Annotated in this window: 55 protein-coding genes, 1 tRNA gene and 1 pseudogene (2 of these 57 cut by a window edge); 38 read left to right on the top strand and 19 right to left on the bottom strand. The window is 56.8% G+C overall.

Going from position 1 to position 57,671, the window contains the following annotated elements; translation table 11 throughout:
• On the bottom strand, nt 1-826 hold the 5' portion of the coding sequence (locus tag GOB85_RS00270) for an undecaprenyl-diphosphate phosphatase (RefSeq protein WP_173575621.1). The gene continues 38 nt to the left of window position 1, outside the view; the window shows 826 of its 864 coding nt (coding positions 1-826); the start codon lies at nt 824-826; the stop codon falls past the left edge of the window.
• A 244-nt stretch (nt 827-1,070) separates the two neighbouring features.
• Between GOB85_RS00270 and GOB85_RS00275 the strand changes: the two genes are divergently transcribed.
• A complete protein-coding gene (locus GOB85_RS00275) occupies nt 1,071-1,532 on the top strand; it encodes an MlaD family protein (RefSeq protein WP_173575622.1) in 462 nt (153 codons plus the stop codon).
• A gap of 22 nt (nt 1,533-1,554) precedes the next feature.
• On the opposite strand, the gene GOB85_RS00280 is transcribed toward GOB85_RS00275, so the two are convergent.
• Both GOB85_RS00280 and GOB85_RS00285 read right to left on the bottom strand, forming a co-directional pair.
• The gene (locus GOB85_RS00280; RefSeq protein ID WP_242011212.1) at nt 1,555-2,619 is read right to left on the bottom strand and encodes an ATP-grasp domain-containing protein; all 1,065 of its coding nucleotides are present in this window, start codon (nt 2,617-2,619) and stop codon (nt 1,555-1,557) included.
• A 208-nt stretch (nt 2,620-2,827) separates the two neighbouring features.
• On the bottom strand, nt 2,828-3,433 hold the full coding sequence (locus GOB85_RS00285) for a DedA family protein (RefSeq protein WP_173575624.1): 606 nt from the start codon (nt 3,431-3,433) through the stop codon (nt 2,828-2,830).
• 206 nt (nt 3,434-3,639) lie between these two features.
• Here GOB85_RS00285 and GOB85_RS19120 point away from each other — a divergent pair, with 206 nt between their 5' ends.
• The 13 genes from GOB85_RS19120 (at nt 3,640) to GOB85_RS00350 (ending at nt 19,710) form a co-directional block, all read left to right on the top strand.
• On the top strand, nt 3,640-4,164 hold the full coding sequence (locus GOB85_RS19120; protein ID WP_242011176.1) for a hypothetical protein: 525 nt from the start codon (nt 3,640-3,642) through the stop codon (nt 4,162-4,164).
• A 146-nt stretch (nt 4,165-4,310) separates the two neighbouring features.
• On the top strand, nt 4,311-5,333 hold the full coding sequence (locus GOB85_RS00295; RefSeq protein WP_173575625.1) for a lytic murein transglycosylase: 1,023 nt from the start codon (nt 4,311-4,313) through the stop codon (nt 5,331-5,333).
• A 101-nt stretch (nt 5,334-5,434) separates the two neighbouring features.
• Nucleotides 5,435-6,223, top strand: a complete 789-nt coding sequence (locus GOB85_RS00300) for a septal ring lytic transglycosylase RlpA family protein (protein WP_338422441.1) — start codon at nt 5,435-5,437, stop codon at nt 6,221-6,223.
• Between the two features lie 9 nt (nt 6,224-6,232).
• Nucleotides 6,233-7,591, top strand: coding sequence for a serine hydrolase (locus tag GOB85_RS00305; RefSeq protein ID WP_173575627.1), 1,359 nt, complete (start codon nt 6,233-6,235; stop codon nt 7,589-7,591).
• A 22-nt stretch (nt 7,592-7,613) separates the two neighbouring features.
• On the top strand, nt 7,614-8,294 hold the full coding sequence (tmk, locus tag GOB85_RS00310; RefSeq protein ID WP_173575628.1) for a dTMP kinase: 681 nt from the start codon (nt 7,614-7,616) through the stop codon (nt 8,292-8,294).
• A 72-nt stretch (nt 8,295-8,366) separates the two neighbouring features.
• Nucleotides 8,367-9,323, top strand: coding sequence for a DNA polymerase III subunit delta' (locus tag GOB85_RS00315; RefSeq protein ID WP_173575925.1), 957 nt, complete (start codon nt 8,367-8,369; stop codon nt 9,321-9,323).
• 154 nt (nt 9,324-9,477) lie between these two features.
• On the top strand, nt 9,478-11,061 hold the full coding sequence (metG, locus tag GOB85_RS00320) for a methionine--tRNA ligase (protein ID WP_173575629.1): 1,584 nt from the start codon (nt 9,478-9,480) through the stop codon (nt 11,059-11,061).
• Nucleotides 11,058-11,849 carry a TatD family hydrolase gene (locus GOB85_RS00325; protein ID WP_173575630.1) on the top strand — a complete coding sequence of 264 codons (792 nt, stop codon included), beginning with the start codon at nt 11,058-11,060 and terminating at the stop codon, nt 11,847-11,849. Before metG ends, GOB85_RS00325 begins: the two co-directional genes overlap by 4 nt.
• 39 nt (nt 11,850-11,888) lie before the next feature.
• The gene (locus GOB85_RS00330) at nt 11,889-12,692 is read left to right on the top strand and encodes an MBL fold metallo-hydrolase (RefSeq protein ID WP_173575926.1); all 804 of its coding nucleotides are present in this window, start codon (nt 11,889-11,891) and stop codon (nt 12,690-12,692) included.
• A gap of 515 nt (nt 12,693-13,207) precedes the next feature.
• Complete coding sequence (locus GOB85_RS00335) at nt 13,208-15,154, top strand: PrkA family serine protein kinase (protein ID WP_173575631.1); 1,947 nt, start codon at nt 13,208-13,210, stop codon at nt 15,152-15,154.
• A gap of 30 nt (nt 15,155-15,184) precedes the next feature.
• Nucleotides 15,185-16,498, top strand: coding sequence for a YeaH/YhbH family protein (locus GOB85_RS00340; RefSeq protein ID WP_173575632.1), 1,314 nt, complete (start codon nt 15,185-15,187; stop codon nt 16,496-16,498).
• Complete coding sequence (locus tag GOB85_RS00345) at nt 16,495-18,054, top strand: SpoVR family protein (RefSeq protein WP_173575633.1); 1,560 nt, start codon at nt 16,495-16,497, stop codon at nt 18,052-18,054. Before GOB85_RS00340 ends, GOB85_RS00345 begins: the two co-directional genes overlap by 4 nt.
• A gap of 495 nt (nt 18,055-18,549) precedes the next feature.
• Nucleotides 18,550-19,710, top strand: coding sequence for a glycosyltransferase family 32 protein (locus tag GOB85_RS00350; protein ID WP_173575634.1), 1,161 nt, complete (start codon nt 18,550-18,552; stop codon nt 19,708-19,710).
• A 72-nt stretch (nt 19,711-19,782) separates the two neighbouring features.
• Here GOB85_RS00350 and GOB85_RS00355 read toward each other — a convergent pair whose 3' ends face one another.
• Complete coding sequence (locus GOB85_RS00355; RefSeq protein ID WP_456304238.1) at nt 19,783-20,604, bottom strand: transglutaminase-like domain-containing protein; 822 nt, start codon at nt 20,602-20,604, stop codon at nt 19,783-19,785.
• Between the two features lie 338 nt (nt 20,605-20,942).
• Here GOB85_RS00355 and GOB85_RS00360 point away from each other — a divergent pair, with 338 nt between their 5' ends.
• Genes GOB85_RS00360 through dnaQ form a run of 4 tightly spaced genes read left to right on the top strand, consistent with a single transcriptional unit; the run spans nt 20,943 to nt 24,020 of the window.
• Entirely contained in the window at nt 20,943-21,779 is an 837-nt protein-coding gene (locus GOB85_RS00360) for an N-formylglutamate amidohydrolase (protein WP_173575635.1), read from the top strand.
• On the top strand, nt 21,776-22,675 hold the full coding sequence (locus GOB85_RS00365) for a shikimate dehydrogenase (RefSeq protein WP_173575636.1): 900 nt from the start codon (nt 21,776-21,778) through the stop codon (nt 22,673-22,675). The genes GOB85_RS00360 and GOB85_RS00365 overlap by 4 nt, the downstream gene beginning before the upstream one ends.
• A 14-nt stretch (nt 22,676-22,689) precedes the next feature.
• The gene (gene coaE / locus GOB85_RS00370) at nt 22,690-23,343 is read left to right on the top strand and encodes a dephospho-CoA kinase (RefSeq protein ID WP_173575637.1); all 654 of its coding nucleotides are present in this window, start codon (nt 22,690-22,692) and stop codon (nt 23,341-23,343) included.
• Complete coding sequence (gene dnaQ, locus GOB85_RS00375) at nt 23,340-24,020, top strand: DNA polymerase III subunit epsilon (protein WP_173575638.1); 681 nt, start codon at nt 23,340-23,342, stop codon at nt 24,018-24,020. The genes coaE and dnaQ overlap by 4 nt, the downstream gene beginning before the upstream one ends.
• A gap of 16 nt (nt 24,021-24,036) precedes the next feature.
• On the opposite strand, the gene GOB85_RS00380 is transcribed toward dnaQ, so the two are convergent.
• Both GOB85_RS00380 and GOB85_RS00385 read right to left on the bottom strand, forming a co-directional pair.
• Nucleotides 24,037-25,638 (bottom strand): sensor histidine kinase, encoded by a 1,602-nt coding sequence (locus tag GOB85_RS00380; protein WP_173575639.1) that lies wholly within the window; start codon nt 25,636-25,638, stop codon nt 24,037-24,039.
• A 76-nt stretch (nt 25,639-25,714) separates the two neighbouring features.
• Nucleotides 25,715-26,431, bottom strand: coding sequence for a response regulator (locus GOB85_RS00385; protein ID WP_173575640.1), 717 nt, complete (start codon nt 26,429-26,431; stop codon nt 25,715-25,717).
• Between the two features lie 135 nt (nt 26,432-26,566).
• Between GOB85_RS00385 and GOB85_RS00390 the strand changes: the two genes are divergently transcribed.
• The 3 genes from GOB85_RS00390 (at nt 26,567) to GOB85_RS00400 (ending at nt 29,068) form a co-directional block, all read left to right on the top strand.
• The gene (locus GOB85_RS00390) at nt 26,567-27,385 is read left to right on the top strand and encodes a PRC-barrel domain-containing protein (protein WP_173575641.1); all 819 of its coding nucleotides are present in this window, start codon (nt 26,567-26,569) and stop codon (nt 27,383-27,385) included.
• Nucleotides 27,386-27,490: 105 nt separating this feature from the next.
• Nucleotides 27,491-28,732, top strand: a complete 1,242-nt coding sequence (locus GOB85_RS00395) for an MFS transporter (protein ID WP_173575642.1) — start codon at nt 27,491-27,493, stop codon at nt 28,730-28,732.
• Nucleotides 28,733-28,864: 132 nt separating this feature from the next.
• Entirely contained in the window at nt 28,865-29,068 is a 204-nt protein-coding gene (locus GOB85_RS00400; protein WP_338421595.1) for a DUF3309 domain-containing protein, read from the top strand.
• Between the two features lie 157 nt (nt 29,069-29,225).
• Here GOB85_RS00400 and GOB85_RS00405 read toward each other — a convergent pair whose 3' ends face one another.
• Nucleotides 29,226-30,266, bottom strand: a complete 1,041-nt coding sequence (locus GOB85_RS00405) for a cysteine synthase A (RefSeq protein WP_173575643.1) — start codon at nt 30,264-30,266, stop codon at nt 29,226-29,228.
• A gap of 209 nt (nt 30,267-30,475) precedes the next feature.
• Here GOB85_RS00405 and GOB85_RS00410 point away from each other — a divergent pair, with 209 nt between their 5' ends.
• Nucleotides 30,476-30,883, top strand: coding sequence for a rhodanese-like domain-containing protein (locus GOB85_RS00410; RefSeq protein WP_173575644.1), 408 nt, complete (start codon nt 30,476-30,478; stop codon nt 30,881-30,883).
• Nucleotides 30,884-30,974: 91 nt separating this feature from the next.
• Here the strand turns inward: GOB85_RS00410 and GOB85_RS00415 are convergent, their stop codons facing one another.
• Entirely contained in the window at nt 30,975-31,883 is a 909-nt protein-coding gene (locus GOB85_RS00415; RefSeq protein WP_173575645.1) for a DUF2272 domain-containing protein, read from the bottom strand.
• 184 nt (nt 31,884-32,067) lie between these two features.
• Nucleotides 32,068-33,171, bottom strand: a complete 1,104-nt coding sequence (gene mtnA / locus GOB85_RS00420; RefSeq protein WP_173575646.1) for an S-methyl-5-thioribose-1-phosphate isomerase — start codon at nt 33,169-33,171, stop codon at nt 32,068-32,070.
• A gap of 338 nt (nt 33,172-33,509) precedes the next feature.
• Here mtnA and GOB85_RS00425 point away from each other — a divergent pair, with 338 nt between their 5' ends.
• Complete coding sequence (locus tag GOB85_RS00425; protein ID WP_173575647.1) at nt 33,510-34,259, top strand: hypothetical protein; 750 nt, start codon at nt 33,510-33,512, stop codon at nt 34,257-34,259.
• Nucleotides 34,260-34,364: 105 nt separating this feature from the next.
• Here GOB85_RS00425 and GOB85_RS00430 read toward each other — a convergent pair whose 3' ends face one another.
• Genes GOB85_RS00430 through GOB85_RS00440 form a run of 3 tightly spaced genes read right to left on the bottom strand, consistent with a single transcriptional unit; the run spans nt 34,365 to nt 36,225 of the window.
• Nucleotides 34,365-34,772 carry a hypothetical protein gene (locus GOB85_RS00430; protein WP_173575648.1) on the bottom strand — a complete coding sequence of 136 codons (408 nt, stop codon included), beginning with the start codon at nt 34,770-34,772 and terminating at the stop codon, nt 34,365-34,367.
• Nucleotides 34,769-35,092, bottom strand: a complete 324-nt coding sequence (locus GOB85_RS00435) for a rod-binding protein (protein WP_173575649.1) — start codon at nt 35,090-35,092, stop codon at nt 34,769-34,771. The genes GOB85_RS00430 and GOB85_RS00435 overlap by 4 nt, the downstream gene beginning before the upstream one ends.
• Nucleotides 35,089-36,225 carry a flagellar basal body P-ring protein FlgI gene (locus GOB85_RS00440; protein WP_173575650.1) on the bottom strand — a complete coding sequence of 379 codons (1,137 nt, stop codon included), beginning with the start codon at nt 36,223-36,225 and terminating at the stop codon, nt 35,089-35,091. Before GOB85_RS00440 ends, GOB85_RS00435 begins: the two co-directional genes overlap by 4 nt.
• Nucleotides 36,226-36,400: 175 nt before the next feature.
• Between GOB85_RS00440 and GOB85_RS00445 the strand changes: the two genes are divergently transcribed.
• From GOB85_RS00445 to GOB85_RS00495, 11 genes are all read left to right on the top strand, one after another.
• On the top strand, nt 36,401-36,877 hold the full coding sequence (locus GOB85_RS00445) for a flagellar assembly protein FliX (RefSeq protein WP_173575651.1): 477 nt from the start codon (nt 36,401-36,403) through the stop codon (nt 36,875-36,877).
• A gap of 129 nt (nt 36,878-37,006) precedes the next feature.
• Entirely contained in the window at nt 37,007-37,420 is a 414-nt protein-coding gene (gene dksA / locus GOB85_RS00450) for an RNA polymerase-binding protein DksA (RefSeq protein ID WP_173575652.1), read from the top strand.
• 90 nt (nt 37,421-37,510) lie between these two features.
• A tRNA-Thr gene (locus GOB85_RS00455) sits at nt 37,511-37,585 on the top strand.
• Nucleotides 37,586-37,666: 81 nt separating this feature from the next.
• On the top strand, nt 37,667-38,053 hold the full coding sequence (gene hpxZ, locus GOB85_RS00460; protein ID WP_173575653.1) for an oxalurate catabolism protein HpxZ: 387 nt from the start codon (nt 37,667-37,669) through the stop codon (nt 38,051-38,053).
• A gap of 170 nt (nt 38,054-38,223) precedes the next feature.
• Complete coding sequence (locus tag GOB85_RS00465) at nt 38,224-39,621, top strand: MATE family efflux transporter (RefSeq protein ID WP_173575654.1); 1,398 nt, start codon at nt 38,224-38,226, stop codon at nt 39,619-39,621.
• 174 nt (nt 39,622-39,795) lie between these two features.
• Nucleotides 39,796-42,114: an adenylate/guanylate cyclase domain-containing protein gene (locus GOB85_RS00470; RefSeq protein WP_173575655.1), complete on the top strand. Its 2,319-nt coding sequence runs from the start codon at nt 39,796-39,798 to the stop codon at nt 42,112-42,114.
• Nucleotides 42,111-43,076, top strand: coding sequence for an MlaE family ABC transporter permease (locus GOB85_RS00475; protein ID WP_338421596.1), 966 nt, complete (start codon nt 42,111-42,113; stop codon nt 43,074-43,076). Before GOB85_RS00470 ends, GOB85_RS00475 begins: the two co-directional genes overlap by 4 nt.
• Nucleotides 43,077-43,167: 91 nt before the next feature.
• Nucleotides 43,168-43,845, top strand: coding sequence for an ABC transporter ATP-binding protein (locus GOB85_RS00480; RefSeq protein WP_173575930.1), 678 nt, complete (start codon nt 43,168-43,170; stop codon nt 43,843-43,845).
• Entirely contained in the window at nt 43,845-44,798 is a 954-nt protein-coding gene (locus GOB85_RS00485) for an MlaD family protein (protein ID WP_173575656.1), read from the top strand. The genes GOB85_RS00480 and GOB85_RS00485 overlap by 1 nt, the downstream gene beginning before the upstream one ends.
• A complete protein-coding gene (locus GOB85_RS00490; protein WP_242011178.1) occupies nt 44,795-45,799 on the top strand; it encodes a hypothetical protein in 1,005 nt (334 codons plus the stop codon). The genes GOB85_RS00485 and GOB85_RS00490 overlap by 4 nt, the downstream gene beginning before the upstream one ends.
• A 22-nt stretch (nt 45,800-45,821) precedes the next feature.
• Nucleotides 45,822-45,992 (top strand): hypothetical protein, encoded by a 171-nt coding sequence (locus tag GOB85_RS00495; protein WP_173575657.1) that lies wholly within the window; start codon nt 45,822-45,824, stop codon nt 45,990-45,992.
• 220 nt (nt 45,993-46,212) lie between these two features.
• Here GOB85_RS00495 and GOB85_RS00500 read toward each other — a convergent pair whose 3' ends face one another.
• From GOB85_RS00500 to GOB85_RS00520, 5 genes are all read right to left on the bottom strand, one after another.
• Complete coding sequence (locus GOB85_RS00500) at nt 46,213-47,697, bottom strand: SulP family inorganic anion transporter (RefSeq protein ID WP_173575658.1); 1,485 nt, start codon at nt 47,695-47,697, stop codon at nt 46,213-46,215.
• 51 nt (nt 47,698-47,748) lie between these two features.
• The gene (locus GOB85_RS00505) at nt 47,749-49,380 is read right to left on the bottom strand and encodes a tetratricopeptide repeat protein (protein ID WP_173575659.1); all 1,632 of its coding nucleotides are present in this window, start codon (nt 49,378-49,380) and stop codon (nt 47,749-47,751) included.
• A gap of 17 nt (nt 49,381-49,397) precedes the next feature.
• On the bottom strand, nt 49,398-49,988 hold the full coding sequence (locus GOB85_RS00510) for a CarD family transcriptional regulator (RefSeq protein WP_173575660.1): 591 nt from the start codon (nt 49,986-49,988) through the stop codon (nt 49,398-49,400).
• A 202-nt stretch (nt 49,989-50,190) separates the two neighbouring features.
• The gene (locus GOB85_RS00515; protein ID WP_242011179.1) at nt 50,191-51,780 is read right to left on the bottom strand and encodes a porin family protein; all 1,590 of its coding nucleotides are present in this window, start codon (nt 51,778-51,780) and stop codon (nt 50,191-50,193) included.
• Between the two features lie 332 nt (nt 51,781-52,112).
• A complete protein-coding gene (locus GOB85_RS00520) occupies nt 52,113-52,988 on the bottom strand; it encodes a bestrophin family protein (RefSeq protein ID WP_173575661.1) in 876 nt (291 codons plus the stop codon).
• Nucleotides 52,989-53,297: 309 nt separating this feature from the next.
• Here GOB85_RS00520 and fghA point away from each other — a divergent pair, with 309 nt between their 5' ends.
• On the top strand, nt 53,298-54,146 hold the full coding sequence (gene fghA / locus GOB85_RS00525) for an S-formylglutathione hydrolase (protein ID WP_173575662.1): 849 nt from the start codon (nt 53,298-53,300) through the stop codon (nt 54,144-54,146).
• A 14-nt stretch (nt 54,147-54,160) separates the two neighbouring features.
• On the opposite strand, the gene GOB85_RS00530 is transcribed toward fghA, so the two are convergent.
• Nucleotides 54,161-54,877: an HAD hydrolase-like protein gene (locus tag GOB85_RS00530; protein WP_173575663.1), complete on the bottom strand. Its 717-nt coding sequence runs from the start codon at nt 54,875-54,877 to the stop codon at nt 54,161-54,163.
• A gap of 167 nt (nt 54,878-55,044) precedes the next feature.
• Here GOB85_RS00530 and GOB85_RS00535 point away from each other — a divergent pair, with 167 nt between their 5' ends.
• A complete protein-coding gene (locus GOB85_RS00535; RefSeq protein WP_173575664.1) occupies nt 55,045-55,431 on the top strand; it encodes a VOC family protein in 387 nt (128 codons plus the stop codon).
• Between the two features lie 259 nt (nt 55,432-55,690).
• Here GOB85_RS00535 and GOB85_RS00540 read toward each other — a convergent pair.
• Nucleotides 55,691-56,039, bottom strand: a pseudogene (locus tag GOB85_RS00540) (transposase); the annotation flags it as partial.
• 152 nt (nt 56,040-56,191) lie between these two features.
• Here GOB85_RS00540 and dcm point away from each other — a divergent pair.
• A complete protein-coding gene (gene dcm / locus GOB85_RS00545; RefSeq protein WP_173575665.1) occupies nt 56,192-57,439 on the top strand; it encodes a DNA (cytosine-5-)-methyltransferase in 1,248 nt (415 codons plus the stop codon).
• 5 nt (nt 57,440-57,444) lie between these two features.
• A protein-coding gene (locus tag GOB85_RS00550) for a very short patch repair endonuclease (protein WP_338421613.1) crosses the window boundary here: on the top strand, nt 57,445-57,671 show its 5' portion. Its footprint extends 223 nt past the window's final position; only the first 227 of its 450 coding nucleotides appear in the window; it begins with the start codon at nt 57,445-57,447; its stop codon lies beyond the right edge, outside the window.

Below are 57,671 nucleotides of genomic sequence, written 5' to 3' on the forward strand. Positions count from 1 at the left end.
CGAGTGCGATGCAGTAATAAGCAAACGGAGCCAGTGCCCAGTTATCGTGATTGCGAAAATAACGCATCAGGATCGTAGTGCTGATCAGCGCCGTGATGCCGGACACGACTGCCGCGATGATGCCAATGTGGATCTGTTCGTGCGTGATGGCCATATGACGCATTTTGACAATCTGGTGCGCGGTGGCCGCCAGAATGATCGGTTCAGCCATGAGGAAGGAGAAGCGCGCGGCGACATCGTGATGCAGACCACGGAGAAGGCCGCCGGCAATGGTTGCGCCTGAGCGTGAGAGACCAGGAAAGAGCGCGAGGCACTGGAAGGAGCCTATGAACAGGGCATCTCGCGCGGTGAGGCTTGCGATCGGGCGTGAGGATGCCGTGGCATCCGGCGTGGGGCCAAAGCGGCCGCGCAGTCGCTCTACCGCAAGCAGCAACAGACCGTTCAGGACGAGCAGACCAGCGACGGGCAGCGGAGAGCCGAACAGGTGTCGGAGAATATGCTCCAGAGCGGCGCCGATGATGACAGCGGGAAGCGTGGCGATAGCGAGCAGCCACAGAATTTTGAAGCTTTCGACCCGGTAGCGGCTGCCGTGGAGGCCCAGCGCGCCGCCGATGATAGCGGCCCAGTCACGCCAGAAAAAGACGAACAGAGCCACGGACGTTCCGAGGTGAAGCATGACGAGGAATGGGAGAAAAATTTCGTCGCTCTCGTTGAAGGGCCAGTGAAGCAGGGCTGGCAGGAGAACGGCGTGACCCAGGCTGCTGACGGGAAAAAGCTCTGTCGCTCCCTGCAGGATTGCGATGATAAGAGCTTGCAGCAGTGTCATAAATGACCCTCGTTCTTGTTCTGGACGTTACCTGGCGAGAAAATGACTCGTATCGGATGGCGTCTGACTGAAATTTACCCGAACTTAACGCGGTCCGCTGAACGGCGATACAGTGGTTGTTACGCAATGTTCGCAGGACCCGGGTTATCGGAAGGTGGCAGTGCTTGACGATATACGGATCGCACCCGCTTATTGCCGTCTGGAAGCAGGGGTGGTCCCTGCTGATTGAATTAAGGGGCGCTCAATGGGTCATCGCCGTGAGGCCGGAACGATTGTTTTCAGTTTTGTCGTGCTGGCGGTGACGGCAGGGTTCGCCGTTTATGCTCACAGCACACAGGGCAGTCATGGTGCCGCGCGGTATCCACTCTCCGCGCAGTTCATTTCAGCGAACGGACTGGCAAGAGGGGCGGATGTGGATCTTGGAGGCGTGCCGGTCGGACGTGTATCCGGGATACGTCTGGACCCGGCAAGTGCAATGGCTATTGTCGATTTTGAAGTGAATGACTCGCTGCATTTTCCTGTCGACAGCGTTCTCACTGTGGGAAGCGCGTCGCTCTCCGGGGATTATGCGCTGATGATCGAGCCCGGAAAATCGGCACAACACACCAGACCTGGTGATGTGCTCACAAATACGCGCGAACCTGCGAGTCTGGAACAGCAGGTCAGCAACTATATTTTTGGCAATGGCGGGCTGCCTACGAACTGACCCTGATGCTCCGGTTATATGGTCAATCGTTAAGCGGATAGGATCGCATCAGGCGACGCTGTTCACGCCAGAGACGGATACCACGGAACAGACGCGTGGATTTCCAGCCGCGCTTACGGTTTTCGGCACCAATGCGGAAAGCCTCACCATAATGATGAAACTGTGCGGCATAAGCCTCGCGGAGGGTCGTTCTGGCATCCCATATATGGGTTGCTTCTGAACCGACGCCGTTGATCTCGATAATTTCGAAATCCTTTCCCTGGCGAAGGGCCTCAACGGAACGAAATTTCAGATCAACCCGCCCGAAATGAAATTCGGGAATGTCCTGCATGATGCGGTCAACGGCTGTGACCAGTTCAGGGGTAATATCCGCAGCACCATTGCGGAAGACAGATCCCTTGCAGTGATTACCTGTGAAAACGAGGGGGAGGTGTTCGCCTTCTGGCAGAATGTCATTGAGACGACTGGCCAGACGAGGCCGGTAGATCTGTGGCACGAGACGCGTGCGTGGATCGGCGGCGAGAAGTTCATCAACCGTTGACCTGCCATCGCCGGTAAGGGCGGGGATATCCTTGTAGGTAACCGAGGTGATGCGCCCCTGTCTGTCATTCGCGTGACGGATATAGAACAGGCCGGCTTCATGTTCCCAGGGAATGAGGCGCTGAATAACGAGCCGGACACCACGGGGAAACGCGGCAAGAGCTTCTGCCAGAGCTTCTTTTGTCGCGGTAAGCTTCACGCCGGTGCCATTGCAGCCGATATCGGGCTTCACCACGACAGGCAATGAGATGCCGGCAGCAGCCAGCGCGGATTCGGCGCGGGCGAGATCGTCAGTGTCGGTGTCCAGCACGACATAAGGTGCGATGGCAGTCCGGGCGACATCGCCAGCCATATCGAGGATCGCGCTTTTGCTCTCGCAACAGAGACCACCTGTAGTGATCTTTGGATTGGCGGCTGTCGGCATACCAAAATCGCGATAACGGATACCCAGGGCGATCCACCAGGCGACAATAGGAGTGTAGAACAACCAGCCTGGCCAGAACTCGAAGAAACTGACGGGCTCCTTACTTTCCTTATCGCGCGACAGATTTGTCTGTGTGCGCATCGGATCAGATTTTTTGTCGTGCGATCCGGGCTGACCGTCTGCCGCGTGACCGGTGTTCCCGAGTGAGGGCGGTAAGCCTCGGGCCGGACCGGCATTGCGAGTCGCATTATCCGAAGGTGAGGAAAGGCTGTCACTGGTGGTCATGAGCGACTCTGTGTCCTGCATCTGATCCATTGTCGTCCTGACCTGTTCAGCCGGGGGGGCGCATGCGGGCGACGTGGCGCCCGACGAGAATGATTGACAGGATAAAGCCTGCGATCCCGACCCAGCGCCAGGCCCCCAGACTGTCGAGCAGAACCTGACCGAGACGGAGCGATAGCGCAAACAGCGCCGTTGTCCAGATCAGCGTTGCGACCGCTGTGGCGAAGATGAAAACCCAGAATCCAGCACCAAAAAATCCACTTGCCGTGTAGATGGGTAATCTGGTGCCGGGGATAAAACGGCAGACGAAGACGACGCGGAACAGCGACGCACCGGTCCACCAGCCTCCTGCCGGTGGTGCGGGTGTGCCGTCTCTGCGGGTGCTGGACGGCGCCCAGCGGCGTGCGGCGGGCCAGAATGCCGCGAGTCTTCCCAGACCATAAAGCCCGGCGTCTCCGACAATGATGCCGACATAAAGGGACGGCAGAGCGACCAGAATCGGCACGACACCGCTTCCGACGGCAATAGCGGTCAGGATCGTGGCGCCATCTTCCAGAATGAAGGTGCCGAGCAGAATGGCGATAGCCTGTGCGAGAGGGTCATGAACCGCGGCGGTCAGCCATACAGTCAGCGACCCGGTGGAAGCGAGAGACATGGCGCTGCTCTTCGCACGGTCCGGGCTGATCTCCAATTCCTGCCATGCCGCATGGTTGTGGGTCTGTTGCCGGGATGCATGAATTCGCGCGATAAGTTAACATCCCGGCAAGGTAATCACTCGCGGCGTGTGGAACGACAGGGGGAATGAACGGACGTAAGGCCCCTCAGATTTTGACACGCTTAAATTGAATGGAATTTCCAGCTTTGGCAGCGAAACTGTTTTCGATTGAAGATCTTGCCCGCAGTATCCCCGGCCTGCCTGACAGCGGCCCGGGAAGACTGGCAGCGCTGCGGGCAGCGGCTGGTAACAGACAGGCGCCGGCGGCGCTCGGTGTGCGGCCCCGGCGGTCAGGTCGTGCGTTATCGCCGGAGGTCGTCAGGGTCGCGGAGATCGAAGCTGTAGCCGGCGCGGGCGTTGTGGAAACGCCGGTACAATCGCTGGCTTCTCTCTCAGAGGATGAGGCGCGGGACATTCCCACGGAAGCTCTGTATTTCGACCGCGAATGGTATGTGCGCACTTACCCGGATGTTGCGCAGTCCGGAATGGATCCCGTGCGGCATTTCCGCGAGTGCGGCGACAGGGAAGGGCGCAATCCCAACCCGCATTTTAACGCACGTCTCTATCTGGCCGCCAATCCGGACGCGGCGCATGGGTCGCTCACGCCGTTCGAGCATTTCATTATGTATGGCATCGAAGAGCGCCGCAGGCTTCGTCCTGACATACTCTGACAGCCTTTTCGACGATCCGGGACAAAGTGAGAACCAAAGCGATTGCAGCTCTGGAGCGCAGTTCAGGAACGCCGTAAAGAGACGTCGGCGCGGGTGGACAGATTACCTCTTTCACTGATTCGCAGTTGCTCCGGGAGAGACGCAGAATGGTTCGCTTGATCGGTCGTCGGGCCGCAATTCATGGTCTTGCACTGGCTGGTGTGGGAGCATGCCTGGTTCCGGCGCAGGGGAGAGCACGGCAGTCTGTGTCGACCGGTCCGGCGAGTGCCGGCGGAAGCTACGTGTCATTTCTGGCCGGTGTCCGCAGTCAGGCAGTTGGTATGGGGATCGCGCCTGACATCGCGGCTGAGGCGCTTGCACTGACACGAGAGCCTAACGCAAAGGTTCTGAAGCTGGACCGGCATCAGCCGGAATTCACTCTGACATGGGCACAATATCGCGCGCGCGTAATTTCTCAGGGGAAAATTGACGCGGGACGTGCTGCTCTTGCAGCAAACGGGACGGCGCTTTCAGCAGTCGAATCGCGGGCAGGCGTGGACCGCCAGCCTGTCATGGGAATATGGGGCCTGGAATCCTTTTACGGGCGGCTCACCGGCAGCTTTAATGTGGTCGATGCGCTGGCCACGCTGGCTTATGACGGTCGCCGGTCAGCGTTTTTTCGTGCCGAACTGCTCAAGGCGCTGAAAATTCTCAATGAACGGAGAATTATACCGGCCGGGATGACGGGCAGTTATGCCGGTGCGATGGGGCAGCCTCAGTTCATGCCGAGCGCCTATCTTCAGTATGCGAAGGCGTTTGATGGTTCGGCACGGGCTGACATCTGGAAGACGGTTCCCGACGTGATGATGTCGATTGCGAATTATCTGGCGCGTTGCGGCTGGCGGTCCGGTGAACCATGGGGACAGGAGATTCAGGTTCCGGACTCACTGGCGCAGGGTGATCTTGGCCGGGAGCATACGCGTACTCTTGCGGCATGGATGCAGGCCGGCGTTAAGCGGCTGGATGGCACCCCTTTCACGCGGGCCGACATTGAGGGCGCGGTGCTGCGTCCTGACGGACCGGGCGGACAGGCCTTTATGGTCTATCATAATTTTGGTGTCATCCGCCGCTATAACCCCTCTGATTATTACGCTCTTGGCGTTGGTCTGATGGGTAATCTCACAATATGAACTGCGGCGCACTGAGGTGGACGGCTCTCGCTCCTCTCGCGATTCTGACTGGCTGTCATCCTCCTGCCCCCGCTGCCCCGCCACCGTCTCATGTGCATTACGTGGTTGGAGCGCCATGGGTCGCAAACGGGGTGTGGCATTATCCGCGTCAGGATTTCGCGTTTCGGGAAACAGGGCTGGCTGTCATTGACGCTCCCCCCCGGGGACAGCGTCTGACAGCGGATGGGGAAGTCTATGATGCGATGGCCATGGCTGGCGCACATCCGACGCTTCAGCTTCCGGTCATGGTATCTGTGCGCAACATGGAAAACGGACGGACGATCGAAATCCGCCTGAATGATCGCGGTCCTGCCAATCGGGGCCGGCTGATATCGCTGACACCGGAGGCGGCACGGGCACTGGCGATCGTTCAGGAACCGGCACGAGTTGAAGTGACGGAACTCGAACTGCCGAGCCGGGGGTATGCCGAGACGCTGCCTGGCGGTCCTCTGCTGGATATGCAGGCGGCACCGGTTGGCTTTGTTCAGAAAGAGGCGCTCGACTCGTCGGGACGTCGCGCGGGCATTGCAGGGGCGGGGACAGGTGCGACCGGACCTGGACGGGAGACAGTCGCGTCCGGCACGGCGATTTTGCCGGCGTTACCTGTGACCGTGACGCAGGGCTGGGCGACACCGGGCGCGCTGTGGGTTGAAGCAGGACGGTTTACTGAGCGACGTTATGCCGCACTGGCCGCGGAACGGGCTGGCGGAACGGTGTGGCGCCCCTCAGAAGGCAACGGCCCGGCCTGGGCGGTTCGTGTCGGGCCGTTCGTTCGTGTGGAAGATGCAGACGCAGCACTGGACCGCGCCCTGACGGACGGGTTAACGGGTGCTCACATCATCGTCGAATAGGGATTCAACGTGCAGACCCGACGGATTCTTCTTGTCAGCGGCACAGCCGCTTTTGCCGGTGGTGCTGGTGTTCTCAGCGGGGCTGCCCTGCCGGAAACGGCGCTCGCACGGCCGCGTCATCATGCGCACAAGGCGCCTGCCGAAAATCCGGATGAGACGACCGGCACCGATGTTCCGGGTGCTTCGGCGCCGGCCATGACACCGATCGGGCCAGTTGATACCGTTGCCCGCTGGGCCTGTATCATGGATTTCTCCAGTGGCATGGTGCTGCTTGAAAAGGCGGCTGATGAGCGGATGCCGCCCTCGTCACTGACCAAGATGATGACAGCCTATGTCGTGTTTGCCATGTTGCAGGCAGGACGCCTGAAGCTCGACCAGATGCTGCCGGTCAGCGAGCGTGCCTGGCGGATGCAGGGCTCGAAGATGTTTGTGCCGCTGGGTGAAAGCATTGCGGTCCAGGAACTGATCCAGGGCATGCTGATCCAGTCCGGGAATGATGCGTGCATCGTGCTGGCGGAGGGGATTGCCGGTTCGGAAGAGCAGTTTGTCGCGCTGATGAACGACACGGCGACGAAACTCGGGATGACGAATTCGCATTTCATGAATGCGACAGGGTGGCCTGCCGAAGGACATTACATGTCGGCGCGTGATGTCTGCACAATCGCGATGCATCTGATTCGCGACTATCCGCAGTATTATCATTTTTTCTCTGAGACCGAGTTCAAATTTAACAAGATCAGTCAGGGCAACCGCAATGTGCTCGTGGACAAGGGGCTCGCGGACGGTCTGAAAACCGGTCACACCGATGCGGGTGGCTTTGGTCTCTGCGCGTCTTCCCAGCGTGAGGGCCGGCGGGTGGTGATGGCTCTGAATGGCATGGCGTCTTCGAATGTCCGCGCGCATGAAGGTGAGCGACTTCTGGCATGGTCATTCGCTAATTTTGAACTCGCAACAATCGTGAAAAAGGGGCAGGTGCTGGAGCAGGCACCCGTCTGGATGGGGGAGGCGGCGACGGTGCCGGTTGTCGTGGCACAGGATGTCTCGCTGGTGCTGCCGCATGGCTGGCAGTCGAAAGTGCGTGTCTCGCTTGATTATGCCTCGCCGGTTCTGGCGCCGGTGGCGGCGGGACAGGCGCTTGGGCATCTGACCATCACACTTCCCGGCACACCCGGTGCGGCTGTGCCCACGCCACCGGTTGCCCCCCCGACACCCGAGGCAGGAGTGCCGCCAGTCGTTCCGGCGCCCCCAGCCCCTCCTGCGACATCGGCTGACCGTGTCATAATGGTATCTGTTCAGGCAGGTGCGGCAGTGACAAAGCTGGGTTTTGGCGGCCGGATCGCGTCGCGGCTTGGAATGAGGCATCACTGACGCTGTGGCAGGACTGGCCTGAATGACGCATCCTGTTCCGAATGGCGCCTTCATCACTTTTGAAGGTGGTGAGGGGGCTGGCAAATCCACTCAGTTGCGGGCTGTGGCGCCGCGTCTCGTCGCTCTGGGTTATGATGTCATTGCCACGCGCGAACCGGGCGGTTCGCCCGGGGCAGAGGCGCTGCGGGATCTGCTGCTGTTTGGTGAGCACGATCTTTCGGCGCGGGCGGAGATCATGGCGCATTTCGCGGCCAGGTGTGATCATGTTGACCGGGTTATCCGTCCGGCAATGGGAGAGGGGAAAATCGTTCTGTGCGATCGGTTTTTTGATTCGACCATGGCTTATCAGGGCTATGGCCGGGGTAACGGCGACCCGGCATTGCTGGCTCTGATCCGTTCGTTGCGGGATCTGGTCGGGCTCACGCCGGATCTGACCATTCTGTTTGAAGTCGGGCTGGAAACGGGGCGAAAAAGAATTGCCGCGCGGGCCGCGGTGAGTGACGCCGCGCTTCCTGTGGCCGGGACTGTGGATCGCTACGAGAGCGCCGATATGGCATTCCATACCCGTGTGGCTCACGGGTTTGATGAGATTGCACGCGAAGAGTCGGACCGGTTCGCGCGCATCTCGTCAGAGGCAGCGGACATTGCCGCAGTGACAGATCAGGTGGTGTCGCGGATCGAGACCTTCCTGAAGGGGCGTTAAAAAGTGGCGCCGCGCAAAGGAGGAGGATCACGCTCGGCTGTGGCTGAAGCCGATAGCGCGGCATTGACGCCGATGGATGCGGCACGGCAGGCTTCTTTGCACGTTGCTGGTCACGATACCGAATTTGCCGAATTTCGGCGTGCGGCGGCATCTGGCAGACTGCACCACGCCTGGCTGCTGACCGGACCGGAAGGAATCGGCAAGGCTCCGCTGGCGTTTCGTATGGCCCGGTTCCTGCTCAATGCGGAAGACGCCACATCACCGGTGGCGCGACAGGTCACAGTCGGATCACATCCTGATCTGCTGGCGATCGGACGTAGTTTCGACGAGAAGCGTCAGAAATTCCGTAATGAAATCGTGGCGGATGAAATCCGTCCGATCAACGCATTCATGCATCGGACAGCCGCTGAAGGTGGCTGGCGTGTGGTGATCATTGATACGGCTGAATCGATGAACCGGAACGCGGCGAATGCTTTGCTGAAAGTTCTTGAGGAGCCACCGTCGCGGGCGATTCTTATTCTGACCTGTGCGACGCCCGGAATGTTGCTGCCGACGATCCGCAGCCGGGTGCGGAGTCTGCCCGTGGGACCGCTGAGCGAAGCGGATGTCCGGGCCGTTCTGTCTCGCGTGGCGTCCGAAACATCACCGGATGAGCTGACCCGTGTTGTGCCTCTCTCGCAGGGATCACCGGGTCGGGCGATGGCGTTGCTGGCGGATACGGGCGGCGTGATCGATGCGGTGGCCCATGAGGCCGTTCAGGGCATGACAATGGCCCGCATGCTCGACGTTGCCGATGCCATCGGACGCAGCGAAACCGGGTTCGGGCTGTTTTTCACGCTGCTTGGCAGTGCGCTGGTTCAGGCATCGCGGAATGCGGTGGCACCGGGGCTGAAGCGGAGCGTCAGGATGGCGGAGGCCTGGGATCAGGTTGCAACAATTCGCCGGCAGACGGAGCACTTCAATCTTGATAAGCAGGAAGCGATCATTGAGGCGCTGTCTGTTGCGGGGGATGCCGGGGTCGGGCCGTGACGGTTTGCTCTGCGCGGGTCTGACAGGCAATGTCAGGGGCGGGTTTATTCCTGCCGGGGTCTCGCGGCATCCGGCCCGTTCCGATATGGGTGCGGGATAAAGAATACAGCGCCCGGACGCATGGTCTCCACCGGACCAGAGCGGGCGTGCTACCATGTTCGACCCATCTGTCAGGGATACCAGACGAGATATGACCGGCCGTTTCTATGTCACGACTCCGATCTACTATGTGAATGGCGCGCCCCATATCGGCCACGCCTACACGTCGATCGCTGCCGATATCGTCGCGCGGTTTAACCGGCTTGCCGGAAAGGACGTATTTTTTCTGACGGGAACGGATGAACACGGCCAGAAAGTCGAGCAGGCGGCGCAGGCGGCCGGTGAGGAGCCTCAGGCATTCACGGACCGGATTTCCGCTGATTTCCGGGCCGTCGCGGATGCGATGGATATTTCCTACGACGACTTCATCCGCACGACTGATCCGCGCCATAAGGCAGGGGCTCAGGCATTGTGGGAAAAAGTCGCTGCGAACGGTGATATTTATCTCGGTGCGTATGAGGGCTGGTATGCCCTGCGGGACGAAGCGTTTTATGGTGAGGATGAGATCACCACGCGGGCCGACGGCACAAAGGTTGCTCCCTCCGGCGCTCCGGTTGAGTGGATGCGGGAGCCTTCCTATTTCTTCAGGCTCTCTGCCTATCAGGACCGCCTGCTTGAACTGTACGAAACCCATCCGGAATTCATCGGACCTGCCGGGCGACGGAATGAGATCGTCAGCTTCGTGAAACAGGGATTGCGGGATCTGTCGGTCAGTCGCACCAGCTTTCGCTGGGGCGTGCCGGTTCCGGGCGATGCAGACCATGTGATGTATGTCTGGTTTGATGCGCTGGCGAACTATCTGACGGCTCTGGGTTATCCGGATGCAAACGCACCGCGCATGGCGTTCTGGCCGGCCAGTCTGCACATGGTCGGCAAGGATATTGCCAGGTTCCACACCGTGTACTGGCCGGCTTTTCTGATGGCTGCCGGCATTGATCTGCCACACATGGTTTTCTCGAATGGCTGGTGGACAGTCGAAGGCGAGAAGATGAGCAAGTCGCTCGGCAATGTAATTGATCCGCGTGATCTGGTCGCTGAGTTCGGTCTTGATCCGGTGCGTTTTTTTCTGATGCGGGAGGTGCCTTTTGGCGGCGATTCCGATGTATCGCGGCGGTCGCTGATCAATCGGATGAATGTCGAACTGGCGAACGATCTTGGTAATCTCGGGCAGAGAACGTTGTCGCTGATCGCCCGCAATTGTGGCGGTGCATTGCCCGCTCAGGCGGCGCGAACGGAAGCGGATAACCATCTGCTCGGGCAGGCTGCGATCCTGCCGGATGTGATGACGCAGCAGATCGGACGTGTGGCGCTGACAGATGCGCTGGAAGAAGTCTGGAAGCTGATCCGCGCCTGCAACGCCTATATCGATCATCAGGCGCCCTGGGCGCTGAAAAAGACTGATCCGGAGCGGATGGCGGCTGTCCTGCGGGTGCTGGCCGATGCATTGCGGGTTATTGCAACAGTTCTTCAGCCCTATATGCCCGGCAGCATGGACAGGATGCTGACACAGCTTGGTGCTGAAGCCGGCGAGCGGAGCTTTGCCGCGCTGGAAACACCGCTTCCGGCAGGCCGGATTCTGCCAAAGCCGGAAGGGATTTTCCCTCGTTTCGTCGAACCGGAAATTGGGGATGCGAAATGACGGGTCTGATCGATACACACTGCCATCTCGATCATTTCTCTGACGAGGAAATGCCGGATGTTCTGAACCGGGCCCGTGAATTCGGCCTGGACGGCATGGTCACGATCGGCACGCGACTCTCGAAGCAGGCTGAACAGAAGGCGCTGACGAAATATTCCCGGCCTGACCTGACAATCTGGTGCGCGATCGGGACACATCCGGATCATGTCGACGAGGAGGGCGTGCCCGAAGCAGAGACAATCGTGGCTCTGACGGAAGAGCCGGAAGTGATTGCGATCGGTGAGTCCGGGCTGGATTACTTTCATGGCGGTGAGGACATTCGTCCGACTCAGCAGGCGAGTTTCCGGGCTCATATTCATGCCGCGCGGCTGACAGGACTGCCGCTGGCGATTCATGCGCGTCAGGCAGATGACGATATTGCTGTGATTCTGAGGGAAGAGACGGAAGAACGAGGTGCTTTTCCATTCCTGCTGCATTGCTTCGCGTCTGGCCCAGCACTGGCGAAAGCAGCACTGGATCTCGGTGGTTATCTGAGCTTTTCAGGGATTGTGACGTTCCCGAGGTCCACTGAACTACGTGAAATCGCAGCGCAGGTTCCGATGGAGCGTGTGCTTGTAGAGACGGATTCGCCTTTTCTGGCGCCTGTGCCCCGCCGGGGAAAACGGAACGAGCCTGGTTATACGGCCTATACCGCTGGCGTGGTTGCTGAATTGCACGGGCTGGAACTGCCTGCGCTGGCTGAGGCTACGACAGCGAATTTTCATCGGCTGTTCACAAAGGCCGGGTGAGCGGACGAAATGGTGGCCGGAAGCGGGACGAGCAGGATGCTGGAGATCACCGTGCTCGGATGTGGCGGCTCATCGGGTGTGCCGCAGATCGGTGGTCCGGACGGGCGTGGTGAATGGGGAGCGTGCGATCCGAAAGAACCCCGCAACCGGCGGACACGAGCCTCCATTGTTATCCGGGCACCGGATGGCCGCCGGCTACTCGTTGATACGGGAGCCGATTTACGCGAGCAGCTTCTGGCGAATGGGATCTCTTATGCCGATGCGATTTTTTACACGCATGAACATGCCGATCATATTGCCGGGCTGGATGATGTGCGGCCCTTCAACTGGGCGCTGAAACGGCCAATCGAGGCTTTCGGGACGGCACGAACACTCGCTGAAGTCGAAAAGCGCTTCGACTATGCTTTTCGGCCATGGTCGGACAGAGATTTTTTCCGTCCGGGGGTTGAGGCGAAAATTATCTCTCCAGGTGAGCGTCTGGACGTTATCGGCCTCACGCTGGACGTTTTCGAGCAGGAGCATGGCCGGGTGACATCGCTTGGCTTTCGATGTGGAGGCTTCGCTTACTGCACTGACGTGGTTCATCTGACTGACGAAACTCTGACCCTGCTGAAGGGCGTGGATGTCTGGATGGTGGATTGTCTTCAGATAAAACCACATTCGGCCCATGCCTGGCTGGAACGGGTAGAGGACTGGGTGGCACGGATTGCACCTGGACGAACAATTCTCACCCATCTCGGGCCGGCGATGGACTGGGCAACGATGATGAACGACCTGCCTGCAGGACTCGAGCTGGCCTGGGATGGCATGATGTTTACGGCACCGGGAGCGTTTGCCATCTGACCCTTCCCTGCGGGGGCGAATCGCAGATCAGGAGCGTTAGTGCAAATTTACCGGCAGAACGTCAAAAAATCCTGATCTCTCTGTTCCCGCAGAAAGTGCCAATGCAGGAACTGCAACCATACTATGGTTCAGGACGGTGACTGTGGCTGGTTGATGCTAACACACTGATTTTTCATGATGAAAAAGATAGTACCGTTGTAGCCTGCATGAGGCCACACAATGTCTCTTTGCGATTTCTCTTGAAAAGCGCTGCCGGTATTCGATAACGTCTGATTTAAGGATGGCGCGCTGGAACCGCGCTATTTGCCCGCTTTTTTCCAGAAAGGCAAGCCTTAATCTGCTGGCAGATCTCGCCGGTCCGGGTGGAAATCGTTCGTTACAAAATGACGGCGAGACACAGCCGAAAGACAGGCACGCTACCGGTGCTGCGCGCTCCGTGAGCGTTCCAGGTCGCAGGTTACGGAGAGGTAGGATTTAGCGACTGCACGACTGATCTTTTTCGGAGAATCGTATTGATGGCTTCTGTCTCTGACGTCTTTTCCCTGGCAACCGCAATGCGTGACCGGCATCGCGAGACTGAAATGAGCCTGTCGCAGTATCTTGAGACCTGCCGGGACGACCCGTCCTGCTACGCCAGCGCGGCCGAGCGGATGCTGAAGGCGATTGGTGAACCTGTTCTCATCGACACGTCCCGTGACCCGCGTCAGTCACGGATTTTCATGAACCGCACGATGCGGATTTATCCTGCGTTCGAAGATTTTTACGGGATGGAAGAGACGATCGAGCAGATCGTCGGGTTCTTTCGTCACGCCGCGCAGGGTCTGGAGGAACGCAAGCAGATCATCTATCTGCTCGGGCCGGTCGGTGGCGGTAAGTCCTCACTGGGTGAACGCCTGAAGACGCTCATGGAATATGAGCCGATTTATGTTCTGAAAGCCGGACGGCATATGAGCCCGGTATTCGAAAGCCCGCTCGGATTGTTCGATCCGTCCACCATGAGTGACGCTCTCGAACGGGATTATGGGATTCCCCGGCGTGTTCTGACCGGAATTGCGAGTCCCTGGGCTCTGAAGCGGCTTGAAGAGTTCGACGGTGATATTTCACGGTTTTCAGTCGTGAAGCTGAACCCGTCGAAACTGAGGCAGATCGCGATCGCCAAGACTGAACCCGGCGACGACAACAACCAGGACGTATCGGCGCTGGTCGGTAAGGTTGATATCCGTCAGCTTGAGCATTTCAGCCAGAGTGATCCGGACGCTTATAGTTTTTCGGGCGGTCTTAACCGGGCCAATCAGGGTATTCTTGAATTTGTCGAGATGTTCAAAGCGCCGATCAAGATGCTGCATCCACTTTTGACGGCGACCCAGGAAGGAAATTACGTCGGGACGGAGAATATCGGTTCCATTCCGTTTACCGGGGTCATTCTGGCGCATTCGAATGAGGCCGAGTGGCAGAGCTTTCGCAACAACCGCACCAATGAAGCGTTTCTTGACCGTGTCTGCGTCATCAAGGTGCCTTACTGCCTGCGTGTGACCGAGGAGGCGAAAATTTATGAAAAGCTGATCTCAGGTTCGGCTCTGAAAGAAGCTGCGCTTGCTCCGAATACGCTGGATATGCTGGCGCGGTTTGCCGTGCTGTCGCGGCTGAAAAATCATCCGAATTCAACGCAATATGCAAAATTGCGCATTTATGACGGAGAAAATATCCGCGAGACGGACCCGAAAGCCCGCACCATGCAGGAATATCGCGATGCGGCCGGAGTGGACGAGGGCATGGACGGGATTTCCACGCGCTTTGCCTATAAAATTCTGTCGGCGACGTTCAATCACGATTCAACTGAGGTTTCGGCTGATCCGGTGCATCTGATGTATGTTCTGGAGCAGGCAGTGCGGCGTGAACAGTTTCCGCCGGAGGTGGAGGCGAACTATCTCGCGGTGCTCAAGACTGAGCTGGCCAGCCGTTATGCTGAATTTCTTGGACATGAGATTCAGAAAGCCTATCTTGAAAGCTACAACGATTACGGACAGAATCTGTTTGACCGGTATCTCGATTATGCGGATGCATGGATTGAGGATCAGGACTTTAAGGATCCTGATACCGGGCAGATGATGAATCGTGATCTGCTGAACGCGGAACTGACGAAGATCGAGAAACCGGCGGGCATTGCAAACCCGAAGGATTTTCGCAACGAGGTGGTGAAATTCTCACTTCGTGCACGGGCAAATAACGGAGGTCAGAATCCGTCCTGGACTGCCTATGAGAAGATCCGTGAGGTGATTGAAAAACGGATGTTCAGTCAGGTGGAAGATCTCCTTCCTGTCATCAGTTTCGGATCGAAAAAAGATGGCGAAACCGAGCGTAAGCACGACGAGTTTGTCGAGCGCATGATGGAACGGGGCTATACGGAACGTCAGGTCCGCAGACTCGTTGAATGGTATATGCGCGTGAAGCAGTCCGCATAAACGAACGCCGAAAGCCTGAGGTGTCGCGCTTTGGACATTATTGACAGACGCTCTAATCCGCATGGCAAAAATCTCGAAAACCGCAGGCGTGCTCTGGGGAGGGCACGTGATGCGGTTCAGAAGGCCGTGCGCGAAGCCGTAGCCAGCGGAAAGCTCCGTGAAGCGGGACAGGGAAACGCTGTTTCCATCCCGGCGGACGCACTGCATGAGCCTGGATTTCATCGTGTTTTCAGTACGGGCGAACGCCATATCGTGCTCTCCGGCAACCATCAGTTTTCACGGGGAGATCGCCTGCGGCGACCGCCTTCCGGCGGCGGCAGTGGTGGCGGAGGAAGCGGTCAGGCAAGCGATGAGGGAGGTGGCGAGGATTCCTATCGCTTCCTTCTCTCTCGTGATGAATTTCTTGATCTTTTCTTCGGTGATCTTGAGCTTCCGGATCTGGTAAAGCGGGAGATCGCGGCAACGGAAACCACGGCACCGAGCCGTGCCGGACTGAGCAACGACGGGTCTCCGTCGCAGCTCGATATGGGCCGGACGATGCGCTACTCGATGGCACGTCGCATTGGTCTGGGGCGACCGAAACCTGCTGAACTGGAGGAGATTGAGGCGCGGATCGCTGAGCTCGAAGAGACCAGACCTTTGTCTGATGGGGATGCGGAAGAGCTGGAAACTCTCCGCGCGCGGCGCGGAGCGATCCGGCAGCGAATGAACCGTATTCCCTGGGTCGATCCGGTCGATCTGCGTTACCGGCGATTTGCCCCCACTCCGAAGCCTTCGACCCGTGCCGTGATGTTTTGCATCATGGACGTATCGGGGTCGATGACAGAGCGAATGAAGGATCTTGCGAAGCAGTTCTTTCTGTTGCTGCACGTATTTCTGGAAAAGCGTTACAAAACACTGGACGTTGTGTTTATCCGCCATGCTGAAACGGCTGAGGAGGTGGATGAGGAGACATTTTTCACCGATCCGCGCACCGGAGGCACAGTTGTTTCCACCGCGCTGGCTGAGATGCTGAAAGTACAGCGGGCACGTTATCCTGTGCAGCAATGGAATATCTATGTTGCTCAGGCATCTGACGGCGACAACTCACCTTCTGACACGCCGCGGACTGCTGAACTTCTGGAAAGCGAAGTCCTGCCTCTGGTGCAGTATTATGCTTATATTGAGGTGATGGGATCTGGTGCCGTTATTCGTGGAGATACTGATCTGTGGCGTGTTTATCGTGAGATTTCGGAGCGGCAGACGCATCTGGCTATCCGTCAGGTGAGTGACCGGAAAGAAATTTTCCCGGTCTTTCGGGAGCTTTTCGCACGCAGGACAACAGAACAGGCGGGCAGAGCATGACGGCATCTCTGACGACAGGAGCCTCACCTCAGGCGGGAAAAGGACTTCTTTATCAGGGCGCGGACTGGAATTTTCATATCATCCGCGACTGTTACGCGGCGATTGAGGAAATCGCGGAAAAAGAACTGGGGCTCGACGTTTTCCCCAACCGGATTGAGGTGATCACGTCTGAGCAGATGCTGGACGTTTATACCACCAACGGAATGCCACTCAGTTACAATCACTGGTCTTACGGCAAGCGCTTTGCCGGGCATGAGAATGCCTATCGTCGCGGGCTGATGGGACTGGCTTACGAGGTGGTGATCAACTCCAACCCCTGCATCAGCTATCTGATGGAGGAGAACAGCGCGACGATGCAGGCACTGGTGATTGCCCACGCGGCGTTTGGGCATAATCACTTTTTCAAGAATAACCGGCTTTTCCAGGAATGGACCGATCCGTCACAAATTCTGAACTATCTTGAGTTTGCAAGGGGTTATATCTCGCGTTGCGAGGAGACATACGGTCAGGAAGCTGTTGAGCGTGTGCTGGACGCAGCCCATGCACTGCAGGGTCAGGGAGTAAACCGCCACAGCGGCTCCCGGCGGATTGATCTGCGGGGTGAACAGGACCGGGCACGGGAGAGGCGCGCGTATGAAGATCAGTCATTCAATGATTTATGGAGGACTCTGCCGCCCGTCGATGAACCGGAGACGGTGGCGAATGGCGAAAAAAGCGCATTAAGGCGTCAGTTTGGCCTGCCTGAAGAAAACATTCTTTATTTTCTGGAGAAACACGCGCCCCGCCTGGCAGCGTGGGAACGCGAGGTCATTCGGATCGTGCGTCTGATTGCGCAGTATTTTTATCCTCAGCCGCAGCTAAAACTGATGAATGAGGGCTGCGCAACCTGGGTGCATGACCGGATCATGACGCGCCTGCATGAACTGGGACGGATCGATGATGCGGCATATCTGGAAACCATTCACTCGACGACGAACGTGATCACGCAGTTTGGCTATGATCAGGGTTCGACGAGCTTTAATCCGTATGCGCTCGGATTTGCGATGATGAAGGATATTGCCCGAATCTGCACAGACCCGACGGAGGAGGACCGCTCCTGGAGTCCGGGCATTGCCGGAAATGGTGACCCGCTTGGAACGCTTCGTCATGCCTGGGCGGAATATCGGGATGAGAGTTTTGTCCTTCAGTTCCTTTCCCCCCAGGTCATGCGGGACTTCAGAATGTTCCGGCTGCTTGATGACACGCGTGACCCGTATCTTCTCGTGGACGCCATCCATGATGAGGCGGGTTATCGTGATATCAGGCGTACCGTAGCGGCATCTTACGATCCTTCGGCGTGGTATGCTGAGATTGAGGTGGTCGAGGTCGATTTCTATGGCGATCGCACGCTGCGTCTGGAACATCGGACGCGGCAGGGACAGCTTCTGGCGGAGAACGACATGAAGCTGACGCTGAAAGGGCTTGCCGATCTCTGGGGCTATCGTGTCGTATTACAGGAGATCGACAGTCCAACCGGACGGGTGCTGGCGACGCATGAATCTGTCAGTCGGGTATGACAGCTGCGAGGCCGCGTAAAGACCGGTATGGCGAGTGTGGAGTGTGACAGGTCCGGACATGCGGGTGGGGTCACTCAACCGCTCGTTCTGCTGTATCGTTTCCAGGGCTCTTCATGTGGCCAGCTAACTCTGGCTGGCATGTTCCGTTCTGATGAGTATGTATTTTAATATAAAAATTGAAGAACTTCCGAATACCAGAGAGATATTCTTACAAATATTTCAGAGTTAACGTGGTGATCCATTGCGAGATGGAAGCACTGACACCGACGTATTTAATCAGAATATTTATGTATTAATTAATGAATACTCCTGTTCAATACTTTGAAACAAACACCACTATAAGGTTAATAAATATCTAAAATTATCCTGAGCTATGCGATACAGCACAACAAATTGTTCATTATGCATATCTAAAAATAGATATTTAAACTAAAAATAAATTTCACCGCGAGAACTATAGGGGAGACAAGTGATAAAATAAGCAGGGGAATCTCTATGGTTGCCGTCTTGACTACTGAAGAACCTGATATCGAAACAGGTCCGAAAATCATCACTGATTATGACATCAGTCATATCGAGGTCGACCAGCAGGCTCTGGATTATTACAGACGAAACGGAGCCGGCACACTCCATGATGCGTTCTCTATTGCGAATATTTTGCATACGAACAGGTGCGTAAAAGAGGCAGCCTCTGTTTACGGACTGGCGTTTCGTCTTCACTCGGAAAGTGCTGAAGTCTATCCGTTACCACATTCACTGCTGCAGGCACGCCTGCTTTGCTTACTGAAAAGCGGCGCTTCCCCTTCAGAACGCGAGATCAATCTTCTTCGCTCCCTGAATATCCCGGTCGCGCATTATATCGAAGGTGTCGAACAGGCCTGGCTTGCTCATGACTATAACAGTGCTGTCGCGACGATCGGCAATGCCTACGAAGAGTTTCATACAGGCGAGGAAATTGACAGTATTTTCCTTGAGATCGCCATGAACTCTTCCCTTGATCTGTTCTCTGCGAAGCCAGGAGCCGTGAGTGGTCGCATTCCCCGCCTTCTCTTTATGTACTGGGACCAGAATCCACCTCCGGAAATCAGCGATAATTTTGCATATCATCAAAACATCGATGGTTTTGAATGCAGAATTTTCGATAAGCATGAAGCGGCAGAATGGCTTTACGACAATTACGGCATCGAAGCGCGGACGCTGTTCCTTGGCGCGCGCCATCCGGCGGAAGCCGCCGATTTTCTGCGCGTGCATGTCACGCAGTTTTATGGCGGCTGGTGGCTTGATGCTGATATCCGCATTCGCAATAAAGACGCTGCGGATTTCATGGCCTCACGGACTGATCAGAATGTGGTGGTCCTGACGCATAACTACGTTGTTCATAATGATTTTTACGGCACGATTCCGAACAGTTCCATGGGAGCGGACTGTCTGCTCTCACTCTACAGAAACTGCTATCAGCACGGCGGTCTGTTTATTGCTTATAAGACCGGTCCGGGTATCTTCAATCGTGCGCTCAGCCGTCGGATCCATCGCGCCTGTGAGGGCGTTACGTTCCCCGATTCCATCGGAATTTATAAGAATGACATGTTCGATAGGCTGATTTACCAGTTTGATACACCCTACAAATCCATTCTTCCATCGTGGCATTCAGTCTGACAGACACGATATTTCGCGGCCCGTGGTCACATCGTTCCGGTGATAGTGTGACCATGGCTGCTGCGAAATTTTTCAGACGATTTCGTAAGTCGTCACATTGAACGATGTCAGCAAGTGGGGACCGAAGGACGTCGAGATGGCCACATCTGCGGCATCGCGACCGCGAGCGATAACGATGCGACCAATGCGTGGCACATTGTGACGGGCATCAAACGTGTACCAGACTCCGTCAAGCCAGACTTCAAACCATGCCGAGAAATCCATCGGATCGGGTACGACTGGCACACCGATATCGCCGAGATAACCAGTGCAATACCGTGCAGGAATATTCATGCACCGGCAAAGTGTAACGGCAAGATGGGCAAAGTCCCGACAGACGCCGATCCGCTCGTTCCAGCCTTCCCATGCGGTTCGGGTGTTTCGGGCATTGGCGTAGCTGAATGTAATATGGCTATGGACGTAATCGACGATCGCCTGCACCCGTGACCAGCCCTGAGGTGAGTTACCGAACATTGACCAGGCGAAGTCCGACAGAAGATCTGTCTCGCAGTAACGGCTGCCAAGCAGAAAAACGAGCACGTCCGATGGCAGGTCCTGCACAGGGGTCTGTTTTGCGTCATAGACGTGCTGTTCATGCCTGCCGCTGTCGTAGACAGTGAATTCCGCCCAGGTACGGAAAATACCGGCGGGGGCAAGAAGACGGGTGCAGCGGCTACCGAAGCCGTCAATGTAGCGTTGTACGGGCACCCATGGTTCGAAGGCCGGTTGCTGCGGAGTGATAAGGTCTGGTTCGCGTTCCGGACGGATGTCAAGCATCAGGATCAGCGGTGTCGGTGCCTGAAACTCGATTGAAATATCGTAACCGGCGCGGATTTCCATAAGTCGTGTCTCCATGCGTCCCAAAAATCTGTCTGCCTGATGAGTCCGTCCGGGACTTCAGTTCGACAGGCTTCAGGCGTCTTTTCGATGGCGGATCGGACAACGGTACACCCGGTCCGCGGGACATGCTGTCAACGGGTGACGATGAAGGGTGGTTCCCGTCGATCGTTACGACAGTGATATTGTTTACGGAAAATGAGCGGATAAGCAACAGCGACGCGGCCATGCGTCTGGATATCAGGTCAAATTCCGGAGGTCGGTCTTGATGCCGCTGGCTGAGTGTGTGACTTCGGGGGAACATGCCGGAGGACAACGAGGCCTCTGGCCGGGAGCAAATAATGGAGACGGATGGGATGACGTCGACCGGGAGCGATGGCAGCGACGCGGCAAATACGCTGCTTGGCACAAATGATCCGGCACCCGTCCATGTGTGCGGAGGAGCAGATCCCCGTTCGCCTTTTCTTCTGGTCAGCGATCACGCGGGGCGGGCTATTCCTGCGGCACTGAATGATCTGGGTGTATCGGCCATGGACCGGATGCGCCATATCGGATGGGATATCGGTATTGACGGTGTCGGTCGGATTCTGGCCGGGCGGCTCGGATCTCTGCTGATCGAGCAGGTCTATTCGAGGCTGGTGGTCGACTGCAACCGGGCACCTGGCCACCCGACGGCGATTGTCACGGTCAGTGACGGCACCAGCGTTCCGGCCAATGCCGGTCTTTCGGCGGAGGACGTGACCGCCCGCAGGATGGAGATTTTCGACCCGTATCATACGCGGATTGGCGAAGAACTGGACCGGCGCGAGGACGCAGGCCTGGAGACGTTTCTGGTGGCGCTGCATAGCTTCACACCGGAGATGGGTGGAGTGAAACGTCCATGGCAGGCCGGGGTGCTGCATAATCATGACCCGCGATTCGGTCGTCTGCTCATTGAAACGTTGCGGGACGAGGGCCTGGTCGCAGGTGATAATGAGCCCTACGAACTGACGGACACCAGCGATTATACCGTACCGGTTCACGGCGAGCGGAGGCAGCTTCCGCATGTGGAACTGGAAATCCGGCAGGATCTGATTGAGAGCGAAGCCGGCCAGACTGAATGGGCTGACAGGCTGGCAAAGGCCCTGCCTGAGGCGCGAACAAGATATCACACTCTGTATGGCAGACATCCGATGCAGGAGGGCGGCGCGTGAGCACTCCACGGATCACTGGCAAAGCGAGGCTCGCGGGAGTTCTTGGCCACCCGGTTGCTCATTCGCTGTCACCAGTCCTGCACAATTACTGGCTTGAGCGCCTTGGCGTGGACGGGGCCTATGTTCCGTTGCCGGTTGCGCCGGACCAGTTTGTAACGGCGGTGCGCGGACTCCAGGCGGCCGGGTTTCGGGGAGCGAATGTGACTATTCCGCATAAGGAAGCCGCCTTCGCGATTGCAGATGAAGTCGCTCCGATGGCGCGTGTGGCGGGTTCGGTGAATACGCTCGTGTTTGGTGAGGATGGACGCATCCGGGGCTCATCCACTGACGGTTTTGGATTTCTCGCGAGTCTTGAAGCCGAAGGGATCGACATTGGGGCCGTCAGGGATCGTGGCGCGGCGCTTCTGCTTGGCGCCGGCGGCGCGGCACGGTCCATTGCGGCGGCGTTAATGGAGCGGGGGTTCTCTGTCATTGTCACGAACCGCACAGCAACGCGGGCTCGGGAACTGGTGGAGACCCTGTCTCAGGCATGGCGCGATCACGCCGCAGGAGCCATGCCGGCCCTGTCGACATTACCCTGGGATCATCCGGCAGGTGTGCCTGCTGATGTTTCGCTGCTGGTTAACACGACGTCACTGGGCATGGCGGGCGGACCCGATGCCAGTTGGGCACCGGACCTGACGGGGGCAGCCGATCACCTGATTGTCGCCGACATTGTTTATGTGCCTTGTGAAACCCCCTTGCTGGAAGCAGCAGCGACGCGTGGACTGACGGCAATTGGCGGCCTCGGCATGTTGCTGCACCAGGCCCGGCCGGGTTTTCGTGCCTGGTTCGGGGCGGAGGCCGAGGTTGACGCTGCGACAGTCGCTTATGTTTCGGCGGTGCTGAAACGCTGAACGGACGTAGCGGCATGAAGATTCTCGGACTGACGGGCGGCATCGGAATGGGCAAAACGACCGTTGCCCGGATGCTGCGGCAGGGAGGCTTCCCTGTGTTTGACTCTGATGCCGAGGTGCATCGGCTTCAGGGGCCGGGGGGTGCTGCCGTTGAGGCCATTGGCCGCCTGGTGCCGGCCGCACTGGTTGCCGGGCAGGGCACGAATGCGCGCGGGCGTCTGGCTGGAGCTTCGCTGGATCGGGCGATACTCCGACAGGCTGTGATGGCGGATCGGAAACTGATCCGTTTGCTCGAACATATCCTGCACCCGCTGGTATTCGCGGCCCGGGCCCGGTTTTTGCGATGTTGTCGGCACAGAGGGGTTCGCTGGGCGGTTCTGGACGTGCCGCTGCTCTTTGAAACAGGAGGAGACCGACGCTGCGATCTCGTTGTCGTCGTGTCAGCGCCAAGGCAGACCCAGATCAGGCGAATTGCGCGCAGACGTGGAATGAGCATGAGTGAAGCGGCCCGGATGATTGCGCTTCAGATGCCGGACTGCGAGAAGCGGCGACGGGCCGATGTGGTGATCCGCACGGGGCTGTCGCTGGCCGACACGCGAGCGCAGGTGAGGGCTCTGATCAGGACATTGCGGTCTGATCGCAGCATGGGAAAGGAAATGCGGACATGAAGCGATCGGTACTGTTTGACACGGAGACGACGGGGCTTGAGGCAACAGGCGGTGATCGCGTCATCGAGATCGCCGCTCTGGAACTGATGGGGGATCTGCCGACCGGGCGCACATTCCATGTCATGATTGATCCGGAGAGGGATGTCCCGCCCGAAGCATCCCGCGTGCACGGTTTCACGCGGGCGGATCTTGAAGGAAAACCGAAATTTGCAGAAGTCGCTGATGATTTTCTGGCTTTCATCGGTGATGATGAGCTGATTGCTCATAATGCGACGTTCGATTTCGGGTTTATCAATGCTGAACTGGGCCGGGTCGGGAAGGTTCCGCTCGACGACGCACGAAAAGTCGACACGTTGCTGCTTGCCCGTGAGCGTTTCCCGGGGATGCCGAACAGTCTCGATGCATTATGCCGACGGTATGGTATCGATCTTTCCGAACGCACGACACATAACGCGCTGCTCGACTGCAAACTTCTGGCGGATGTTTATGTCGAACTGATGGGCGGTCGTCAGCATGGGCTGGGGCTCGGCGGGCTTGACGGAGAAGACACGTTGCAGGCTGTGCGCTACACGGGGACGATGACACGCAGGCCGATCTTCATTGTTCCCGATGAAAAGACACTGGCGGCGCACGACGCTTTTGTGGATGCGATGCCGGAGCCTGTCTGGAAGCAGTGAGGACGGAGAGACGCTCTTACGCCACAAGAGTCACTCTGACCGCCAGCCCCTGAGGCTTGCGATTATAGAGCATTACATCGCCGCCCTGGCCCCGGATGATGGTTCGGGTAATAGACAATCCGAGACCGGTGCCTCCGGTTTCACGATTGCGGCTTTCTTCGGCCCGCACAAAAGGCTCGAACATGCGTTCGAGATCAGCTGGCGGCAGGCCCGGGCCTTCATCCTCGATAAGGACGGTGACGTATCCGTCTTCCGGTTTTGAAAGGGTGACGGTGGCGCTGCCGCCATAGATGATGGCGTTGTTGACCAGATTCATGAATGCACGCTTCAGAGCCAGTGGGCGTCCGCGGATGATGACGGGCGGCGGATCGCCGGCCAGAATGATCCGGTCCGCGTCGTCGGGACGACTTTCACCGACATCGTCTACAACTGTCGCAAGCAGCGCCGTGAGATCGAGCGGCGTTACGGCTTCGCGGGCGGAACTGTCACGACCGAACGCAAGTGTCGATTCGACCATGGCGGACAGTTCATTAAGATCCTTGAGAAATTTCTCTCTCATTTCATCGTCTTCGATGAATTCGGCCCTCAGTTTCAGCCGGGTGATCGGCGTGCGCAGATCATGGCCGATTGCCGTCAGAAGATGTGTTCTCTCCAAAATATAGCGTCGGATACGGACTGCCATGGCGTTGAAGGCGGCGGCGGCCCGGGCAATCTCGGTTGGCCCGTTTTGCGGAAGTTGCGGGCTGCTCGCGTCCGGTGCGAAAGCTTCGGCGGCAGCGGCGAGTGTTCCGACAGGCGCAATCATCCGCCTCATGCCCCAGATGATGAGGATGCAGCCACCGGCGGTCATAAGGCCAAATGCGATCGGAAAAGCCGGAGAACTGAACGGGGTGGGAACAGGCAGGCGGTAGCGTATGACAAGCCAGCGCGTGTCTCCGGGCAACAGAAGCGCCATGCCTCGTCTGCGGGTGTGTCTGTCCGGCAGCGTTACCACGCGTTGAGGATGCCAGCGAGACAGGAGAAAAGGGGGGTGATGTCCATCCATTCGGGGATCACACTGTGGACCACGAATGGGAAAACGGGGTGTATTCAGGCCGGGAGCACCACCTTTACCATCCGGCATATCGGCTGACGGAAAATCCATCGACGGACCACCGCCGCCCATAGGGCCGCCGGGACCTCTGAATGCATCGTCCGGCCGGTGCGGGCCGCCGGGTCCGGACTGAAATCCTGCAGGCCCACCGGGTGGTCCGTCAGGAAAACCTCCCGGAATGAAAAGCAGACGGCGGAAATCCGGCGCTGATACTTCAAAAGTCATATCAGCATCAGGCCGGTCAGCCAGTCTTACTCTGAAACCGGTGGGCAACTGGAGATCTCTTACTTCGTCGGCTCTGTCTTCCGGGCTTGCTTCTGCGACGGTGCGGTACGCCATAATGGCATGGGTCACAGCCTGATGGGATGCGAGGCGATCGTCAAAGGCGAGCCGATCAAGCGTCTCAATTGTGAGACCGACGATTTCCAGCACGGCGAAACCGACAATCAGCAGCAGACTGGTGCGGGCCGCCAGTGATGCGGGCAACAGCGGGTGGCGGGAGAGCCAGTCGGAAATTACCTTCATTGCCGGACCAGCGCCTCAGGCCATAACTGTTCTTTTGTCACGTGACATTCCGCTCGTAATGCCGGAAGAGGGAGGCTCAGCGGCGTTCGACATCGGCGGCGAGAACGTATCCTCCTCCGCGAACAGTCTTAATCAGCTGAGCGTTTCGGCCGTCATCTTCCAGCTTACGGCGCAGGCGGCTGACGGCGACGTCAATTGCGCGATCAAACGGACCGGCCTGCCGACCACGCAGAAGATCGAGCAGCATATCCCGGGTCAGCACGCGGTTTGCACGCTCCAGCAGGGCAAGCAGCAGATCATATTCGCCGCCGGTCAGCGGCACTTCGACCCCAGCCGGATTGAGGAGACGGCGGCGGGCGATTTCAAGCGTCCAGCCGGCAAAGACGATTTCACGGGTTTCACCGTTACCCTGTTCCTGCGTTTCGGTAGCGCGGCGCAGTACTGCCCGGATACGGGCGAGAAGCTCCCGCGGGTTGAAAGGTTTGGCGACGTAATCATCGGCGCCCAGTTCGAGACCGATGATCCGGTCTGTGTCATCGCCCATGGCTGTGAGCATGATGATCGGGATGTTGGTCTGGGAGCGGAGCCACCTCGCAACATCAAGGCCCGATTCGCCAGGCAGCATGAGATCGAGCACGACGAGGTGATAATGTCCCTGACTCCACACGCGCCGGGCTTCCCGCCCATCCCGTGCGCTGGTCACACGCATCTGATTGCGTTCGAGAAATTTCGACAGAAGATCGCGAATCTCACGATCGTCGTCGATGACCAGTATATGAGGTGTTTGCTCCATGCTGCATTTATAAAACAGGAATCGATCCCTGTGCAGATCGTGTTTCATTCCGTTTCACTTCGGGATAAGCCGAAGAGATAACGGTCTTAACCATGGGTTTTCAGCCGGATTTCAGGGGCATTGGAGATATGATGCATGAGTGCTTCTGATTCCACTCCGACGACGCTGCGGATCGGAATGTTCTGCGCGGCTCTGCTTCTGACAGCCGGCTCATCCGGCAAGGCGCATGGGCGCGATGCCGGCTCCACAGGTGAATCAGGCCCCACGAGCGTTATTCGACCACAGGCGGAGGGCGAGCCTGAGGGAAATGCTTCGCCGGAAGCATCCGCTTCGGCCCGATCATCTGCGAATTCGACCCGCGATATGTCGACCGGCGATAGCCCTGAGCAGCCAATTCCGGTCGTGCCATTGCAGAGACAGACCGTGCCGGACGCTGAAAGACGCAATATCTCTCCCGCGGGTGAAATCGTTGCACTGCCTCTTGGTGGTTTGCTGGACCGGCAGGTGCGGGCCGTTGATCATGGCCCGCTTGGACGCATTGTCGACGTACTTGCCGGAGTCGACGGCCAGGTCAGGGCCGTCGTTGTCGATATTGGCGGCTTTCTGGGGGTCGGAAATCGGCGTGTTGCGATTGCCTGGTCGCTCCTTGCTCCTGATCATTCAGATCCCAGACGCCCGATCACGATTCTTGCCCCGTCCGTCGTCATTCGGGGCGCTCCGGAGTACAATCCTGCCTCGTCCATGACACAAATCCTTAACGGTCCGCATGTGGCGCTGCCACCCGCTGATGAGGGCAACGGGAAAAGACCCGATTCATCCGATAATCCGATGGATGAAACACCTGCCATCCAGGTGAAACCACTCCAAAAGGAAGGGGAACAGACGGAAAAAGAAGCAGCCCCTTCGGAACCACCGGCGCAGACGCAGGTACCTGCGTCCATACACAATCGATAATCGGGTGATAAAGCGAGCCTTTGTCCAGGTCGCCTGTGGCTCCGCTCACAGGAGGGATGTGTCGTCTTTTGCGCTGTTCACGACAGCCGCACCGGATAGCGCATCATGTTAAAGAAAATCCCGGTTAACAGTGCTTACGGCCTGGATGGCGTCAGTTTCTTTGTCGCCAATCTGCAGGCTGCGTTTGGGCCGTTTGTCGCGGTCTATCTGACTGGCGAGCACTGGACCCAGGGAGAAATCGGCGTTGCGCTGAGCATCGGTTCCATCACCGCGATGGTGAGTCAGGTGCCTGCCGGCGCTCTGGTGGATGCATTACGCAATAAGCGGCTGGTGGCGGAATTTTCAGTTATTGCGATCATTCTGTCCTGTCTGGTTATGGCCCTTATGCCGCAACGCCTGCCGGTGGCGATCGCAGAAGTGCTGCACGGGCTGGCCAGTTGCACGCTTAATCCGGCGATCAGCGCGCTAACGCTTGCGGTGGTCGCGACCTGGATTGCCCGCAATCCGGATCGGGCGACCGGGGCGCTCGGGGTCCGGTTTGGTCGTAACGCCAGTTTTGCCGCGATCGGCAATGCTGTTTCCGCTGGCCTCATGGGGGCGGTGGGTTACTGGTCTTCAGCCCGGGCGACGTTTTTTCTCGGTGCGGTGATGGCGGCACCCGGACTCTTCGCCCTGCGCATGATCGAACCGTCAGAGCCTCCCGTGGATGAAAGTGCGTCCGCGCTGGCCGAAGGAGAAACGCCTCAACAGGCCAGAGGGGTCTCGCTTCTGAAGTTGTTGCGTGAGCCTGGTTTGTTTGCGTTCGCGCTTTGCGTGATTTTTTTTCATCTCTCGAATGCTGCGATGCTGCCTCTCGCAGCGGGGCAGATCACTAAGGATGCCGGCCGATCCGCCGAGCTTGTGATTGCGGCCTGTATTCTCGGACCGCAATTGCTTGGAGCTCTGGTATCTCCGTGGATTGGCCGCTGGGCGGAAACGATCGGACGACGACCGGTGATGCTGGTGACCTTTGCGGCGCTTCCTGTGCGGGGAGTTCTGCTTAGCCTGACGTCCGACCCCTGGCTGGTCATGCCGATCCAGATGCTGGACGGGTTAAGTTCCGCTTCATTTGGAGTCATGTTTCCACTGGTGACGGCTGATCTCACACGCCGCAGCGGTCATTTCAATCTGTGTATGGGGGTGCTCGGGCTGGCTATGGGCCTGGGCGCCAGTTTCAGCACAACGCTTGCCGGTCTGGTCGCCGACAGTTCTTTACGTGATGCATTTCTGCTGCTGGCGGCTGCCGGCGGGATCTGTGTTCTGCTGGTAGCGTTGCTTATGGGTGAGACAAGCAGAACGAGCGCCTGAGTTCCTCTCTGACATCATAGCATCGGTCAGGTTATGCGCAGTTGATATGCTTTCGGAGATTTCCGGCAGCAATCACTCATTGAGTGAAAACCCGGTCGATGGCGCGCCGTTATAACAACAAGGCGTATCACCTTGCGACATGATGCGCGGTCCGATGAAACGGCTTCCGGAGAAACAGTCATGCTCGGCACAATCCTTATTATTATTCTGATTCTGATGCTTCTTGGTGCGTTGCCCAGCTGGCCATACAGTATGGGATGGGGATACTATCCGTCGAGCACATTGGGGATGATCCTGGTTATTGTGATCATTCTCGTACTGCTTGGACGCTTGTGACACAGAAAAAATATAGAAATCAGATAATTATCATTAGAATCTGATTTCACCTCTGAAGTTCTGAAACGACATCCGGGTAACGCCCCGTACGCTGGTGACGTTACCCGGATTTATTCTGATATCTTTTAAAATCAGTCGATTACGAAAATTTCCTTGTTCACTCATCAAGCCAGAATGGAACAGGAAGATTTTTGGCGCGCAGAAATTCCGGGTTGAAGAGTTTGGACTGATAACGAGTTCCCCCGTCACAGAGGATCGTTGCAATCCGATGACCCGGGCCCAGTGTGCGGGCAAGACGGATTGCAGCAGCAACATTGATCCCGGACGAGCCGCCGACTGACAGACCTTCGTGAATGAGAAGGCTGTAAATCTGTTCGAGTGCTTCCGGGTCGCCGATCCGCTCTGCATCATCAATGATCGCCCCCTCAAGATTGGCTGTGACCCGGGACTGGCCGATCCCTTCGGTCACTGACGATCCGCTGATGGACAGATCGTTCGACTTTACCCAGCCATAGAGACCCGACCCTTCAGGATCAGCCAGAACGATCTTCGGGCGGGTCACCCCGGCTGCTTTCGCTGCGTCGGCGAGACCGAACCCTGTTCCGGCCAGCGTTCCGCCCGTTCCGCAAGCGCAGGTAAACGCATCGATCCGTCCCTCCATCTGCTGCCAGATTTCCGGAGCTGTTGTCAGGCGATGGCCCTCACGGTTGGCGATGTTGTCGAACTGATTGGCCCAGAGCCAGCCATTCTCCTCAGAGAGACGACGCGACACATGCACGTAGTTTCCCTGGTCACGATATGGCTTTGCCGGGACGAGACGAAGATCAGCACCGATCATACGCAGGAAGTCGATCTTTTCCTGACTCTGTGTCTCAGGCATGACGATAACGCTTTTGTAGCCACGGGCATTGGCAACGAGAGTGATGCCAATGCCCGTATTGCCGGCTGTACCCTCAACAATCGTGCCGCCAGACTCAAGTTCACCGCGCGTCTCAGCATCCGCGATGATGGCAAGAGCAGCACGGTCCTTCACAGAGCCGCCGGGGTTCATGAATTCGGCCTTACCGAAGATGTCACAGCCAGTGGCATCCGATGCCCTGCTGAGGCGGATCAGAGGTGTTCCGCCAACAGCGGAGGCCATGTCCGCAGACGGGGTTTTCCAGCCGTGACGAGTGAGAGAGTCAGGTTCCGGAGTCATCGTATCTGCCTTTCATCCTGGTGCGACCGGGCTAGCGCGAGTTGGCACGGTGTGCAATTGGCCACGGATGTATTGCGTCTGATGTTTTATGCTGGCCGGATCGCCAGGCTTTGCCGGTGCCATGTTTTTCGGGAGGCCGATTTCATGCCAGACGGAGGCAGATGGGGTCTGGTCAGGGTTTTCAGGCTGGTTAATAAGGAATGCTGACTATGATTGATGATGTGTCACCGCAGGCTACATGGCAGGCTCTGGAAGAAAATTCTGCGGCTCAGCTCATTGACGTGCGCACGCCGGCTGAATGGCTTTTCGTTGGAATGCCTGATGTTTCTCAGATCGGGCGCGCAGTTCACCCGGTGAGCTGGCAACTGCCGGGCGGACTGGTGAACAGTCAGTTCCTGGAAGAATTGTCGGCTACCGGTGCGACAGAAGGACAGCCGCTCTATTTCATCTGCCGTTCGGGCTCACGTAGCCGCGCAGCAGCCAAGGCCGCAAAACAGGCAGGTTTCGGTCCGGTTTTCAATGTAGCTGACGGCTTTGAGGGACCACTGGATGCCCATTCGCATCGCGGGGGATCTGCGGGATGGAAAGCGGCGGGTTTGCCCTGGCAGCAGCACTAAATCAGATTGCCATTCAGGATTTGCAGATGGTGTGGCGTCTGCAAATCTCATGTCTGACGTGGTTTTACGTGATGAGAACCCGGCCGGGCAGTTACTGACCTGCGTCGGGTTCCACGTCAGAATCGTAGATCACTTCAAGCACTGCGCACCAGGGATAACGCGAGTCATAGCTCTTGCCATCGGGCGAGGCGACGGCGCCATTCGCATCCGTCGGAACATGCGTCAGAGTGACCGCGTCGTCGATATTGCCGCCGATGATGCTGAGCTGCCGACCGAATGGCTGGCCATTTTGTCCGGTTGCGACGACAATTCCACAATGAGCGGGAAAGCCGTACCGTGTGGGAAGTTTCGAGAATTGCACCGATTTACTGCCTCCGCGACCGGTGCAGATGAGGTCCCCGAGCTTAGGGACGTAAGCGCCAGGATCATGCGCGCGAAGTCCTGTGGCCTGCCCGGAGGCTGCTGCGTTAATATAGGTTGAATGGTTGGGCGAGTAGGGGAAGCGGTCATTGGCACCGGCAACCCGCATCACGTACGATATAAAAGCCGCCGACCAGGCGTAATGCCCGTCGTGGATCAGATTGAACAGACTTCCATTCGCGTCATATTTCCCACTCCAGGCAACCTCGGTTTCCTGCGGATCCTGTCCGATCCACCAATATTCGCCGACACGCTGCCACAGACCAGGCGCTCTTTCAGGCTTCACGCTGCCAATTGTCGGCTCTGGACGCAGTTCCGGATCATCATCATTCACTGGCATGCCGAAAAGCCGCCATTCGCGCATTGCGATTGCAACGACATCCTGACGGTTAAAGGGGACAAAATTACGGGTCGCAAAATCCGGAACATGCGGATCCCAGGCGACCGGTCCGGAACTATTTCTATATTGCGCGGTTGGAGTCTGTGCCGGCGTCTGACTGACCTGAGAACGGGGGGCACAGGCAGCGACACTGAGAGCAAGGAAAAGGGCGGCAGGCTTACGAAACACCAGATTGTCCATCCACAGGCCGGCGCATCGTTCCGGCTTAATAACGTAAGAAGACGACACGCGGCCACGTGAAACGAGAATCGTGTCTTTAACGATGTCTTTACAGCGTTGATATGGGGACCGAAAGAGCTGCTGCAGCCAATCTCCGGGCGAAATGCGCAACAGCAGCTATCAGCGACCAGCTTCGGCTGCGAAATTACTGGCTTTGTCTTTCCGGAAACAGCGAATGCAGTCCTGCTGCGCTTGCTGCGCAACGCCCTCGTTCAGTAATGAGACCAGTAACAAGACGCGCCGGCGTCACATCAAATGCCGGATTAGCGGCGGCGCTGTCATGCGGCGTGATCCTCACCGTTTCGATACGTCCGTCCTTCGTCTGACCGGTTACACCCGTAACCTCTGATGCAGCACGCTCCTCAATCGGAATTTCCCGAATGCCGTCCATGACAGTCCAGTCGATTGTCGTGGACGGGAGCGCAACCCAGAACGGCACCTTATTATCCTGTGCTGCCAGAGCTTTGAGGTAAGTGCCGATCTTGTTGGCGACATCGCCCTGTGCTGCCACCCGATCCGTGCCAACAATGACCAGGTCAACCATGCCATGTTGCATAAGATGTCCGCCTGCATTGTCTGTGATGACGGTGTGCGGGACGCCGTGACTCCCGAGTTCCCAGGCGGTCAGTGCGGCGCCCTGGTTACGGGGACGGGTTTCATCGACCCAGACATGTACATCGTAGCCGGCATCATGCGCCATATAGATCGGCGCAAGTGCCGTGCCCCAGTCAACAGTCGCGATCCAGCCGGCATTGCAATGTGTCAGAATGTTAATTCTTCTGTTTTTGTCGTTTGTTTTTGCAATATCCCTGATCAGGGAAAATCCATGGCGTCCGATTGCTTCGTTTTGAGCGACGTCCTCGTCGCAAATCAGAGCGGCTTCAGCATAGGCCGCTGCGACACGATCTTCCGGTTTAAGAGGACGCAGTTTCGCAAGCATGCGATCGATGGCCCAGCGAAGATTGATGGCAGTCGGTCTTGTTGCCGCAAGCGTGGCGGCATCTCTCTCCATGGCGTCGTCTCCGGCATCGACCCGCAAAGCAAGTGCGAGTCCATAAGCAGCGACAGCACCGATCAGAGGAGCACCCCGAACCTGCATTGAGGTAATAGCGTGTGCGACCTGAACGCATCCGGTAAGACGCAGCACGTTAAGGGAAAAAGGCAGACGGGTCTGGTCAAAAATCAGAATAGTCCAGTTATCATCAGGATCGACCTGGACGCTACGGTATTGCACTCCATTTATTTTCATAGCGAAAACATCCTGCTTCATAGTGTGGATTTTTAAGAGTGTTAGCCTGACGGGATGATTATCGCCAGCATGATGATCAGGGCACCGCCACTTCCAGGTCCCGATAAAAATATTTAGTTACAATATAAGCAAGTGTGCGCCACACGCATGGCGCATAATGATGTAACGCAACCTGACCCGAACAAAACGCGTTTCCGCAATCGCGACAAGAAAACGATATTTGAATATTTTATTTCATATACTTGTTTTTTCTAAACAACACCGGAAAAATATCAGGCAACTGTTCATGTGTCTTCATATATCGTGACGTCAGTCATCTGTATAAAGAATGTTCGATATTGATATTGCAAACAGGAGCGACCGTATATATTGGTATGATCAATCTAGGCAAAGATGTGTTCAGTGCAGTTTTTTCACCACCATCAGATCCCGTTCCATTCCGGACGACAGTGGCTGAATTTCAGATTCTGCTTTTGAAACACATCGAACGTAGCGCGAAGATTTCGATAATATTTGTCCGATGCGTGTTGACAGAAAGAGAGTGGGTTATGGCTAAAAGACCAGATAAAGTTACGGCAGCAGCACCGGTGGCTCCGAAAAAAACAACGGCGCCGAAAAAGGCTCCGTCCAGAAAAGCTCCTCCGGTTGCGATTAAGGCATCTGCTAAAGTGGTCGCTCCGAAAAGCCGGGCCGTTGCGCCGAAAACCAGGGCTGCAGTTAAACCTGCTGTGAAAACTCCTGCAAAAACGACGCGCACAGCGCGCGTTGTGGAGGCAACGCCAAAAGCAACCACAAAGCGCAAGTCTGTTGCTCCGGTTGTAAAGGCCGTGACAAAAAAAGTGGCAGCACCGAAAGTAACACGAACAAAGGTTGCTGCTGCTCCAAAAGCAGTTACCCGGATGTCGGCTCGCAAAGAGACACCTGTAGCCAAACTGTCTGCTGTCGAGCGGCTTAAGATTACCCAGGAAACGCGCAAGCAAAAGCGTCTGACACGTCTTGCTGCGGAAAGAGCAGCAAGTGAGCAGGCCGAGGCTCCGAAACGTTCGACACGAGCAAAAGTGCCTCGTGGCAAGGCATCCCGCGCCTGAGTGTTTGTGACATCTCCGGTGATATATCTGAGTGCTATGAAAACGCCCCTGGACTCATATTGAGTCCAGGGGCGTTTTCATTTTTGGATACCGATTTGCAGCCTGTCAGGCGTTATTCCGAAAGGCCCGCCCCGGTTGCTCACGTTTAGCAACATAACCACCCGAGTTGCTGTATTGTGTTTTAGCGCCAGCATCGGGCAGGGCACTCGTCAGGAGCCGGACAATAAGACTCTGGGCCGTCATCGCCTGCCTGAGAAGCGTTCTGTTTTCCTGAAGAGCGTCATCAAGTCGTCTGGCTGTTTCCGGTAATTTTACGGAACAACATTCTATCGATGCGCCTGCATCAGAATCGCGCTTGCATACGATATCGAGCCTGTCCAGGTCTGCGAGTGCGGCTTCTTTTCTGGCCAGGAGTGAAACAGCAGCGGTAATATCACCGGCTTTCAGCTGGACGTTTTCCTGTTCGATGACGTCCAGGACGGTTTCAAGCGTTTTTAACGCGTCGGGGGTCATCCTGCTTTCTCCTGAATTTCGAGCATCTGGTGATAAATGGATTTCGCCAGACCGAGACCGCCGTTGCCTTCTATCTGTTTTGCCATTTCATCGACCATCATCGGTTTGAAGGTCGACTCACCGACGCCGCCGCCAAAAGGTCCCTTTGAGAGATCGACAGTATCGAACATTGGCTGCAGAAGCTGTCCAATGGCCATTGATTCAAAGTCCGAGGCTGTCTTCCAGATTTTTGGATCAACGGACGTGTCCGTCGATGTGTCGCTGCTCGTCACAGCAGGCTGGGGAAGGGTTTGTGTTGCGCTTTTAATGCTGCTGGTCATCTTACTTCCAGATCTGCCTGCAGGGCGCCATCGGCTTTGATGGCCTGAAGGATGGATATCATGTCACGAGGTCCGACACCCAGGGCATTGAGGCCGGACACCAGGTCACTGAGAGCCGGGCCATTATGAAGTATGCCGAGCTTAGCGCTGTTACCGTTATTGACATTGATGTTCGTCCGGGGGGCAATTGTTGTGGTGCCGCTGGACATGGGACCCGGCTGGGAGACCTGCGGGGTTTCGGTAACCTGAATGGTCAGATTGCCCTGAGCGATAGCGACAGTGCTGATGCGAACATCGTTTCCAATCACGATTGTGCCGCTGGCGTCATCGACAACAACCTTTGCGAGAGTATCCGGCTCAACGAGCAGATCTCCGATCCGGTAAAGCGCTTCCATCCGGTCAATGTTGCTGAGATCAAGGGCTACGGTGCGCGGGTCCTCGACATGAGCAATATTGCGGCCAAGGCTTGAATTGATCGCCTGAGCAACCCGTGTTGCCGTTGTGAAATCAGGATTGCGCAGCGACAGATGTTGCAGTTTCCGGTCCACCAGATCGAGTGGGACTTCGCGCTCGACCACTGCGCCGTTGGCGATATGTCCGTTAGTGGGGATATTGTGCACGATCGATGCGGCCGCGCCACGGGCGCTGAATGCGTTGGTCGCGAGTGATCCCTGCGCGACGGCGTAGACTTCGCCGTCCGCGGCCATAAGGGGAGTCACGAGAAGTGTGCCCCCGGTCAGATCGGTCGCATCGCCGGTAGCGGAAACCGTGACGTCGATGCGACCGCCGCCATGAGCGAAGGCCGGGAGATCAGCGGTTACCATTACAGCAGCAACATCGTGAGTCTGGAGCTGGATCTCACGGTCACGGATATTGACGCCAAGGCGATTCAGCATGCTGATCAGCGTTTCACGGGTGAAAAGCACGTTGGTCAGCTTGTCGCCGGTCCCATGCAGTCCGACTACCAGCCCGTAGCCGATCAGCTGATTTGTTCGAACGCCCTCAAAGTCGGCAATATCCTTGATCCGGACTCTGGAGGCATATGCGGGGCTGATTGTGGATGCCATGCTGATTGTTATGAGAAGGGACGCAAGGAGCGCGGAAACAAGTCGGCGAAACGCCGCTGTCTGCATGCGCTTTCTTCTGCGGTGAGAGGGATTCATTCCGATGTTTGCCGCTCGTCAATGTTTTGCCGACAGACTATCGGTCCTAAGAGCAAACAATTCCTCAACGGACATTACGGGACGAAGCTCTTCCCGGTCCGGAAACGGATGAAGGCTCTGTTCCTGCTCACGGTGTGGAGACAGTATGAGCGTCATCAGCACGATAAATTATGTTTCCCGCGTGGTCACATCACGTAAAACACGACAGCGAACGACGCCGACACCTTTTTCGGTGGGACAGGCCGGCGAATCAGGACGATCTTCCGCCGCCGGTGCAGTGTCAGGCACATCGCTTCTCGGGCTTCAGGAAGAAGACGGGGACGATCCGCAGGGGAACGACAGAACTGCTTTCAACTGGGGTGATGATACTCTGAAAACCCTCAGGAGCGTGCAGGTTGCGCTGCTTGAAGGGGATTCTGTGACTGAAGCACTCGCGACACTCGAAGGGCTTTGCGAATCGGCGCCTCTTGCCGCGAGTCCGGGGCTTATATCTGCCATCCGGTCAATTCGGGTGCGGGCCGCCATTGAAGTGGCAAAGGCACGCAGATCGGAAGGTCGCTCTATGCAGCCTGAATCTGACAGGAACGAAGACGGTCAGTTTCCGAACTCAAAGGGAAGGTAGCAGGGTGAGCTTGTAACATCATGCAATAAGACACAAAATTGCGATTCGCGCTTGGCTCTGCCCTGACCCGTCGCTATAAGCCGCCCATTCTTTGGCGGGCACTTGCCCCCGGGAGCGGAGACGCCACTCATGATCACACTTCCTCCGGATTACAGACCGTCCGACGACGAAGAATTCATGAATCCCATGCAGGTCGAATATTTCCGCGAGAAATTGCTGAAATGGCGCACTGATCTGCTGAAAGAAGCCGGGGGAACCCTGGCAAGCCTTTCTGAAGGCGGGATCCATGAAGCGGACGTAACTGACCGGGCCAGCGTTGAGACCGACAGGGCTCTTGAGCTGCGGACCCGGGACCGTGCGCGCAAGCTGATTGGCAAGATCAATCAGGCCTTGCAACGCGTTGATAACGGTACTTATGGCTATTGCGAGGAGACCGGTGAGCCGATCGGGCTCAAGCGGCTCGAAGCACGGCCCATTGCAACTCTTTCGATTGAAGCGCAGGAGCGTCACGAGCGGATGGAGAAAATCCATCGCGATGACTGATATGGTCGGGGATCAATAAAAACCGGCCTGACGGCGATTCAGGGGCTTGCCGACATCTCGCTGAAAATGTAGGTAGCCCCTCGCCTTAGTGCTGCTGTAGCTCAGTGGTAGAGCACTCCCTTGGTAAGGGAGAGGTCGTGAGTTCAATCCTCACCAGCAGCACCATCTTTCTCCTGAAGCGTGACAGCCTGACTGAAACGTGACAGTTCGGCGCGATGCAACCGATCGCGCACAGGGAAAGTCATTATGCTGAAAATTGATGATCCGGATATTGTTCGTGAAGTGACAGAAGCCTCGGACTGCTATGAGGTCGCCCTGATGGCGAACGATCTGACGCAGCTGGATGCGTTGTTTCGCGATGCTCCGGAAACAATCCGGTATGGTGTCGGCGAAAATCTTTACGGATTTGAAGAAATCGCAGAATTCAGAAAAACACGGACAGGGGGATCACCCCGGAGGAAAGTCCTGCGGCGCGTTGTGACGACCTATGGTCATGGTATGGCGACCGTCAATCTGGAGTTTCGGCGAGAAGGCAGTACGCGCACCGGACGCCAAAGCCAGACCTGGCTTCGGACAGATGAGGGATGGCGCATTGCAACGGCGCATGTTTCGCTGATGGAGTCCTTTTCCTGAAGATGCCTGACTGTTTCGTTGCCCGTTTTTGTCAGGTCAGTGACATCGGGACGATATCCCGGTGACAGGTTCAGGGGCATGACCGGCAGACGCTGTCAGACAAAGTGTCCGGCTTTCCGGGAATTATCCCGGGTCGCCAGAGCGAAACCATATGAACCGGTGCTATCCGGATGAACACTGATGGGCGTGCCGGACTATCCGACGGCGCGACGGGTTACTCCCGGGAAGCAAATGCGGAACCGCTGCGTTCACTGACCGTTCGTTTCTTAGTTTTCATGATGCCGGTTCTTCTGGACTGTGTCCTTCAGTCGGTTTCGGGGACGATTGGCAACATCTGCGCAGGGCGGCTTCTTGGCCCGGATGATCTTGCCGCCGCGAGTACTTTTTTTCCGATTATGCTGATGCTGGTTTCCTGCGGGGTTGGACTTGGAACCGGAGCGAGCACCCTCGTGGGACAATACTGGGGTGCTGATCAGACGGAACGGGCGAGGGTGGTTGCTTCCGCGGCTCTCGGCGTTGGGCTCGCAGTAGGGCTGGTTATCAGCGCAATGTCGCAGATCGCGATTCGCCCGACGCTGATTCTGTTTGGCACACCGGCGAACATACTGGATCACGCGGCCCGTTACGCCGGCTGGCTGCTGTTCGGAACACCGGTTCTGGCTCTCGTGATCGTCTCGTCGATTGTATTGCGTGGTGCCAGTGACAACGTGCGGCCTCTGGTTTCAATCATTATTCAGATTGCTTCCACGCTGCTTCTGGCTCCTCTCGCAATCGCTGCCGGGTCTGGTCTGGATGGCGTTGCGTTCGCGATGCTGGCAGGCTGGGTCATCGCATTGCTTTATATGGCACTGTCACTTCGGCGCGCACGACATCCTCTCGCCCCCGACACCTCTATGATACGGGAACTGCTTCCGAAGTGGACTGTTCTTCTGCCGGTATTGCGGTTGGGGTTACCTGCCATGGTCGAAATCATGAGCATGGGACTCGCAGAGACTGCGCTTGTCGGAAGAATCAATGCTTTCGGTTCGGACATGACGGCATCTTACGGTCTTTTTATGCAGACCCTGACCTATATCGAATATCCTGGAATGGCGATCGGGATCACCGTTTCTGTGATGTGCGCCCATGCGATCGGTGCCGGGAACGAGCGCGAAGCCCGCGCCGTGCTTCGTGCAGGTTTCTGTGTCGGACTCATTATGACGGGATGTCTGGCTCTGTCTGTTACGCTGGCGCCCGGTGCGGTAGCCGGCCTGTTTACGACGGACCGGAACGTGATGGCTCTTGCTGAACACGCATTCCGAACCGTCATGTGGAGCGCTGTGCCGCTTGCGCTGGGCGGCGTGATTGCCTCAGCCTTGCGTGCCAGCGGTGACGTGATCGCTCCGATGGCGATTCAGCTTGGATGCATCGTACTGGTTGAACTGCCAGTCGGTTATTTTGCTGCACATCATTACGGGGCCTGGGGTGTGTGGTTTGGTTATCCGGCCAGCTTCAGCGCAGCCTTTGTTATGACGGTCGTTTACTGGGCGCTGCGCTGGCGACGGCGTAATCTTGTTCCGGTTATCTGACCACTGACACCACTGGCGACGGCCTGAAATCCCGACGACAAACCAGCTATTTGCATCAGGCAAGTCTGTAAACGTGACTAAATGCCCGTTTAGTAATAACTTAATCACATTGTCCGGCTCGCGTGTCGCAGAATAATGTAAGTGGCATGCCTGATTGATGGGGAAGGCGAAATCTTGACCTCTGACGAGATTATCGACCCGACCTCGCATAGCGATGTCTCTTTACGCAGGAAATTCATTCAGGTCGGTGTTCCGGTTCTGGGTGTGTTGCTTATTCTGGCGACGATTGGCGGTATCGGGTGGCACACTTACCAGACGACCCGTGAAGGCGTACTGCAACTGACGAGACAGTTACTGACGTCTGTTCAGCGCTATGTTGTTCAGGATGTATCGGATTATCTCGCGGCCGCGACTCTTGGCGGATCATTTGCAAAGGATTTCGTAAGTCACGCTCCGCCTGCTGTCACACGCAATGCGTTTTATGCTTACGGCGCATCGATGCTCAGGCTCGTGCCACAGATCCAGTCTTATTATCTCGCCGACCAGAACGGTGGGTTTATTCTCGTTGAACGTGATCCCAACGGAAAAGGCCTTGAATACACGGAACTACGTTCGACAGCGTCAGGCGGTATTTTTCATCATGAATTCCGTGACGAAAAAGGCAAGGTTATCCGAACAGAGGAAAACCCGGCTGATAATTATGATCCCCGTGTACGGGCCTGGTATGCCAACGCCATCAATCAGGACACTGTCGCCTGGTCAGCACCAACGATTTATCTCACAACACGACAACTGGTGATCACGGCCTCAACGTCCCTGACCGGTAACGATGGTCTGCGGCGCGTTTTTGCTATCAATGTTTCGCTTAATCTTCTGAGTCAGTTCCTTGATGGTCTGAAGATCAGTCAGAACGGTAACGCCATTATCCTTGACGGTAGCGGACATATTATAGCGGGCCATGATTTTTCAAAGATCGTCGCGAGAGCCGGAAACGATCCGTCAAAGATGGTTCTTGATCCGAACACACAGGGGGCATTCCAGCGGGTTTACGACCGGTACCGCGTTCGTGGCGTGGGTTCTCATCCATTCACTTATGACGATAAAAACTATATCGGAATGGCTCAGACACTGCCGTCAACGAACGGCTGGGTTGTTCTCATTGTCGCGCCCGAGAACGATTTTGCGAGCTTTGCCCGACAGAGCGGTCGGGAAAGCCTTCAGTTTTCTATTATCATTGTTGTGCTTGCCGTCGTTCTGGCAGGTCTTCTTGCCCGGCAGAGTCGCCGGACCGAACATGTGAATCAGGCATTTGTTCGTCAGAAGGCGCAGACGGACATGGAAGCGGCAGCACTTCAGCAGGTGGCGATTTCACCTGGCCTTCTGGACGTATCGGAAGAGGCGCTTGTCCTGACCGAAGAACTGACGCGCGTGACCGGAGCCCGGCGGGCGTCTCTGTGGCGCATGCTGCACGACGGAACGGCGCTGATCTGCGAAGACAATTTTGATGCCCGTGTTGAGGGACACTCCGGCGGATTCGAATTATCCCGCAAGGATATGGAGGATTTCTTCAAACTTCTGGACGCCGGCGCGATTGTCTCGGTGACATCAGCAGGTTCTGATCCGCGCACAGCATCATTTGAGCGATCTGTGATGCGGGATGCCGGCACGCGGTCACTTATGGTTTGTCCGATTCGGGGCACGAACAACGGACGAACTGAAATTGTGGGTGTGCTGACCCTGGAGGATGCCCGTTCTGCTCCTTATCTTGTTTATTTCCTGGAAATCATCTCCGCGATTACCGCTATACGGTTCAGCGGAACCGCTGAAGTCGTTGACAGCGAAAAAGAAGCTGCCCCGGATGCGAGCGCCGCAGCGGCACTTCCTGCACCTCGCTTCGACGAAACGCTGATGCAGGCCCCGACGGCGGGGGATGAAATCGGACAGGGTCTTTATCCGAGCGTTGCCGTCATGGTGATTACATTCTCAGATCCTGTCATGGAGAGCGACGACAACGTTGCGACGCTGCTGCCACTGATCGACCGTATCGCGTCAGAGGTGCAGGATATTGCTCGTCGTTACAATCTGTTCTCCGTAAAAGTCGCCGGGCATCGCCTGATCTGCATGGCGGGTTGCACCAGAGAATCCGATCCTACAGCGGTCTGGCGTCTGGCGGAGGCTGCCCTTGCTCTGCGTGAAACCTGCATGATGCTGCTGTCTTCAGCCAATATTGAACCGATATTCAGCATTGGCATGGATTTCGGCCCGGCGATGGGTGGAGAACTTGGCAGCGATCCGAAAATATTCAATCTCTGGGGGGAGACGGTGACACTGGCTGAGCTCATGGCTCAGGGGGCTCCGGATGTCGGCACGATCGAGGTGACAGAGCGGGTCTATCAGGCGCTGCGGAACCGCTATCTGTTCCGTAGTCGTGGGTCTTTCTATGCGCCACGTTCAGGCACGGGACGGGTCTATGTGCTCGCGTCACGCCGGTGACAGAGGAGCGGACATCAGGATCAGGCGGCGACCAGGAGCAGGACGGACGGCCCGAAGAGCATCCGGCGAACCAGCAGGGACATGCGGCAGCAGGGCAGGGGCAATCTCCGGAGCAGCCTGCCGGGGTCTTTCATCCCGATGAGGATCAGCTCCCGTCGAATCCTACGGTCGGGCAGTATATCCTGCGCTTTCTGGGCTCGACGGGTGCTCTCGTCCGGCGTCAGGTCTGGTTCCTGCTTATTATGCTGGGCACAATCTGGGGTGTCGTAAATGAGAGTATGCGCCCTGGCAACTGGCGCCGCACGGTACGCTATGAGTTTCAGATGACGCTGTCATCGGTGACCGTCGGCGGCCTTCTCAGTACGCTGGTCACGGGCACTCTCACGGGTGTTGCTGTCGTTTCTCAGGCGATTTACTGGCTCGGTTTTGCCGGAATGGCAAAGATGACAGGCTCTATCCTTGTCTCCGTTATCGTCCGCGAAATTGCCCCGATCCTGGTCGGTGTGCTGATGCTGGGACGGAGCGGGATGCTGTCACTTGCTGAAATCGGCAGTCTCACGATCGGGGGCCAGATTCGTTCCCTTCAGGCTGAAGGGCTTGACCCGTTTCTGCTGCTTGTTCTGCCACGGACCATGGCGTTCATGGTGTCAGGATTTACGCTGGGCATCCTGTTTTCTGTCGCGTCACTGACGACGGGGTATATCATCAGCCGCGCTTCCGGCGCTCTGTCGAACTCGCTTCTGTCATTTTTCTACGATGTGGCCACTGCGATGACGCCGGCCGACTACATCGTGATCCCGCTGAAATTTACCATCGTAGGATTTCTCGTCGGACTTGGATGCTGTGTCAGCGGTCTCACCGCTTCCAGCGAGGATACTCTCGCGACAATGCTTCCCCGTGGTTTTTCACGTGGCATGCTCATCGTCATGGCGGTGAGCGTGCTGTTCAGCCTGAAACTGTGAGGGAAGCCGGAATGTCTTTCCCGCGACCACGCCTGCGTCCGCCACATCCTGCCGGAAAGGAACTGCGCCTGTGAGCCGCCGGTCTGGTCCGATGCTGGAACTTATGAATGCGACACCTTTTTTTGAAGATAGTGGTCTGCCGCCGGTCGCTCTGAATCTGCGCCTGATGCCCGGAGAGTGCATGGTCGTCGAGACGCGGGATATGCCGCGGGCGACAATGTTTGCTGATCTGTGTTCGGGTCTGATTCCGTTGAATAACGGGACAGTAAAGGTCATGGGGCTGGACTGGACATCTCTCGATGTCAAACGCGGCAACGCGCTGCGAGGCCGGATCGGGCGGATCACCCGTCGGGCGAGCTGGACCAATCTGTTTGGCGCGCATGTGGAACTGATGCTGAGGGAACTGCATCATACCACACGATCAATCGACGACATCACAGGTGAGACGCTTCGGATGTGTGAAAGATTCGGGCTACCGGGAGTTCCTGTGGATACGCCGGAACGCCTCTCTTACACCGATCTGGCACGGGCGAACTGTGTCCGGGCATTTATGGGGAAGCCGGACCTTCTTTTGCTTGAAGACCCTCTGGAATATGGAACGGCCGATCTTTCCCTTCCGTTCCTGGAGTGTCTGACCGAAGCGCGTGACCGCGGGGCTGCGGCTCTCTGGTTCGTGCGGGATGCCTCTGTGTGGCAAGCCTACCGGGAGGCGGTTAACGCCCACTGGAGACTTGCGGATGATGGACTCATAACGGTACGGATGCACTGATGTTTCAGATCAGATTACGGCAGAAAGGCGGCCGCCCACTCATCCATCTCCGATATGCCGATGAGTGGGTCGGGCTGCTTGTGCTGATCAGCCTCATGCTGTTTGTCGCAGCCGTCATTGAAGCGGGCGTACTCAGTGACTGGCTCAGTCCACCTGCGCGCCTGCGGGTTATTTTGCCGGAATCAGGTGTCGGTGGTCTGACCGTTGGCGGCGATGTGCAGATTCTCGGTGCCCATGCCGGCACGATCAGGGGTATCAAACTCAATCCGACCGGGAAGATGTATGCGCAGGTCGATCTTGATCCCCAGGTCGAACCATTCCTTCGGCGGGATAGCAAGGCCGTTATTCGCAAGCAGTTTGTCGTTGCCGGTGCCAGCTATCTGGACCTGACACGCGGTTCAGGCGAACCCATGAACTGGGATTACGCAGTAATCGACGCCGTGACTGAGCCGAGCCCGACCGACATGATCACACAGACTCTGAAAGACATTCAGGCACAGGTGATGCCGGCGATCGCGAGCGCGCGGCACATGATGGCGCAGCTCGACGAGACGATTACCGACATGCATGAGGGCAAGGGCAGCGTCGGACAGCTTATGACGAACGACAAGCTCATCAAACAGGCTGAGGCAACGATTGTCTCGCTGAACGACGTGATCGACCGTCTGAAACCGCAGGAAGATCAGTTGCGTGCGATTCTGACGAAGACTGATGCGACGATGGCAAACGTGAAGTCTGCAAGTGGAGACCTGAAGAAGGCGACGCCGCGTCTTCCTTCCATCACGCGGAGTACCGACGAGGCGCTCGCTGATGCCCCGGCCCTGCTGACTCAGGCCCAGACGACACTTTATACCTTGCAGAAACTGACCGATCAGTTGCGCGGATTGTGGTTGCTTGGGGGACACAAGACTTCCGAGGCGCACCGTCTGCCAGCACATCGGGTGACACCATGATGCGTGGAAACCCGCTCTTCCGGCTTTCGGTCATGCTGTTGCCACTCTGGGCCGGTCTTTCAGGCTGTAGCGGCGCGGCAAAGGATGACACCGTGCAGGAACAGGACACGGCTTATACCCAGGCGATGGATGGGGGCAGGCAGGCTCTGGCCATTGAGCGTTATTCCGTCGCGGAACGGGAATATCGGGAAGCGGTGCGTCTGGCTCTCCGCCGTGATGATCCGTCGGCAATAGGTGATGCCGCCTATGATCTTGCTGTTACGCAACTGGCGGCAGGGGACGCCGCCCAGGCGCTGGTAACGGTTCAGCAGGCCCGTGATACGCTGCGGATGCGCGTCGGGCAGACTGCCATTGTTCCGGGAGGACTTCCTGGCTCTTCTGCATCGGTTACGGCGGGAAAGACATCGACATCAGGGAAGACGGTCAATCCTGATTCCGGCGCGCTCGATCTTGTCAGTGCGGCGGCGCTTTATCGGCTTGGACGGCTTGATGAGGCAGCCGGCCCTGCCAGACAGGCTTCTTTGTCAGACCAGACTGATATCGCGCTGCGCGGTTCGTTCATCGCCGGACTTGTCGCCGCAGGACGAAATGACAGCGCCACTCTCAACGCAGGTATTCATGCGCTGGCAGCCGTTAAGCCGCCGCAATCCGCCGTTTTACGTGGAGATCTTGCTGAATTGCAGGCGCTTGCAATACTGAACACTAATCCTGCAAGTGCGATGGATTTCGCCGCCAGTTCTGTGGATCTTCGTCGTGAAACGGGAGACTATCGGGCTATGGCACGGGCTCTGTCGGTCGAGGCGCGTGCCGCTCAGGCGGCAGGGCAGGGAGCCAGGGCATCGGCATTACTGGCCCAGGCAGCTCAAAGCCTGGGAGCACGCGGTGGTGGAGATGGAACTCCTGACCCACTGGCAACCCGATACATGCGGGACGCACAACTCTCCGTGCCTCTTCAGCCGTTTGACATCAGGGAAGTGTCTCATGATTCAACCTCACCCTGAACAACCAATATCGGATCAGATAATGAAAACCGGAAAAACAGCCGGAAGACTGGGCCGCTGCATCGTCATTCTGACTGTGCTGACTGGCCTTGCGGCATGCGCGGATGACCCGGCGCAGGATCACCAGCTTCATCCGAAGCACCATCATGGTCAGAAAGCACCGAAATGGTATAAGCCGCCCCCGGTCAAATAATGGTTCTGCGGGTAGCTTTTTGCTGTGGCCGATAAGAAGCCGGGCTCGTCAGTTATGAGGCAGAATTCGGCATGTTTATGCCACTGACAGACGTGTCCGCTTTAATCGCTGGTTTTGAGTAAGTCCTGCCGGAAGAAAGCAACTTGCCGGGGCTATGTTGCTTCGGGTTAAGCTGCTGCTTCGTTGTTGCTATGTAATGGCTTCAAAACTGTGTTTGCGGTCAGGTCATGGCGGGGCTGATAGCAGAGTGCCGAGAGAGCAATGCCGCGCTCGCCTCGTTCAATCCCACCACCTGCACTTCATGTCCCCGTTTCTGCAACTTTCTGACAATCGTCTCGATCGCGCCTACAGACGTAATATCCCAGAGATGCGCATCATGAAGATCAAGGATAATGTTCCTAGGACCGGCGAATTCACCGTCTGGCAGGGACGCCGGATCATCGTAGTCAATTGCGTCTTCAAGCAGTTCGGATGACGCAAAGAAGATCTCACCCTGCACAGTGTACCGGCGTGTTCCTGTCACAGAATCAGAGGAACTCGTCACGCGAAGCATGGAAGAGACACTGGAGGCGAAGAACACGCCGCTGAGCAGGACGCCGGCGGCCACGCCTGCGGCAAGATCATGCGTCACCACCACGACAGCCACCGTGACCAGCATAACCGTGCTGGCAAGTCGCGGATGACTCGCAAGGTCACGCAATGACGACCATGAAAACGTGCTGATCGAGACCATAATCATGATCGCTACCAATGCGGCCACTGGCACCCGGGCAACCATGGGTCGAAGAGCCACCATCAGCACCAGCAGAAATACGCCGGCCATAAGAGTGGAAAGTCTGCCCCGGCCGCCATAACGCACATTGCCGACCGTCTGGCCGATCATCCCGCAGCCGCCAATACCGCCAAACAGACCAGCCGCGATGTTTGCTAAGCCGAGCCCGATGGACTCCCGACGTTTGTCAGAAGGCGTGCCTGTCAGGTCGTCCACCACACGTGCGGTCATGAGACTTTCGAGAACGCCGACCATAGCCATTGCCAGGGCGTAAGGAAAAATAATTTCCAGTGTTTCCAGCGAAGCAGGCAGATATGGAAACACGAAAGTGGGAAGACCATCCGGCAGATGTCCCAGATCAGCAACGGTTGCTACCGGCATCGGGTAAACGGCGACTATCGTGGTGAGGACTGCGATACAGATGAGTGGGGATGGAATGGCCGAAAACACGCGTGGGACGAGATAAATGATTGCAAGACCGAGCGCGATCAGGACGTAAGTATGCCACGTTACATGCAACATATGCGGCACCTGCGCCGAAAAAATCAGGATTGCCAGGGCATTGACGAATCCTGTCCGGACGGGACGGGAGACAAACCGCATCAGTTCCTGAAAGTTCAGCAGCCCGAATATGATCTGAATCGCCCCGCATAGCAGCGTGGCTGCAAGGAGATATTGCACGCCATGCGCATGAACCAGCCCGGCGACAACGAGGGCGACTGAACCCGCCGCAGCCGAAATCATCGCAGGCCTTCCACCGGCAAACGCGATGACAACACTGATAACAAAGGACGCATAAAGTCCGACGGAAGGATCGACACCGGCGGCGAAAGCAAAGGCAATAACTTCCGGAATGAGCGCAAATGTTGCAACCAGCCCGGCGAGACATTCACGAACAGGATCAGCTTTCCAGCCGTCGGCGAAAAAAGTCATAAGTATTGGGTCCGGATTATTCGAAAGGGCTGAAAATACAGCCGGTCAGCTTCATGCGCCGTGTTTCTTTTGCGCAACCATCGCACGAAGACGCGTTCCGACACGATCGACCACAGACACCCAGTCGCGGGGGCGCTCCTGACGAATGATCGTGAGGTCAGGATACCAGATGGAATCCTCACGTCCCGTCAGCCATCGCCAGCAATTGTCAAAGCGATCCATCAGCAGCACGGGCAGTCCCAGCGCGCCGGCAAGATGAACGACTGATGTATCCACGGAGACCAGCACGTCCAGCCCCATCATCAGTGCCGCCGTATCATCCATGGAATGAAGCTGATCTGTCGGGTCATACAGACGCATTCCTTCCGGCGGATTCAGTATTTGTCCTGCGTAGGGGCCTTTTTGCAGACTGATCAGGTTCAGGCCCGGAATTCGACCCAGAGGCGCCATTGCCGCAAGTGACGCCGACCTTCGCCGGTCAACCATATGGGCGGGAGTCTGTGTCGGACGAGGCGAACCACCCCAGACAAGACCGACATTCAGCTTGCCATTTTTCGGCAGAAAACGGCCTGCTGTTTTTATCTTTTGTGGGTCTGCGTGGAGATATGGCACCGGATCGCCAATGGCGTCCGGCGTACCAACAAAGACGCGAGGCAGGCTGATGAACGGACAGTGCCAGTCGAAAGCCGGTGTCTGACCACCCACCTGAACGACGGAGACGTAATCGAGCCGGCGGCAAAGATCGCCAAGTTCTTCCGGCACCCAGAGATGAAGGAGCGCTCCGCGCCGGGCAAGAGGCGCGAGATAACGGAGATACATGAGTGTGTCTCCCAGCCCCTCTTCCTGCGTGATCAGAATACGCTTGCCGCTTATATCCAGTCCTTCGGTAAGGGAGGGCATGAGAGTCGCGCGCGGGAGTTCACTATGCCCCGGCAACTTTAGCCGCCATTCATGCTCCGGCCATCCCTGGGCGAAACGTCCGGCCTTCAGAAGAGCAACCGAATAATTCAGTCGGATCTGCGCATCATCAGGTCGTTCCTGAATAGCGGTTCGATAAAGATCGATGGCTTCATCCGACTGGCTCTGAGCGGAATAAATACATGCCAGATTGGATATCGCACTCGGATTACCTGGCGTCAGTGTCAGCACTTTATTGAAGATTTCAATCGCCGCTTCGATGTCGCCCCGTTCAACGAGTGCGATGGCCATAAGATTCATTGCGTAAGGCGCAACCGGCCTGATCTGCAGGCTTTTTTCCAGAACACCGATGGCCTTATCGAACTGCCCCATCTGTGACAGAACATCGCCCAGTGCATCGTAAATTCTGGTATCATGAGGCGATATGCGGATCATGATGCGAAGAGCGCGTTCCGCATCTGCACGCCGGTCGAACCGCGCGAACATGTCAGCGAGATCCTGCCCGGGATGCTTATTGCCTGGATTAGCGATACCCGAAGCAACAAGCAGTTCAGCGGCTTTCTCAAACCGTCCCGTGCCGGCGCAGGCGAAACCATACAGAAGATCTGCCCGGCTATCGCCCAGACCTGAAAAGGACTCCAGCGCCTGGCAAGGCGCGTCAAACCGGCCTTCGTGAATTTCCACGTAGGCACGTCGCAGAAGATTATCATCGGCTCTGACAACCTGCCCCGTCTTTACCTGAGACAGAGCAGGAGACGTGTTCATTTCCGGAAATCCTGTAATCAGGCTGCTTTCATCACAGCAGTCAGCGACTGCAGCACATCGGAAGGCTCTTTCTTTTCGAGAACAGCGACTTCCGCCACAAAGCGTTCCTGAGCAGCTTCGAACAGCTTACGCTCAGAGAAGCTGCCATCCAGGCTGTCAACATTACGACGCAGATCACGCAGAACCTCGGCGATCTGCACCAGATCTCCCGAATTGATTTTTTCCTGATACGCGACGGCGCGACGGGCCCACATACCTTTACTGACGTGCGGCTTGCCTTTGATGATGGCCATTGCCTTGTCAACAATTTCTCGGGACACGATCTTGCGAAGCCCTGCTTTGCGGGCTTTCGCGAGCGGGATACGAAGCGTCATCTGATTTCCGGGGAAGGAAATCTGGATGACTTCCAGCTTCGTGCCCGCGATTTCATCAATGCCGATACGGTCAACGCGACCGACGCCATGAGCGGCATAAACGATAGAATCACCTTCCTGGAAGGGATCCTCATCTTTGACTTTAGTCTTCGCCTGTGCGGCCGTCGTTGCGGCTGCTGTGCGTGCCATGGCGTCTGTGACGCCGCCCTTCGGTGGAGATCTGAATGTGCTCATAGCGCCTGTCTTTAACACAAAAACACGCTCATGTCTCGGGGGCCATGTCAAACACCATGAAGGGCGGATGACCTGTAACCGCTGATGGCATCCGGATATACCAGAACGGAAAGGCATAATGGCATCGGATTACCCCATGAACATTACGCCAACGTTCAGAATTACGAAACGTTCCCGAAATTTTTACTTTCAGGTGCCTCTGTCAGAAGAAAAGTACCGCACCGCCGGATGCTGAATTGTCTTTAGCCTTGTTGCCATTATGCGCTGATGATTCCGTGTGCGCATATTCGCCGACAAGCTGGAGCCAGTCTGTAATTTTGTAAAATAACGCGCCAACTTCAGACTCATTGCGCTTCACGAGATCAGGATCGAGTTCCATCGGTCCCTGGTAGAGGTTACTGACACCGTAGCTGCCCACCAGCCTGAGTCTCTTCGTGACTGAATAAGCGCCCTGAACGTAGAATCCTTCTGAGTCACGTTTCCGACCATCCGCGGCAATGCCGTCAAAAAACAGTCCTGTCGTACCCAGACCGCTGCCGCGATAGTAGTACGCTACGCCCTCAAAACCTTTATACGACAGCTTCGTGCCTATTTCGCCGGCTTCAACCGTTGCTCCTCGGCCGGTGGACTGTGCCAGGATACTGGACGTCAGACGCTGCTGATGTTGCGCGAGGAATCCGGCCCAGATCCGTCCCTTGAGATCACCGGCGGTGAAGTCATACGAGAACTTGCCCTGAACCATGGGCGAACTGTGATACGTGGATGTGGCGGACGAGCCGTCACCTGCAAAATTGAATTCATCCAGCGGCTGAAAAATACCGACTGAACCCTGCAGGCCATGCCAGACAGGGGAAGCGTAAGAGATTTGCGGTATCCAGTCCGCATACACATAACCGACACCGATGCGGCCGAGCGATGTATTGCCAGGTGCCGCATTGCTGCCTGTGGAACCAACGCTGAGCAGCGTGGCGTCGAACAGGATCGCATCCGATCCGAACAGGGCGATGTCGCGTCCGACCTTGAACGTGCCCCATTTTTTGTTGCCGGCCGTGATGTAAATCTGACGAAAATCGAGGCCGGCTGTTCCGAGACCAACCGGACTGCCGCCCGTATTGGCGTTGAATGCACCGTTTGTGGCGTTATCGATACCCGGATACATGCCGAACACAGCCGCCAGATCAATCCCCTCCTGCGTGGTCGTGATCTTGGTGATCAGACCGGCGGGGAGAAGGCCGTTACGGACAGCGGAGGCATCGAATTTGTTGCCGCCCGCGCCTGTCGAGACGCCACCGGCGACCGTCTGCCCGGTTGAAGGGCTGTTATAGGTATAAAATCCGTTCACGAAGCCGGAGAGGTTGATGGCGATCTCTCCCGCCTGAAAGGTCAGACCTTTGCCTGGAACGTATTTCGCAACATGAACAAGACCAGGATCATGTACAGCCTGCTGCGCCGCGAGCATCGAATCGTGCGCCGACCGGGCACTGGCAGCGGCATTGTTCGCTGCATCCCGCGCATCAACAAAAACCGGGGTAACGTCCGGGGACGCATCATGTGTCCTGGCATGACGCATATCGGCAGCATAACGGGTGCCTGTACCGCTTTCGCTGGTTCCGCGCGCGCCTCTGGCTGATCGGGCCGGCCCGTCATCATCACGGTCCAGAGACGGATGCGAATGATGCAGATGTTTCGTGAGAAGGGTGCCGTATTCCCCTTTGGTCAGACTTCCCTTGGCGCGAAGAATATCAAGCAGATCGGTGTAATCATCGGCTCTGGCGGCCTGCGAACATGTCATAGCGGAGAGACCGGCCAGAACCGTTGCTGTCAGCAGTGCACCTCCGAAACAGCTCCTGCCATTCCGGAGCAAAAAGACGGATTTCCCACGCCGTGATCGATTCTGTTTGTGCGTTCCGGAAGACGGCGCTGCCTCAATCACGATAACCTGGTCCTTCAGCTACAGCGTCCTGTCTCTGCTGCATGGCGGACTAAATGTCATCGACACAACAGATCTTACCGGGACACCCAGCAAACAAACGTCATAAAGGATCAAATTCTGACAGAATGGTAACGTGGTCAACATTCCGCGTGGCAGTTGAACATCTTGTGATCCGTAGTGCGACTTTTACGTCACGGCTGGATCCCGTTTTCTATCCTGACGGGCGGGCCGGGCTGCTCACCAATGGACTGCAGCAGGTCGGTTTCGATCGTGCGCGCCATGGATGCCATAGGAAGAGCGTGTGGAGAATTGCTGAACGGTTCCTGGAGGTCTGCGCCTGTCTTATCGAGTACGATGAAAAGCAATCCGACAAGGGACGACCCGAGAGGTGTGACCCACCCGAGCGTCTGCACAGTCGAGATTGGCAGGACAATACAGAAAAGGTTGGCCAGCGCACGTGGCACTACGGAATACTGGATCGGCAGCGGCGTTTTCCGGATGCGTTCCAGGCCTCCCTGGGCATTGGCAAGATCTGAGAGCATTCGATCGATCTGTCCATGCAGGGCACCGTCGATCCCGAGCCGGGTCGCTTCTTCGGTCACACCGATACCGAGTTGCACAAGAATGCCATTCGGCTGATTGGTCCATCCTTTAATCCGTGCGGCCATTTCCGGTGCGAGCAGTCGATTCACATCGTCTGAGCCGTCGACCTCACCCAGAGCCGAGCGCAAGGCGTGCGGATAAGCGGCCATGGCACGCACCAGATCACGACGGCCGCCGAGAATTGAAACGACCTGCCTGCCAAAGGAGCGCGAATCATTGGTCACGGCGCCCCATAGTGTCCGTCCCTCCCACCAGCGTGCGTAGGCGCTGTTGTTACGGACCCCCATGAACAGCGCCAGAGCCGAACCGATAAGGGAAATGGGGAGGGTCGGGATCTCCATCCATTCCTGGTGAAAGAGCTGGTAGAGCATCACGACCACGAAATCCCACGCTCCCAGGAGAAGCAGGATACCGATGCTCTCGCGGAGCAATATAGTCAGGCCGATCCGTTTATTAACGATCATCCTGCAATGCCATCCTTTACCTTTCGGAGCTGATGACGGATTTTATGCCGGTCAGCTTCAATGCGTTCGTTTCGTCAGACATTTTTGTTGGCATAGCTTCGCCGCCCCGACAACGCCACTCAGGGGCGGATGATGGTCCCGACTATTGTTTGTCATGATGCAGACATGCCAGCGTAAAGCGTGACAGCGCCTGACAATTCGGGCTGAACGGCATCATCCGGAAACCGGAGACGGGTGCATCACGTGTCACATCGGACTAAGATGTCCATGATCGCGAATGCCCGGGATCGGAAACGAAGGAACTCTGTCATGGCCCTTACGACACATTCCGAACATATCTGTGACGGCGGGCAGATCGGATTTTACAGCCATCAGTCCGAAGAACTTGATCTCGTCGCCAGCTTTGGCGCCTTCATTCCACAGGAAGCCACGCGAGAGAAACCCGTTCCGGTCATTCATGTGCTGGCGGGGCTTACATGCAACCATGAGACATTTCTAACCAAGTCGGGCATTGTGCGGTTCGCCGCACAACATGGCATGGCGCTCATCGCAACTGACACGTCACCACGTGGCTCGAACACTCCGGGCGAGGCGGAAAGCTGGGATATTGGTGTCGGCGCCGGATTTTATCTTGATGCAACACAGGCCCCCTGGCGCGCTCATTATCGGATGGGGAGTTATCTTGACCGGGAATTACCCGCAGTGACCGAGGCTGTTTTTCCGATCGATGGAACGCGGCGTGGCATCATGGGACACTCGATGGGCGGTCACGGCGCGCTCGTCCACGCCCTGAGCCGGCCCGACCTGTGGAAATCGGTATCAGCCTTTGCACCGATTGTACATCCGGCTGTTGTTCCATGGGGTGAAAAAGCCTTCACGACTTACCTGGGACCGGACCAGACAGGGTGGGCGGATCACGACGCGACACTACTGCTCACAGCAGGTCATACGCATCCGACGACGATCCTGATCGATCAGGGCAACGCTGATCAGTTTCTGGAGAAACAACTGCAACCGTGGCACATTGAAGGAGCGGCGAAGGCGGCCGGACAAAAGCTCGAACTGCGTCGCCATGCCGGATATGACCACTCTTACTGGTTCATTCAGAGCTTCGCTGAGGATCATCTGAAGCACCATGCAGCCATCCTGAAAGGGTAACGCATGGCACGGGGTTACGCTGGATTTTTCTGATGGATGTGAAGCATCTCGGCTGCGAGTTGCGCCGTGATGCGCGCGGGAAGATCGTCCGGTTCGGCGACAATCGCTTCGGGAGCGGCATCTTCGAGTTCGCCCTTGCCGCTGTAGCCCCAGCGGACACCGAGGGCGCGGATATTGTTGGCGTGCGCACCGGAGATATCAAAGCGGCGATCTCCGATCATGATGGCACGGTGATTGTCGATTTCATGGTCACGCAGGACTGCGGCGATGAGTTCCGGTTTTTCCGCACCGCTGTCATCGGGCCGGGCACCGTAGACTTCAGTAAAGTACCCGAGCAGGTCGTTCTGGTTAAGGATGGCGCGGGCGAGAGCCGCGGGTTTTGAAGTGGCGATGAACAGGCGCGCGCCAGTGCCGCAGACTGTTTTGATAACCTCGCGCATACCGGCGAAGACGGGGGTGCGTTTCATGCCGCTGGCTTCGTAATTCCGGCGGTAGAACTCCATAGCCTCATCGCAACGTGTATCGTTGTAATGCAGAAGGATTTCACCAATGAGATCACGGAGCGGAGGGCCGACGACCCAGTTGAGATCGTGATCCAGGTCTGGTTTGTGGCCAAGATCTCTCAGGGTACTGTGGATGCTGTCGATGATGCCGGTCCGCGAGTCCACTATGGTTCCGTCCAGATCGAAGAGGATGGCTGATCCGGGAAGAGGATTATCGGAGAGAGTCATGACAGGGCATTATTCCATCAGTGGTCAGCCCAGCATATCGCGGGTTTCCATTATTGGCGATTCAGGGGCGAAGGGACGCGAAGACCATATGCCTGACGACCTGTTTCCGGGGTAGCCGGACTCTGTTTCAAATGGCAGGCTTTGTTTGGTCACAAAGGAGGCATTTGATGTTCAGTCATATCATGCTTGGTAGTAATGATATTGAGCGGTCCAAAAAGTTTTACGATGCGATTTTTGAATCGATTAGTATACCGCCGTCTGAGGTAAACGCGAAAGGCCGACTGGTTTACGCTCATCACAAGGAGCGTCTTGTGATTGGAAAGCCGATTAACGGAAAACTGGCAACGCCTGCAAATGGCGGAACGATCGGGTTTGCGGTGGATAGCGCTGAGCACGTCGAGGCCTGGCACCGGGCCGGTGTGGCAAATGGTGGTGAAGCCGTTGAAGATCCGCCTGGGATTCGGAAAACAGCGACCGGGGATCTTTACCTGGCGTATCTGCGGGATCCTGACGGGAACAAGCTTTGCGCGATGTACCCGATGCCGGTTGGGTGATGTCCGCAACAGGAGGCGTGGTTTCTGACCACGTGCTCCTGACCGGGTTTTTGATTCTGTGTGCAGACATGGCAGGCAGTTCCATTACGAACCAACAAGGTTTGCTATGTGAATAGTTTTCGGATGTCAGTGTCTCACCTGGAATGCACGTGGATAATAAGTTTGAGTGATATCAGTCTTCTGTGATTCAACATCTGCTGAACTCACTCAATGCATATTCGGTCAGCCCCTCAGAGCCTGCTTCGAAAGTTATTCAGCACTAACGATACCTTGCGGTTCTGCGGGTGAGCATGCGGATCGAGGCTGTCAAACTCCGGGCGGCGGACGAGGCAGTGGATTTTTCCCAATCTCTGGCGAGCCGTCCGCAGCGACCGGGCCATGCGAAGTTTCGTTCGACAATCTATCGGCCAGGCAAAACCTCGAACCCCTGATGATCGCGATGGCCCATTCGCTCATGCCGACGAGGGCAGAGCGCAATGTGTCGCCTGCGTAGCCACCATCGGCAAAGATATGCCGAAACCACGGGAGGCGCCTGCGTATCGCTGCCAGCACATCGACAGCCCGTCACGATCCTGAATGTCCGCGGCATGGACACGGAAGAAGATCAGGCAGGAGCGCCCGGTTCACTCGTCGGAAAAATGTCTCACACGCTTTGAAACCAACAGACGTGCTTGTTCCGGGGGCCTTAAAGGGGTTGGTGTAAGACCTTGTATTTCTGGGTGGTGCGCGACACCATGTCACAAAATGGCCCGGAGATAGGATGCTGGACAACGAGTTTTCCAGGCTGCTGGCGCAGACGGGGCTGACTGTGAATGAGGCAGCCGAGGCTCTGGGATGTAGCTTGCGGCAGATTTATCGCTGGGATCATGGGAGCTCTGTGCCCCGGGAAACGGTTCTCCGGATGTTGCGGTCACTGGCTGAAAACCGGCTGAGTCAGAAAGTATCCACGCAATTTACGTTCATTGATCTTTTTGCCGGCATTGGCGGATTGCGTCGGGGCTTCGATGCGGTCGGGGGGCGTTGCGTCTTTACATCAGAATGGAACAAATTTTCACAACAGACCTACGTGGCAAATTTCCCGGACAACCGATCGATTGAAGGCGATATTACGCAGGTTGAGACAACAAATATTCCCGATCATGACGTTCTGGTGGCGGGTTTTCCATGCCAGCCGTTTTCTATTGCCGGGGTTTCAAAGAAGAACTCTTTGGGGCGTAGTCATGGTTTTGCCTGTGAGGCACAGGGTACGTTGTTCTTTGACGTTGCCCGCATTCTGAAAGACAAGAAGCCCGCAGCTTTTCTTCTGGAGAACGTGAAGAACCTGCAAAGCCATGATCATGGAAGAACTTTTGAGGTTATTCTTCGTACACTGAGGGACGAGCTGGGTTATCGCGTCTGGCATCGGGTGATCGATGCGAAGCATTGTCTGCCACAGCATCGCGAGCGTATTGCGATTGTTGGTTTTCGTGAGGATGTACCGTTCTCCTGGGATGATTTGCTATTGCCGGAGAAAGGATTGTTTCGACTTCGGGATATTTTGCATCCGGAAGACGGCTCTGAATCGGTCGAAGAGCCCTACACGATAGCACCCGGCGGGATGGTGAACCCGAAATATGTCCTGACCGATAAATTATGGGCTTATTTGAAAAACTATGCATCAAAACATAAGGCAGCCGGAAACGGGTTCGGATTTGGCCTGGTGGGACCGGATGATGTTACGCGGACGCTTTCGGCACGGTATTATAAAGATGGCTCTGAAATTCTTATTGACCGGGGAGCCGACAGAAATCCAAGACGTCTGACACCTCGGGAATGTGCCCGACTGATGGGATATCCCGATGATTTCCGGATTCCGGTTTCAGATACGCAAGCGTATAAACAGTTTGGAAATTCAGTAGCAGTGCCGGTTTTTGCAGAAGTCGCACGCGTGATGTTGCCTCATATTCTGGCACTCTTGCAAAAAGAGAAGTCATCACAGGCGACAGATGTGATAGCTGAGGTAATCTGATTGTGGTGGATGTTCATGATCCGGCCACGAGAAGTCGGAATATGGCTGCGATTCGGGGAAGTCATACGAAACCGGAAATCATGATCCGGAAGACACTGCATGCGGCGGGATTTCGATTCCGGCTTCACGTGCGGGATCTTCCGGGAAAACCTGATCTTGTTTTCCCTAAGTATCAGGCAGTTATTTTTGTAAATGGATGTTTCTGGCATCATCACGACTGTCATCTTTTCAA

The sequence above is a fragment of the Acetobacter fallax genome (assembly GCF_011516735.1).
GTDB lineage: Bacteria > Pseudomonadota > Alphaproteobacteria > Acetobacterales > Acetobacteraceae > Acetobacter > Acetobacter fallax.

What these genes read in the sequence shown, in the direction of transcription:
- GOB85_RS00275 (WP_173575622.1), top strand. Translation starts at nt 1,071, where the DNA reads ATGGGTCATCGCCGTGAGGCCGGAACGATTGTTTTCAGTTTTGTCGTG.
- GOB85_RS00285 (WP_173575624.1), bottom strand. Translation starts at nt 3,433, where the DNA reads ATGTCTCTCGCTTCCACCGGGTCGCTGACTGTATGGCTGACCGCCGCG.
- GOB85_RS00295 (WP_173575625.1), top strand. Translation starts at nt 4,311, where the DNA reads ATGGTTCGCTTGATCGGTCGTCGGGCCGCAATTCATGGTCTTGCACTG.
- tmk (WP_173575628.1), top strand. Translation starts at nt 7,614, where the DNA reads ATGACGCATCCTGTTCCGAATGGCGCCTTCATCACTTTTGAAGGTGGT.
- GOB85_RS00315 (WP_173575925.1), top strand. Translation starts at nt 8,367, where the DNA reads ATGGATGCGGCACGGCAGGCTTCTTTGCACGTTGCTGGTCACGATACC.
- metG (WP_173575629.1), top strand. Translation starts at nt 9,478, where the DNA reads ATGTTCGACCCATCTGTCAGGGATACCAGACGAGATATGACCGGCCGT.
- GOB85_RS00325 (WP_173575630.1), top strand. Translation starts at nt 11,058, where the DNA reads ATGACGGGTCTGATCGATACACACTGCCATCTCGATCATTTCTCTGAC.
- GOB85_RS00335 (WP_173575631.1), top strand. Translation starts at nt 13,208, where the DNA reads ATGGCTTCTGTCTCTGACGTCTTTTCCCTGGCAACCGCAATGCGTGAC.
- GOB85_RS00345 (WP_173575633.1), top strand. Translation starts at nt 16,495, where the DNA reads ATGACGGCATCTCTGACGACAGGAGCCTCACCTCAGGCGGGAAAAGGA.
- GOB85_RS00350 (WP_173575634.1), top strand. Translation starts at nt 18,550, where the DNA reads ATGGTTGCCGTCTTGACTACTGAAGAACCTGATATCGAAACAGGTCCG.
- GOB85_RS00355 (WP_456304238.1), bottom strand. Translation starts at nt 20,604, where the DNA reads ATGGAGACACGACTTATGGAAATCCGCGCCGGTTACGATATTTCAATC.
- GOB85_RS00360 (WP_173575635.1), top strand. Translation starts at nt 20,943, where the DNA reads ATGACGTCGACCGGGAGCGATGGCAGCGACGCGGCAAATACGCTGCTT.
- coaE (WP_173575637.1), top strand. Translation starts at nt 22,690, where the DNA reads ATGAAGATTCTCGGACTGACGGGCGGCATCGGAATGGGCAAAACGACC.
- dnaQ (WP_173575638.1), top strand. Translation starts at nt 23,340, where the DNA reads ATGAAGCGATCGGTACTGTTTGACACGGAGACGACGGGGCTTGAGGCA.
- GOB85_RS00380 (WP_173575639.1), bottom strand. Translation starts at nt 25,638, where the DNA reads ATGAAGGTAATTTCCGACTGGCTCTCCCGCCACCCGCTGTTGCCCGCA.
- GOB85_RS00385 (WP_173575640.1), bottom strand. Translation starts at nt 26,431, where the DNA reads ATGGAGCAAACACCTCATATACTGGTCATCGACGACGATCGTGAGATT.
- GOB85_RS00390 (WP_173575641.1), top strand. Translation starts at nt 26,567, where the DNA reads ATGAGTGCTTCTGATTCCACTCCGACGACGCTGCGGATCGGAATGTTC.
- GOB85_RS00395 (WP_173575642.1), top strand. Translation starts at nt 27,491, where the DNA reads ATGTTAAAGAAAATCCCGGTTAACAGTGCTTACGGCCTGGATGGCGTC.
- GOB85_RS00405 (WP_173575643.1), bottom strand. Translation starts at nt 30,266, where the DNA reads ATGACTCCGGAACCTGACTCTCTCACTCGTCACGGCTGGAAAACCCCG.
- GOB85_RS00410 (WP_173575644.1), top strand. Translation starts at nt 30,476, where the DNA reads ATGATTGATGATGTGTCACCGCAGGCTACATGGCAGGCTCTGGAAGAA.
- GOB85_RS00415 (WP_173575645.1), bottom strand. Translation starts at nt 31,883, where the DNA reads ATGGACAATCTGGTGTTTCGTAAGCCTGCCGCCCTTTTCCTTGCTCTC.
- mtnA (WP_173575646.1), bottom strand. Translation starts at nt 33,171, where the DNA reads ATGAAAATAAATGGAGTGCAATACCGTAGCGTCCAGGTCGATCCTGAT.
- GOB85_RS00430 (WP_173575648.1), bottom strand. Translation starts at nt 34,772, where the DNA reads ATGACCCCCGACGCGTTAAAAACGCTTGAAACCGTCCTGGACGTCATC.
- GOB85_RS00435 (WP_173575649.1), bottom strand. Translation starts at nt 35,092, where the DNA reads ATGACCAGCAGCATTAAAAGCGCAACACAAACCCTTCCCCAGCCTGCT.
- GOB85_RS00440 (WP_173575650.1), bottom strand. Translation starts at nt 36,225, where the DNA reads ATGCAGACAGCGGCGTTTCGCCGACTTGTTTCCGCGCTCCTTGCGTCC.
- GOB85_RS00445 (WP_173575651.1), top strand. Translation starts at nt 36,401, where the DNA reads ATGAGCGTCATCAGCACGATAAATTATGTTTCCCGCGTGGTCACATCA.
- dksA (WP_173575652.1), top strand. Translation starts at nt 37,007, where the DNA reads ATGATCACACTTCCTCCGGATTACAGACCGTCCGACGACGAAGAATTC.
- hpxZ (WP_173575653.1), top strand. Translation starts at nt 37,667, where the DNA reads ATGCTGAAAATTGATGATCCGGATATTGTTCGTGAAGTGACAGAAGCC.
- GOB85_RS00465 (WP_173575654.1), top strand. Translation starts at nt 38,224, where the DNA reads ATGAACACTGATGGGCGTGCCGGACTATCCGACGGCGCGACGGGTTAC.
- GOB85_RS00480 (WP_173575930.1), top strand. Translation starts at nt 43,168, where the DNA reads ATGCTGGAACTTATGAATGCGACACCTTTTTTTGAAGATAGTGGTCTG.
- GOB85_RS00485 (WP_173575656.1), top strand. Translation starts at nt 43,845, where the DNA reads ATGTTTCAGATCAGATTACGGCAGAAAGGCGGCCGCCCACTCATCCAT.
- GOB85_RS00490 (WP_242011178.1), top strand. Translation starts at nt 44,795, where the DNA reads ATGATGCGTGGAAACCCGCTCTTCCGGCTTTCGGTCATGCTGTTGCCA.
- GOB85_RS00495 (WP_173575657.1), top strand. Translation starts at nt 45,822, where the DNA reads ATGAAAACCGGAAAAACAGCCGGAAGACTGGGCCGCTGCATCGTCATT.
- GOB85_RS00500 (WP_173575658.1), bottom strand. Translation starts at nt 47,697, where the DNA reads ATGACTTTTTTCGCCGACGGCTGGAAAGCTGATCCTGTTCGTGAATGT.
- GOB85_RS00505 (WP_173575659.1), bottom strand. Translation starts at nt 49,380, where the DNA reads ATGAACACGTCTCCTGCTCTGTCTCAGGTAAAGACGGGGCAGGTTGTC.
- GOB85_RS00510 (WP_173575660.1), bottom strand. Translation starts at nt 49,988, where the DNA reads ATGAGCACATTCAGATCTCCACCGAAGGGCGGCGTCACAGACGCCATG.
- GOB85_RS00515 (WP_242011179.1), bottom strand. Translation starts at nt 51,780, where the DNA reads ATGACATGTTCGCAGGCCGCCAGAGCCGATGATTACACCGATCTGCTT.
- GOB85_RS00520 (WP_173575661.1), bottom strand. Translation starts at nt 52,988, where the DNA reads ATGATCGTTAATAAACGGATCGGCCTGACTATATTGCTCCGCGAGAGC.
- fghA (WP_173575662.1), top strand. Translation starts at nt 53,298, where the DNA reads ATGGCCCTTACGACACATTCCGAACATATCTGTGACGGCGGGCAGATC.
- GOB85_RS00530 (WP_173575663.1), bottom strand. Translation starts at nt 54,877, where the DNA reads ATGACTCTCTCCGATAATCCTCTTCCCGGATCAGCCATCCTCTTCGAT.
- GOB85_RS00535 (WP_173575664.1), top strand. Translation starts at nt 55,045, where the DNA reads ATGTTCAGTCATATCATGCTTGGTAGTAATGATATTGAGCGGTCCAAA.
- dcm (WP_173575665.1), top strand. Translation starts at nt 56,192, where the DNA reads ATGCTGGACAACGAGTTTTCCAGGCTGCTGGCGCAGACGGGGCTGACT.